Origin of the sequence: Actinoplanes oryzae (assembly GCF_030757795.1) — a bacterium.
In the GTDB taxonomy this organism is placed as follows: Bacteria; Actinomycetota; Actinomycetes; order Mycobacteriales; family Micromonosporaceae; genus Actinoplanes.
Genome location: NZ_JAUQWH010000035.1, coordinates 1 through 57,671 on the forward strand (window position 1 = coordinate 1; position 57,671 = coordinate 57,671).

47 protein-coding genes (1 of these 47 running past the window's edge) are annotated in these 57,671 nt (G+C 72.6%); 26 read left to right on the forward strand and 21 right to left on the reverse strand.

The genetic code is table 11. From position 1 onward, the window contains the following. Together RBH18_RS14395 and RBH18_RS14400 are read left to right on the forward strand one after the other, a co-directional pair. Positions 1-702 (forward strand): DEAD/DEAH box helicase (locus RBH18_RS14395; RefSeq protein ID WP_306207818.1); only part of this gene is annotated, 702 nt, incomplete at its 5' end. Positions 703-978: 276 nt separating this feature from the next. After that, the gene (locus RBH18_RS14400; protein WP_306207819.1) at positions 979-1,719 is read left to right on the forward strand and encodes an SWIM zinc finger family protein; all 741 of its coding nucleotides are present in this window, start codon (positions 979-981) and stop codon (positions 1,717-1,719) included. A gap of 415 nt (positions 1,720-2,134) precedes the next feature. On the opposite strand, the gene RBH18_RS14405 is transcribed toward RBH18_RS14400, so the two are convergent. Further along, positions 2,135-3,076, reverse strand: a complete 942-nt coding sequence (locus RBH18_RS14405) for a ricin-type beta-trefoil lectin domain protein (protein WP_306207821.1) — start codon at positions 3,074-3,076, stop codon at positions 2,135-2,137. 444 nt (positions 3,077-3,520) lie between these two features. On the opposite strand from RBH18_RS14405, the gene RBH18_RS14410 reads away from it, so the two are divergent. Next, entirely contained in the window at positions 3,521-4,516 is a 996-nt protein-coding gene (locus RBH18_RS14410) for a hypothetical protein (protein WP_306207823.1), read from the forward strand. A gap of 221 nt (positions 4,517-4,737) precedes the next feature. Here the strand turns inward: RBH18_RS14410 and RBH18_RS14415 are convergent, their stop codons facing one another. Beyond that, the gene (locus RBH18_RS14415; RefSeq protein ID WP_306207825.1) at positions 4,738-7,482 is read right to left on the reverse strand and encodes a VIT domain-containing protein; all 2,745 of its coding nucleotides are present in this window, start codon (positions 7,480-7,482) and stop codon (positions 4,738-4,740) included. Beyond that, complete coding sequence (locus RBH18_RS14420; RefSeq protein ID WP_306207827.1) at positions 7,479-8,093, reverse strand: MerR family transcriptional regulator; 615 nt, start codon at positions 8,091-8,093, stop codon at positions 7,479-7,481. Before RBH18_RS14420 ends, RBH18_RS14415 begins: the two co-directional genes overlap by 4 nt. Before the next feature lie 76 nt (positions 8,094-8,169). Between RBH18_RS14420 and RBH18_RS14425 the strand changes: the two genes are divergently transcribed. Together RBH18_RS14425 and RBH18_RS14430 are read left to right on the forward strand one after the other, a co-directional pair. Beyond that, positions 8,170-8,931 (forward strand): dienelactone hydrolase family protein, encoded by a 762-nt coding sequence (locus tag RBH18_RS14425; RefSeq protein WP_306207829.1) that lies wholly within the window; start codon positions 8,170-8,172, stop codon positions 8,929-8,931. A gap of 2 nt (positions 8,932-8,933) precedes the next feature. Next, complete coding sequence (locus RBH18_RS14430) at positions 8,934-9,626, forward strand: cyclase family protein (protein ID WP_306207831.1); 693 nt, start codon at positions 8,934-8,936, stop codon at positions 9,624-9,626. A 387-nt stretch (positions 9,627-10,013) separates the two neighbouring features. Here the strand turns inward: RBH18_RS14430 and RBH18_RS14435 are convergent, their stop codons facing one another. The 4 genes from RBH18_RS14435 to RBH18_RS14450 form a co-directional block, all read right to left on the reverse strand. Beyond that, complete coding sequence (locus RBH18_RS14435) at positions 10,014-12,119, reverse strand: M6 family metallopeptidase (RefSeq protein ID WP_306207833.1); 2,106 nt, start codon at positions 12,117-12,119, stop codon at positions 10,014-10,016. 62 nt (positions 12,120-12,181) lie between these two features. Next, positions 12,182-12,448, reverse strand: coding sequence for a hypothetical protein (locus RBH18_RS14440; protein ID WP_306207835.1), 267 nt, complete (start codon positions 12,446-12,448; stop codon positions 12,182-12,184). Between the two features lie 79 nt (positions 12,449-12,527). After that, a complete protein-coding gene (locus RBH18_RS14445) occupies positions 12,528-13,331 on the reverse strand; it encodes an ABC transporter permease subunit (protein ID WP_306207837.1) in 804 nt (267 codons plus the stop codon). Next, complete coding sequence (locus tag RBH18_RS14450) at positions 13,328-14,227, reverse strand: ABC transporter ATP-binding protein (RefSeq protein WP_306207839.1); 900 nt, start codon at positions 14,225-14,227, stop codon at positions 13,328-13,330. The genes RBH18_RS14445 and RBH18_RS14450 overlap by 4 nt, the downstream gene beginning before the upstream one ends. Before the next feature lie 204 nt (positions 14,228-14,431). On the opposite strand from RBH18_RS14450, the gene RBH18_RS14455 reads away from it, so the two are divergent. Then, positions 14,432-15,658, forward strand: coding sequence for a sensor histidine kinase (locus RBH18_RS14455; RefSeq protein ID WP_306207841.1), 1,227 nt, complete (start codon positions 14,432-14,434; stop codon positions 15,656-15,658). 370 nt (positions 15,659-16,028) lie between these two features. After that, the gene (locus tag RBH18_RS14460) at positions 16,029-16,733 is read left to right on the forward strand and encodes a response regulator transcription factor (protein ID WP_372338915.1); all 705 of its coding nucleotides are present in this window, start codon (positions 16,029-16,031) and stop codon (positions 16,731-16,733) included. 581 nt (positions 16,734-17,314) lie between these two features. On the opposite strand, the gene RBH18_RS14465 is transcribed toward RBH18_RS14460, so the two are convergent. Next, complete coding sequence (locus RBH18_RS14465) at positions 17,315-19,096, reverse strand: CBM96 family carbohydrate-binding protein (RefSeq protein ID WP_306207843.1); 1,782 nt, start codon at positions 19,094-19,096, stop codon at positions 17,315-17,317. A 393-nt stretch (positions 19,097-19,489) separates the two neighbouring features. Here RBH18_RS14465 and RBH18_RS14470 point away from each other — a divergent pair, with 393 nt between their 5' ends. Both RBH18_RS14470 and RBH18_RS14475 read left to right on the forward strand, forming a co-directional pair. After that, the gene (locus RBH18_RS14470) at positions 19,490-20,713 is read left to right on the forward strand and encodes a dipeptidase (protein ID WP_306207845.1); all 1,224 of its coding nucleotides are present in this window, start codon (positions 19,490-19,492) and stop codon (positions 20,711-20,713) included. Between the two features lie 79 nt (positions 20,714-20,792). Then, positions 20,793-23,600, forward strand: a complete 2,808-nt coding sequence (locus tag RBH18_RS14475) for a putative bifunctional diguanylate cyclase/phosphodiesterase (RefSeq protein WP_306207847.1) — start codon at positions 20,793-20,795, stop codon at positions 23,598-23,600. Here RBH18_RS14475 and RBH18_RS14480 read toward each other — a convergent pair. Continuing rightward, entirely contained in the window at positions 23,552-25,210 is a 1,659-nt protein-coding gene (locus RBH18_RS14480) for an FAD-binding dehydrogenase (RefSeq protein ID WP_306207849.1), read from the reverse strand. The genes RBH18_RS14475 and RBH18_RS14480 overlap by 49 nt on opposite strands. A gap of 82 nt (positions 25,211-25,292) precedes the next feature. Here RBH18_RS14480 and RBH18_RS14485 point away from each other — a divergent pair, with 82 nt between their 5' ends. Next, positions 25,293-26,414, forward strand: coding sequence for a PucR family transcriptional regulator (locus RBH18_RS14485; RefSeq protein WP_306207851.1), 1,122 nt, complete (start codon positions 25,293-25,295; stop codon positions 26,412-26,414). 97 nt (positions 26,415-26,511) lie between these two features. Here RBH18_RS14485 and RBH18_RS14490 read toward each other — a convergent pair whose 3' ends face one another. After that, on the reverse strand, positions 26,512-28,716 hold the full coding sequence (locus RBH18_RS14490) for a glycosyltransferase family 39 protein (protein WP_306207853.1): 2,205 nt from the start codon (positions 28,714-28,716) through the stop codon (positions 26,512-26,514). A gap of 159 nt (positions 28,717-28,875) precedes the next feature. Here RBH18_RS14490 and pgi point away from each other — a divergent pair, with 159 nt between their 5' ends. The 4 genes from pgi to RBH18_RS14510 all read left to right on the forward strand — a co-directional run bounded on the left by pgi (position 28,876) and on the right by RBH18_RS14510 (position 33,759). After that, complete coding sequence (pgi, locus tag RBH18_RS14495; RefSeq protein ID WP_306207855.1) at positions 28,876-30,510, forward strand: glucose-6-phosphate isomerase; 1,635 nt, start codon at positions 28,876-28,878, stop codon at positions 30,508-30,510. A 36-nt stretch (positions 30,511-30,546) separates the two neighbouring features. Next, positions 30,547-31,623 carry a winged helix DNA-binding domain-containing protein gene (locus RBH18_RS14500; RefSeq protein WP_306207856.1) on the forward strand — a complete coding sequence of 359 codons (1,077 nt, stop codon included), beginning with the start codon at positions 30,547-30,549 and terminating at the stop codon, positions 31,621-31,623. Positions 31,624-31,876: 253 nt separating this feature from the next. After that, the gene (locus RBH18_RS14505; protein ID WP_306207858.1) at positions 31,877-32,806 is read left to right on the forward strand and encodes an SCO2521 family protein; all 930 of its coding nucleotides are present in this window, start codon (positions 31,877-31,879) and stop codon (positions 32,804-32,806) included. Then, positions 32,803-33,759: a DUF6879 family protein gene (locus tag RBH18_RS14510; RefSeq protein ID WP_306207860.1), complete on the forward strand. Its 957-nt coding sequence runs from the start codon at positions 32,803-32,805 to the stop codon at positions 33,757-33,759. The genes RBH18_RS14505 and RBH18_RS14510 overlap by 4 nt, the downstream gene beginning before the upstream one ends. Here RBH18_RS14510 and RBH18_RS14515 read toward each other — a convergent pair. Genes RBH18_RS14515 through RBH18_RS14530 form a run of 4 tightly spaced genes read right to left on the reverse strand, consistent with a single transcriptional unit; the run spans position 33,744 to position 38,299 of the window. Further along, positions 33,744-34,703: an SCO2522 family protein gene (locus RBH18_RS14515; protein WP_306207863.1), complete on the reverse strand. Its 960-nt coding sequence runs from the start codon at positions 34,701-34,703 to the stop codon at positions 33,744-33,746. The genes RBH18_RS14510 and RBH18_RS14515 overlap by 16 nt on opposite strands. Then, a complete protein-coding gene (locus RBH18_RS14520) occupies positions 34,688-35,605 on the reverse strand; it encodes an SCO2523 family variant P-loop protein (RefSeq protein ID WP_306207865.1) in 918 nt (305 codons plus the stop codon). Before RBH18_RS14520 ends, RBH18_RS14515 begins: the two co-directional genes overlap by 16 nt. A 1-nt stretch (position 35,606) precedes the next feature. Then, entirely contained in the window at positions 35,607-37,451 is a 1,845-nt protein-coding gene (locus RBH18_RS14525; protein ID WP_306207866.1) for an SCO2524 family protein, read from the reverse strand. Between the two features lie 50 nt (positions 37,452-37,501). Then, on the reverse strand, positions 37,502-38,299 hold the full coding sequence (locus RBH18_RS14530; RefSeq protein ID WP_306207868.1) for an SCO2525 family SAM-dependent methyltransferase: 798 nt from the start codon (positions 38,297-38,299) through the stop codon (positions 37,502-37,504). A gap of 399 nt (positions 38,300-38,698) precedes the next feature. Here RBH18_RS14530 and RBH18_RS14535 point away from each other — a divergent pair, with 399 nt between their 5' ends. Beyond that, positions 38,699-39,688: an FAD-dependent oxidoreductase gene (locus RBH18_RS14535; protein WP_306207870.1), complete on the forward strand. Its 990-nt coding sequence runs from the start codon at positions 38,699-38,701 to the stop codon at positions 39,686-39,688. Here the strand turns inward: RBH18_RS14535 and RBH18_RS14540 are convergent. Continuing rightward, positions 39,589-40,542: a phosphatidylserine/phosphatidylglycerophosphate/cardiolipin synthase family protein gene (locus RBH18_RS14540; protein ID WP_306207872.1), complete on the reverse strand. Its 954-nt coding sequence runs from the start codon at positions 40,540-40,542 to the stop codon at positions 39,589-39,591. The two genes, RBH18_RS14535 and RBH18_RS14540, sit on opposite strands and share 100 nt — an antisense overlap. A gap of 194 nt (positions 40,543-40,736) precedes the next feature. Here RBH18_RS14540 and RBH18_RS14545 point away from each other — a divergent pair, with 194 nt between their 5' ends. Together RBH18_RS14545 and RBH18_RS14550 are read left to right on the forward strand one after the other, a co-directional pair. Next, positions 40,737-41,348 (forward strand): FMN reductase, encoded by a 612-nt coding sequence (locus tag RBH18_RS14545; protein WP_306207874.1) that lies wholly within the window; start codon positions 40,737-40,739, stop codon positions 41,346-41,348. A 76-nt stretch (positions 41,349-41,424) separates the two neighbouring features. Further along, complete coding sequence (locus RBH18_RS14550; protein WP_306207876.1) at positions 41,425-41,991, forward strand: histidine phosphatase family protein; 567 nt, start codon at positions 41,425-41,427, stop codon at positions 41,989-41,991. A gap of 336 nt (positions 41,992-42,327) precedes the next feature. Here RBH18_RS14550 and RBH18_RS14555 read toward each other — a convergent pair whose 3' ends face one another. After that, positions 42,328-43,422, reverse strand: coding sequence for an ROK family transcriptional regulator (locus tag RBH18_RS14555; protein WP_306207878.1), 1,095 nt, complete (start codon positions 43,420-43,422; stop codon positions 42,328-42,330). A gap of 46 nt (positions 43,423-43,468) precedes the next feature. On the opposite strand from RBH18_RS14555, the gene RBH18_RS14560 reads away from it, so the two are divergent. After that, entirely contained in the window at positions 43,469-44,710 is a 1,242-nt protein-coding gene (locus RBH18_RS14560) for an MFS transporter (protein WP_306207880.1), read from the forward strand. Between the two features lie 185 nt (positions 44,711-44,895). On the opposite strand, the gene RBH18_RS14565 is transcribed toward RBH18_RS14560, so the two are convergent. The 3 genes from RBH18_RS14565 to RBH18_RS14575 all read right to left on the reverse strand — a co-directional run bounded on the left by RBH18_RS14565 (position 44,896) and on the right by RBH18_RS14575 (position 48,177). After that, positions 44,896-45,864 (reverse strand): DUF998 domain-containing protein, encoded by a 969-nt coding sequence (locus RBH18_RS14565; protein ID WP_306207882.1) that lies wholly within the window; start codon positions 45,862-45,864, stop codon positions 44,896-44,898. A gap of 103 nt (positions 45,865-45,967) precedes the next feature. Beyond that, on the reverse strand, positions 45,968-47,038 hold the full coding sequence (locus tag RBH18_RS14570) for a carboxylate-amine ligase (protein ID WP_306207884.1): 1,071 nt from the start codon (positions 47,036-47,038) through the stop codon (positions 45,968-45,970). Then, entirely contained in the window at positions 47,035-48,177 is a 1,143-nt protein-coding gene (locus tag RBH18_RS14575) for a methyltransferase (RefSeq protein WP_306207886.1), read from the reverse strand. Before RBH18_RS14575 ends, RBH18_RS14570 begins: the two co-directional genes overlap by 4 nt. Before the next feature lie 210 nt (positions 48,178-48,387). Here RBH18_RS14575 and RBH18_RS14580 point away from each other — a divergent pair, with 210 nt between their 5' ends. Beyond that, positions 48,388-48,852: a hypothetical protein gene (locus RBH18_RS14580; protein ID WP_306207887.1), complete on the forward strand. Its 465-nt coding sequence runs from the start codon at positions 48,388-48,390 to the stop codon at positions 48,850-48,852. 205 nt (positions 48,853-49,057) lie between these two features. Here the strand turns inward: RBH18_RS14580 and RBH18_RS14585 are convergent, their stop codons facing one another. Beyond that, positions 49,058-49,684 (reverse strand): hypothetical protein, encoded by a 627-nt coding sequence (locus RBH18_RS14585; protein WP_306207889.1) that lies wholly within the window; start codon positions 49,682-49,684, stop codon positions 49,058-49,060. Positions 49,685-49,857: 173 nt separating this feature from the next. Between RBH18_RS14585 and RBH18_RS14590 the strand changes: the two genes are divergently transcribed. The 7 genes from RBH18_RS14590 to RBH18_RS14620 all read left to right on the forward strand — a co-directional run bounded on the left by RBH18_RS14590 (position 49,858) and on the right by RBH18_RS14620 (position 57,301). After that, a complete protein-coding gene (locus RBH18_RS14590) occupies positions 49,858-51,195 on the forward strand; it encodes an efflux RND transporter periplasmic adaptor subunit (protein WP_306207891.1) in 1,338 nt (445 codons plus the stop codon). Positions 51,196-51,247: 52 nt separating this feature from the next. Continuing rightward, entirely contained in the window at positions 51,248-52,003 is a 756-nt protein-coding gene (locus RBH18_RS14595; protein ID WP_306207893.1) for a response regulator transcription factor, read from the forward strand. Between the two features lie 10 nt (positions 52,004-52,013). Continuing rightward, positions 52,014-53,492, forward strand: a complete 1,479-nt coding sequence (locus RBH18_RS14600; protein ID WP_372338916.1) for a sensor histidine kinase — start codon at positions 52,014-52,016, stop codon at positions 53,490-53,492. Positions 53,493-53,560: 68 nt separating this feature from the next. Beyond that, a complete protein-coding gene (locus tag RBH18_RS14605; protein ID WP_306207895.1) occupies positions 53,561-54,796 on the forward strand; it encodes an efflux RND transporter periplasmic adaptor subunit in 1,236 nt (411 codons plus the stop codon). Beyond that, on the forward strand, positions 54,793-55,539 hold the full coding sequence (locus RBH18_RS14610) for an ABC transporter ATP-binding protein (protein ID WP_306207897.1): 747 nt from the start codon (positions 54,793-54,795) through the stop codon (positions 55,537-55,539). The genes RBH18_RS14605 and RBH18_RS14610 overlap by 4 nt, the downstream gene beginning before the upstream one ends. Next, the gene (locus RBH18_RS14615; protein WP_306207899.1) at positions 55,536-56,723 is read left to right on the forward strand and encodes an ABC transporter permease; all 1,188 of its coding nucleotides are present in this window, start codon (positions 55,536-55,538) and stop codon (positions 56,721-56,723) included. Before RBH18_RS14610 ends, RBH18_RS14615 begins: the two co-directional genes overlap by 4 nt. Before the next feature lie 8 nt (positions 56,724-56,731). Beyond that, positions 56,732-57,301 (forward strand): hypothetical protein, encoded by a 570-nt coding sequence (locus RBH18_RS14620; protein ID WP_306207902.1) that lies wholly within the window; start codon positions 56,732-56,734, stop codon positions 57,299-57,301. Here RBH18_RS14620 and RBH18_RS14625 read toward each other — a convergent pair. Then, a protein-coding gene (locus RBH18_RS14625; RefSeq protein ID WP_306207905.1) for a thioesterase family protein crosses the window boundary here: on the reverse strand, positions 57,298-57,671 show its 3' portion. Its footprint extends 772 nt past the window's final position; 374 of the gene's 1,146 nt are visible here — the last part of the coding sequence; the start codon falls outside the window, past its right edge; its stop codon occupies positions 57,298-57,300. The genes RBH18_RS14620 and RBH18_RS14625 overlap by 4 nt on opposite strands.

Genomic DNA, 57,671 nt, shown 5'->3' on the forward strand with positions numbered 1-57,671 from the left:
TCACCCGCCGAACCGCCCCAGAACAACGACATGCGGGGCCGGCTCACGCACACGAACGAGACCCGCCGCAAAGGCATCGTCCTCGCCGCCATGACCAAGCTCAAGCAGGTCTGCAATCATCCCGCCCAGCTCCTCGGCGACGGCTCGCCCCTGCCCGGCCGCTCCGGCAAGCTCGAACGCCTCGAGGAAATCCTCGACGCCGCACTCGGCGCGGGGGAGAGCGTGTTGTGCTTCACGCAGTTCACGCGCTTCGGCTCGATGCTCGTGCCGCACCTCGCCGCGCGGTTCGGGGTCCCGGTGCGCTACCTGCACGGCGGCACCAGCCGGCGCGCCCGCGACGAGACGGTGGCCGCCTTTCAGGCCGACGAACAGCCGGGAATCTTCGTCCTGTCCCTCAAGGCCGGCGGCACCGGTCTCAACCTCACGGCCGCCAACCACGTCGTCCACGTCGACCGCTGGTGGAACCCGGCCACCGAGACCCAGGCCACCGACCGGGCCTTCCGCATCGGCCAGCGCCGCGACGTCCAGGTGCACACCCTCGTCTGCCTCGGCACCCTCGAGGAGCGCATCGACCAGCTGATCACCGGCAAGGGCGCCCTGGCCGAACGGGTCGTCGGCAACGGCGAGGGCTGGCTGACGACGCTGTCGACCGATGAGCTGTACGACCTGGCCCGCCTCGCCCCGGAGGCCGTCAGTGACTGACCGCACCTCCCCGCCGACCGCGCGTGTCCCCTCCGCGCCCGTCCCTCCCGCGCCCGTTTCTTCCGCGCCCGTGTCTTCCGCACTCCTCCCTCCCGCACTCCTCCCTTCCGCGCCCGTCTTCTTCGCGCCCGTCTCTTCCGCGCCCGTCTTCTTCGCGCCCGTCTCTTCCGCGCCTGTCTTCTCCGTGCGCGTCTCTTCCGTGCGTGTTTCCTTCGCGCCTGTTCCTCGCCTGCCTGTCTTCGCCGCGGGTGCGTTCTCAAGCCGGGGGAGGCGGTCGTGACCGAGTGGTTCTCAGGCCCGTTCGTGGCCATGTTCGAGGCGCTGCGCATGGCACCCACCTTCGCCAGGGGCCGGCGTGACGCACGAGCCGGGCACGTCCGCCACCTCTCGATCTCCAGCAGCCTCGTCGTCGCCCAGGTCCGCGGCCCCGACGACGCCCGCCCCTTCCGCGCCCGCATCGCCGTCCGCGCCTTCGGAGCCGCCGAGTGGGCCCGGGTCGAGGCGAACCTCGCCACCCAGGCGCGCTACACCGCCGACCTCCTGGCCGGCCGCATGCCGGCGGGCATCGAGAACGTCTTCCAGACCGAGGGCCTCACCCTGCTGCCGCTCTCCCTCGACGAAGTGGCCATGGACTGCACCTGCGAACGCTGGCCCATGCCGTGCATCCACCTGGCCGCCACGTGCTACGCGCTGGCCGAGTCGTTCGAGACCGACCCCTTCGGCGTCTTCGCCTGGCGCGGCCGCAGCCGCGAGGAACTGCTCACCCACCTCACCGAACTCCGCGTCCCCGCCGCCGAGCCCCCGCCGGCGCCCGCACCCCCCGCCGAAGCCACCCTCGGCGACTTCACCGACTTCTGGGGCTCCCCGGCGAGCAGCCCGCCCCCACCGGCGGCCACCCGCCCGGACCTGCTCCTCGACCAACTCGACGCACCGCCCCTGCGCTACGCCGGCCGCACCCTGCCCGACCTCCTGCGACCCGCCTACCTGGCCCTGCCGCCCCAACTCCCCGAGGACTGACTCGGGCAGCCGCGCCCCCTTGGCCCCGGGGCACGCGGCTCGCTCCCCGCGTCCCGCCACATCGGCTCCGCACCTGCCCACCGCATCCCGCCCGCCGCGACCCCGACCTTCACGTCTCGTCCCCCGAGCGCTTCATCTTGTCCCCGACGCTTCGTTCGATGCCCGAAGTCTTGTGCTCCGAGCGCTTCCTCCCGCGCCCGCGCCCCATGGTCCGCGCGCGACAGCATGCGCTGCTCCTCGTGTGCGCCCTGGCACTCTGGCTGCTCCTCGTTCGCGTGCCGGCAGTTCGGCCTGCTCCTCGTGCGCGCCCCGCAGCGTGTCCTGCTCCTCGTGCGCGCCAGGTGCATGGCCCTGTCCCTCGTGCGTCCAGCACGGGCGCGCCGGCCGGTACCGGGTCACCGACGGCGGTCGGAGGTCAGGGCAGGCGCCACTGCTGGTTCGCCCCGCCCATGCAGCGGTCGAGCCGGACGCCCGCGCCCTGCTGCGAACCGTTCGACCGATCCGTCAGGCACTCGTTCGAGTTCGCGTTCACCAGCGTGCCGCCCGCTCCGATCTGCCACCGGGCCGCCGAACGCCGCTGCTCGCAGTCGTCGATGCGCACCTCGTCGTCGCGCGCCGCCTGTGCGCACTTGCCCGTGACCCGCAGCGTGCCGTCGGTGCTGACCGTCCACAGCTGCGCGGCCGTGCCGTTGCAACCGAACACCTGCACATGATTGCCGTCCACCGACACGCCACCGTTGAGATCGAGGCACAGCCCACCCGGCCCGACGATCGTCCCCGTACGGTCAGCCGGCGCCAGACTCGGCACCGCCGGCGCGCTCGATGCCCCCGGCGTGGCCGCCCTGCTCGTCGGCGCGCTGGCCGGGACGTTCCCCGCCGGGGCAGACGCGGACGAGGCCGGTCGACGCGTGGCCGTACCCGTCGGGTCACTCCGCCCGTCGCCCGCCACCGTGGTGCCGGGGTCGGCTCCCGCCCGGGCCGTGGTCGACACGCCGGACGCGGACGGCGCGCCGGAGGTCGCCCGGGACCACGGCGGCAGGCTGACATCCGTGTACGCCCGGGGCGTGCCCGGCTCCTCGCTCCGCAACACCGCGCCGAGCCCGACCAGCCCGGCCGCGACGACGACCGCGGCCGCCAGCGCCCCGAGCGCGAGCACCCGGCGGCGGCGCGGAGCCCGGACCGGCTTGGCCCCGATCGTAGGAAGCGGCACCGTCGGATCGGCGACCGGTGCGGGCGGCGGCGAGGGCCAGGTGGCAGCGGACGACCGTGGCGCCTCGTCCAGCACGTACGGCCGGACGAGCAACGGATCCCCGTCGCCGTCCGCAACCCCGCGCGTGTCGTCGTCCTGCTGCGTCATTCCTGCCCTTCGCCCCGCGCCGGTCCACAGCCCCGTCCGGCCGGAGCCCTGCCCGCCCGTCCCGGCTGGCCGATGCCCTGCCCGCCCGGTCCACTCGCCGGCCTATGCCCTGCCCACCCGACCCGGCTGGCCGATGCCCGCCCGGCTGTCACTCCGGCCATCGCCCGTCCACTCGCCGGCCGCGCGCGCCCGAAAGCCGTCCCGCAAGCCCGCGGTCGTGTGCCACCCGCGGTCCTGTGGTCATGGCCTCCCGGCGCCCGGCGGTCACGTGCCGTCGAGCGTCCGGTGGTCGCGTGCCGTCCGGCACTCCTGCGGACGGTACCGGTTCCGCGTCCGGCCCGAAGCCGTCCGAACGTTCATGATCTTAGGACTGCTTTAACCATCAACTAACTCCGGTTTAGGTGTCCACACCGGAAAGTCACCGGCATGTCGAAACTCCGCTCCTTGAGCGTCGCAGCCGCCCTGCTCGCCGCCGTCCCGCTGGTCGCGATCACCGCACCGACCGCCGCCTCCGCGGCCAGCTCCAAGTTCTGTGACGGCGGCAGCTACACGGTGCTGGGCAAGACCGGCACCAAGGACCGCTTCCGGGGCACGGTCGCGGCGCCCGCGGCCCGCTTCGCTGTGCAGGGCAAGTACACCAAGTTCACGATCGATCCGGCCTCCTTCGCCATCTACGACTACGCCTTCACCGGCGCCGCCAACCGGGGCGACATGACCGGCGGGCGGCCCACCCCCGTCTACGCGAGCAAGGTGCCCGACCACCGCGGCCTGTCCCTTGCCGGCTCGATCAGCCTCGAACTGCGCGACGAGGACATGACCATCTCCCGCACGGGCCCGGCCGGCCTGAGCATGAAGATCCAGGCCAAGGACTGCGCCCAGGGCGGCATCTTCCAGATGGAGGTCGAGCGCGGCGACGGCACCCGGACCCGCATCGTGCACACGCTCGCGGACTCCACCTTCTACTACGACAACCCGAACTTCCGCGCGAACCTGGGCCAGTTCCTCGGCTCCGGCTGCACCAGCCCGGCGACCGGCCCGGCCGGGGACGCCTGCGTCCGGGTCAGCCCCCGGGTCAACATCGGCAGCGACACCGCCCCGAAGCTGATCCTGCGCGACAGCGCCCAGGTGGCCACCCGCATCCCCCAGGCGTCCTGCGGCCCGGACTTCACCAACACCCTCGGCCTCTCCGAGACCCGCGACCACTGCGGCGCCACGAGCATCTGGGACGTGGCCTCGGGCGGCCGGCTGGGCATGGTCACGGGCGAGGACGCCACGGAGGTCGCCAACCCGCCGACCAACTGCACCGAGGACTGCGAAGCCGGCAACCAGGTCCGTGGGGAACTCGCGGTGCTCGGCTTCCCCGCCCCCGTCCCGGCCGCCTCCCGGCTCACGCCGCGCACCTCGCCCGACGGCCTGACCGCCCCGCTCACCGCGCCCTGACCGCTCGCCGCGCCCAGCGCTGACAATCCGGAAGCACTCCTCCGGTGGCTCGCCGTCCCCAATGACGACGAGCCACCCCAGCGTTCCCGGCGCCGCCGGGCTGCTCGCCTTCGCCGGCCACCGCAGCGTTCCCGGCGCCGCCCGGCTGCTCGCCTTCGCGGGCACCGAACACGCCGAGCCCGGCCTCACATCGCGCATCCACGGCTTAGCCCCGACGGCCGCTACTTCCAGAAGGGCTTCCGCCGCCGCTTCTCCGGCGACTTGGGCGCCCCCGGAGGCTGCGGCACCCCGGTAGACGGCGGCCCCGCAGGCGGCTGTGGCACCCCGGTAGACGGCGGCTCCGCAGGCGGCTGTGGCACCCAGGTCGACGGCGGCTCGGCAGGCGGTTGCGGAACTCCGGTCGAAGGCGGCCCAGCGGGTGGCTGCGGCACTCCAGAGACAGCGGCCGCCACGAACTCGTCCAGCTTCGCCAGGACGCTCCGCCAGGCCGCTGGCATGTCGCGCAGGTCGGCGATCGTCTCCAGCGCAGCCCGCAGCGGGGCCACCCCCGGATCGGTCCGCCCGGTCAGCAGGGCACTCAACCGGGTGGCGAGATCGGCGAGCATGATGCGCCGCTCCGCCACAGGCCGCGCTCCGGCCGCGCGCAGCCGCTCGGCCTCGGTCCGGACGATGGCCACGAGGTCGTGCAGCGGATCCGCCACAGGTGTGGGCCGAGGCGGCCCGGCCGGCTGCCACGGCGCGTTGCCGAGGCCGTCGTAGGGCGTGGGAGCGGCCGCCCCGCTCACATCGGGTGGACTCGCCGCCTCCGCGGCACCCGCACCGGATGTGGAAGCGCTCGCCGCCACATCCTCCGTGGCACCCGCGAGCGGCGCGCCCCCCGCTGAGGCCCCTGTAACCGGCGCAGCGGGCGGCGGACCACCTGCGACCGGGCCACCCGCGACCGGAGCGTCCGCGGCTCCCGGCATGCGCGGCGAGCGTGCCGGGCTCGGTCGGCCGGCGCCACCGGTGCGCCCCCGAGCCAGCTGCGGACCCTTGGCCCGCAGCATCGGCGCTCCCGCCGGGGCGGGCGGCATCGCGCTCAGGAAGGTCGTCGCCCCGAACCCGGCCGCGCGACCCATGACCGGCGCGGGCTCGTCGAACATCGCCCAGCCCGACGGCGCGTCGACCGGCTGAGTCACCTTCTTGACCTTGCCGCCCTCGTTGACGATGCGGCTGTCCACCGCCACGTACGCGGTGAAGCGCGAAAGCACCCCCTGCGCCAGGGAAACCCGGAGAATCTCGGGCTCGACGCTGTGGTCTCCCGCCGCGTACGCGTCCTCGAGCTCGCGGATGCGCCCGCGGGCCCACTGGGCGGCGATCGCGGGCTCGTCGCTGGTCCGGACCGGCACCTCGATCCGGAACTCCTCCTCGTCGGGCGTGAGCCCGCGCACGGTCAGCGCGGCCGGCACCGCGCCCGTGTGGTGGCCGAAGAGCACCAGCGGCACGCCCGGGTAGAGCGACTGAGGCCGGCCCGGCGCGACGCCGTCGACGGTGATGCCGGTGACGAGCGGCGAGCTGATGCGCTGGTGGATCTGGTCCATCGCCTCGTCGAGCCGGTCCTCGCTCTCGACCAGCTCACAGCGCCCCGCACCGATCGCGGCGAGGCGGCCGAGGAATCCGGCGTTGACCGCCCGGTCGATGCCGACGGCGTGGATGCGGATGCCGGCGGCGAGCGTGGTCACCTCGCCGAGGATGTGGTCCTCGTTGCCGACCTGGCCGTCGGTGACCAGCACGAGCACCCGGTCGCGCCCCTCGGTGGCGCTGAGGAGCTGCAGCCCCGAGCGCAGGGGAGCCAGCAGCTCCGTGCCGCCGCGGGCATTGACCCCGGCCAGGTGCTCGATCGCCCGGAAGCGGTGCCGGTCGGTGGCCTCGGACAGGCCGGTGCCCAGCTCCGCGGGATGGTCCACACTGTGGTCGAACGTCAGCACCGCGAACCGGTCCGCTGCCGTGAGCGTGTCCACGACGCGGGCCGCGGCGCGGCGGGCGGCCACCATCTTCCAACCGGCCATGCTGCCCGAGCGGTCGAGCAGCAGGACCACGTCCTTGGGGCGGGGCGGCGCGCTGCCGGCGGCCGGGGGCAGGACCACCAGCTGGTACGCCGAAGCGTCGCCCGCCGGCGCGAACACGGCCCCGCTGCCGTCCCCCGCGAACGGCAGGCGCAGCACGAAGTCGCGGTCGGCGCGGTCGCCGGGCGTGATCTCGATGCGGTTGCCCTCGGTGACGACGGTGTGCAGGCTGGATCGCACCTCGCCGAGCGGCAGGCCGGCCGTGTCGATGTCGACGCCGATCGAGAGCCGCAACGGGTTGGGGAAGCCGGGCAGCAGCACGGGCGGCGTGATGCGGGACGCGTCGGGCACCACGTCGGTGTCCAGCGCCTGGCCGTCGCCGCTCTGCTCGCCGGGCAGCGGCGTGCCGGGGATGTAACGTGGCGCCACCACGAGCGGGAATCGGAAGGTCGCCGCGTCGTCCTCCCAGGCCAGCGGGGTGACCATGGTCAGCTCGACGGCGACGCGCTCGCCGGGCGGGATGTTGCCGGCGCGCATCGTGAAGACGTCCGGCCGGTCCTCCTCCGCGATGGCGGCGCGCTTGCCCTCCCGGAGCGCCTGGTCGTACGTCTCCCGGGCCTCGCCGCGCTCGCGCAGCTCCGCCTCGACGGTGCGGCCGTCGGCGGAGAGGGTCATCCGCGTGACCGCGGCCCTGTCCGGCAGCGGAAAGACATACGTCGCCTCCAGCGCGGTGTCGTGCGCGTTGACGAACTCGGTGGTGACGACGGTGCGGGCGACCAGGCCCGTGATCGTGGCCTGGACGTCGAGCCGGTCGAGGGGGAGGTTGCCGCGGTCGGTGCGCAGGGCGCCCAGGCCGCCGTCGGGCAGGCTGTGGAGCCGGTCGGCCTCGGCCGGCGCCATCGGGGTGACGGAAAGGGTCATGCGGGGCTCCCATCATTGAGCAGTCCACGTGCGGCGAGCAGAGTCATCAGGGGCTGGGCAGCGTCGGCGATCGCCTCCAGGTCGGGTGTGCCGGGGCGAGCGGGGAGGACCAGGATGGCCCCGCCGCCCAGCGCGATGCCACCGAGCTCGCGCAAGCCTGTGGATAACTCCGGTGACACGGGTGCCGGCGGGGTGGGAGGCGCGGGCGGCGGCGGGAGGGCGGCCGGCGTGGCGGCCCAGAAACGCGGGCGAGCCGAGGCGGTGTCCACCGCCGACGCTGTGCCGTCCAGCAGGGACTCCGGCACGCGGGCCGCGGCGGTGAGGTCCTCGTCGGTGGCCCCGGCCAGCTCCGCCTGGATCTCCGCGAGCGAGCGGCCCTCCGCCTGCCGGCGCTTCACCGCGACGATCTGCAACAGGTGCCGCGGCCCGTAGAGAGCGTTGCGACCGCGCATGCCGGAGGGGCGGTCGACCAGGCCGGTCGTCGTGTACCACCGGACGGCCCGGCGGTCGGGCAGCTCGCGGACCCGGCCGTTGGGCGCCCCGGGGTATTCAGCCGCGAGGGCCCGGTGCACCCGGGTCAGAAGCTCGTCCATCGTCCACACGCCGACCATGATGACACTGTCAATGTGACACTGTCAACGTGTGGAGAGCGGGCCGGGGCGATCTTCGACGCGCTAGCCTGCGGTGGTGACGACTTTTTCCGCTGAGCACCAAGCCCTTCTCGACTCCGTTCCCGCCGGTGCGGGGGCGCGCATCGAGGAGGAGACCGTCGACTACGACCACGAGGGCACGCCGCTCGAGGGCTACTTCACGCACGACGCCGCGATCACCGACCCCAAGCCGCTCGTCCTCGTCGTGCACGACTGGACCGGCCTGCGGGAGTATCCGAAGGCCCGCGCCCAGATGCTGGCCCGGCTCGGTTACGCGGCGTTCGCCGTGGACGTCTACGGCAAGGGCATCCGGCCCGAGGGGGAGGAAGCCCCGGCCGCCGAGGCCGGTAAGTACTACGGCGATCTGCCGCTGCTGCGCGCCCGCGTCCAGGCCGGCTACGACAAGGCGATCGCCGACCCGCGCGTCGACGCCTCACGTGTGGTCGTCATCGGCTACTGCTTCGGTGGCTCCGCGGCGCTGGAGTTCGCCCGCACCGGGGCAGACCTGCGCGGTGTGGCCTCGTTCCACGGCGCCCTCGTCGTGCACGACCCGAGCGACGCCAAGCAGATCAAGGCGCCCCTGCTGATCCTCACCGGCGCCGCCGACCCCGTGGTGCCCGACGACAACGTCATCGCCTTCGAGAACGAGTTGCGCGCCGCGGACGTCGACTTCGAGGTCGTCACCTACTCGGGGGCGCCGCACGCCTTCACGCTGCCCGGCATCCCGCCCTACCGCCCGAAGGCCGACGCGCGCAGCTGGCAGCGGCTCACCGGCTTCCTGACCGAGGTCTTCGCGTAGCGGTGAAGCTGGTCAGCCTGTCGCACGTGCTCGACCCCGCCACGGTCAGCCTCTACCCGGGTGATCCGCCCGTCGAGGTGACGACCGTGGCGGACGACGGCTTCCTGCTGCGCATGATCAGCATGGGGGAGCACACGGGGACGCACTGGGGCGCGCCCGGCCACTTCACGCCGGGTGCCGCCCTGGCCGACGACCTCGACGTGACCGACCTGTGCCGGCCCGCCGTGAAGATCGACGTTCGGGACCGGTGCGCCGCCGACCCCGATCACGCGGTGACCGCCGCGGACCTGCGAGCCTGGGAAGCCGGCCACGGCCGCATCCCGGACGAGTCGGTGGTGGTGCTCTGGACCGGCTGGGACCGGCGATGGGGGACCGACGCCTACTACGCGCGCGATGACGCCGGCGTCATGCACCAGCCCGGCTTCGCCCCGGACGCGGTGCAATGGCTGATCGAGACCGGTCGCCTCGGCCGCCGCGGTGGCACGGGCACCGACACGTTCAGCCCGGACCGCGGGGTCGACGACAGCTTCGCGGTCTCCCGGCTCGTCTACCGGGAGCATCGCATCAGCCTGGAGTGCCTGGCCAACCTGGGGGCGCTGCCCGAGACCGGCGCGCATGTCCTGTGTGGCGGTCAGATCGTCCGCGGCGGCACGGGCTCACCGGCCCTGATCTACGCCCTGCTACCGCCGCCCTGAGCCGACCGCCGGAACCCGCCGTGCCGCCCACGACCAGCCGGAACCCGCCGTGTCGTCCACCACCGCCCACGATCGCCGAACTCCGCCGTGTCGTTCACCGCTGCCCATGATCGCCGAGCTCCGCCGTGTCGTTCACTGCTGCCCACGATCGCCGAACTCAGCCGTGCCAATTTAGCGCCGCCCACGACCGCCGGGACCGCCGTGTCATTTAGCGCCGGCCAACGAGCGGTGGGGCGATGGAGACTGCTTCCGTGCTTATCTGGCCCGCGCCCGCCTTCTCCGGCCCGTGGGCCCGGGGGCAGTGTCAGATCCGCAGCGCTGGGGAAGCCGGGTGCGCGATGATCGGAGCGCCCGTGAGACACCGGGAGAACCGAAGTGCGGCGCGGCTTACGATCCGCCCGGCTGGACGACGCCGTTCACGGTCAGGGTGTAGGGCGCGTACTGGTCCACCTGCTCCGTCGGCTCGTCGTAGCCCACGATTGCGACCACCTTCGGATAGTCCCGCAGCTCCCCGAAGCGCGCGACCGGCACCTGGCGTACTCGGCGCTGGGCCGCGTCGATCCCGATCAGCCGCACGTCCCACGCGTGCACCTCGACCGGCACGATCTGCGTCGGCGACCGGAAGCCCCGTAGCGTCGAGCCTTCGGTGACCACCCGGCCACCGAGCGTTACCTCGTCGATGTACCAGCCACCCTCGTCCACCGCGGCATCGCTCACGTACCGGAAACCGAGCAGAATGCTGCGCCCGGCCCACGCGGAGAGGTCGTAAGTGAGCTCGACCAGGCCGCCGCTGTCACCGGTCACGCCCGGCCCGAGCGGCCCCGTCTCGGTGCGGTCCCCGGCGACGGAGGTGTACGTGCGGCCGCCGTCCACCGACACAGTCACGTATCCGTAGTCGTAGCCGAGCTCGGCGCCGTACCGGGAGCGCAGCTGCAGTGTCGGGTTGGAAGCGGGCACGTCCACGGGCAGGATCGCCGCGGTGTCGCGCTTGTTGCCGTCGCCGGACCACAGGGCGCCGTCGCGCACGGTCCACCCCAGCGGCACCGGGGGCAGCGTCGACGCGCCGGTGAACCGTACCGATCGCAGCTCGGAGCCCTGCCACCCGCGGCCGCGAGCGTCGCGCAGGCGCACATAGTCGGCGCCGTTGGGCGCCGCACCCGGCCGGGCGTAGGCGGCCGGGTTGTCCAGGTTGACGGTCGCGCGCAGGCTCTCCGCGACGACATTTCCCCGGGGTACGCCCACCGTGGCGCCTCCCGCGTCACCGGCGACCTTGTCCACGAGGATCATCGTGCGGAAGTCGTGCAGAACGTCATACAGATCGGTGTCGCCGAGCGCGGCGCGCACCCCGGCGAGTCCCTGGTGCTCGCCGTCGCGGTGCAGCCGGGAGAGCATGTCGGCGCCGAAGCGATCGCGCAGATACAGCATGAACTGGTATACGTGCCCGTAGTCGGCGAGCACCTCGGCAGGTTCGCCCTCGTCCCACAGGTTCAGCGAGCCCTGGGGGCCGCCGCACTCGCGCGGGTTCGCGTTGAAGACGGTGCGCACCACGGCGAACCCTTGGAAACACACGAGGTGAGCGTCCGAGCCCGGGTGGTGCACCGTGGCGCTCGCGTCGACGTATCCGACCAGCGTCTGCGCGTAGTCGGACAGCCCCTCGTTGACCCACGGCACCTCGTCCGGGTCCGTGTAGCTCTGCAGCAGGTGCTGCCACTCGTGCGCGAACGTCCCCTCGTACATCCGCGGCCGCGCGGGACGGCTCGTGCACAGGTCGTCGGTCGGCTCGTCGGGCGGGGTGGCGCCGCTGCGGTGCCGCCAGTCGTACGCGTCGATCGTCATCACGTTGCGGTCGACCAGCTCGTCGATCTGCGCCGAGAAGAACCCCGCCACGTACGTCGGAGAGGCCGGGAAGTCGAAGTAGTTGTCATCCCGCACGTTGTCGACGAGCGTCACCGTCCGGTCGCCGGCGCCCGTGAAGTCCCCGCCGAGCAGCGGATCCGTCCCGTCGCGGTCGCGCGGCGTGCTGAACGCGGCCGTCTCCTTCGGGTAGATCGTCTCGTCGAACTCGCGGACCAGGTCGGCGACCTGGGCGTCCGTGACCTCGGTCGACGCCCGTGGCCGGCAGTCGCCCGCCGGAAAGGAGGTGTCGTTGGCCACCCACACCTCGATGTGCTTTCCGACCGCCCGCAACGTGTAGTCCTTGCGGTAGAGATCGCCCTCGACGTCGTTCAGCCCCAGCCACTGCCGGACCGTGCCGACGGCTGGGGTGTCGGCGGCAGCCCTCGCCTTCTCGGCCCGCCGTCCGTACGGTGAGCCGCCCGGCCGGAGCCCGAGCCGGTCGGTGCCGAAGACCTTGTGCCGCGGCGCGCGGGTGTCGGCGAGCTGCTCCGTCGTGCCACCCGGCGAGTCCGTAGGTGACGATGGCGCCGCCGCGGCCGGACCGGCGGCCGGCGCGAACAGACCGAGCAGGAGAAGAGCAGCGAGGCAGGAGCGCACGACCTTCGACGCTACCCGCAGCGGACGCCCGGAAAGACCGTTACGCCGGCATTGGCCCCGCCCTACTCGAACAGCGAGTGATCGCGCCCCGCCGCACTCCGCGCCCGGGCCCGGCGGCGCAACTGGATCACCACCATGTCGCCGGCCGCCACCACCGCCCAGGCCACCAGCAGCCATCCGGGCACGGTCCAGCCATGCTGCAGCAGCAGCACGGCCAGCACCGAGCACACCACGAACCCGAACGCGGCGAAGATCAACCGCAGGTTCAGCGGACTGTAGGGCTCCTCGACGGTGCCGCGCCGTCCGCGTGGCTGCGCTCCGATCGGCATGCCCCCAGCCTACTGCTCGCCTCGCCGGTGACCGGCCCGGCGCCATCGCCGGACCGGTCGTGGTGCTCCCGGACATCGGTCAGGACACTTCCCTGCGAAGCGTCCGCAGCGTGCCGAGGACCAGTGGCACCAGCACCCAGATCGCGACGCTGACGCCGAGCCGGGCCCACTGACCGCTCGTCATCTCCGGCTCGCTCAACGGGGTCGCGGTGATGTTGAGGTCCGCCCACCCGGCCGCCGTCGAGAGCGGCTTGATCACCTCGCCGAGGATCGACCAGGCCGTCGGCAGCGCGAAGTAGAGGACGATCGCCAGCGGCGAGCTCATCAGCAACGCCCCGAAGCCCGCGCCCATGAGCAGGAAGATGACCTGGTTGAGCAGGAGCCGGCCGAGCTGGTCGGCGGTGATGTGCCAGCTGCCGTCGCCGCCGATGCCGATCGCGATCAGGTTGGCCAGCGCGGACAGGGCGACCGCGGCGACCACTGCCGCGATGGCGATCAGGACTCCGGCCAGCAGCTTCGCCGTGATCACCCGGCCGCGCTCGGGCACCAGCGTGAAGGTGGCCAGGGCCGTGCGCTGCGACCACTCGCTGGTCATCGACAGCACGCCCAGCACCGGCAGCAGCACGGTCGCCGGCGCCAGCCCGAAGCTGAGCAGGTCGAAGAAGCGCTGCTCCTCGGCCGGTGCCGCGCTCAGCAGGATCGCCGCGGTGCCGGCCGAGGCGACCCCGATGACGAGCAGCAGCCAGAAGCCGGAGCGTGTGTCGGCCAGTTTGCGCAGCTCCACCAGAGTGAGCCGGGTCATGGGAATCTTCGTGACGTGCTGCGCCGTGGCCGGTCCGCCCGGCTCCTCCGCCGCCTGCCGCCGGGTCTCCACCGCCGTCATCGCACGACCTCCTTCACCGTCTCACCCGCGGTCAGCGTCAGGAACATCTGCTCCAGCCCGCCGCTGTCCGCGGGCCGCAACTCCAGCAGGACGAGGCGGGCCTCCGCCGCCGCCCGTCCGATGACCTCCGCCTCGGCCTGCACGACGACGCCCCCGTCGGCCGTCTCCGTCCCGGTCAGGCCGGCGCGCTCGAGCGTGGCGCGCAACGCGGGCATGTCCAGCGCGCGCACGACTGTGCCCGAGGCGGCCAGCAGCTCCGCCTTCCCGCCCTGCGCGACGATGCGGCCGCCGCCGATCACGACCAACCTGTCGGCGACCGCCTCGACCTCGCGCAGCAGGTGGGAGGAGAGCAGCACGGTGCCCCCACGGTCCGCGAAGTCACGCAGCAGGCCGCGCATCCAGAAGATGCCCTCGGGGTCGAGCCCGTTGGCCGGCTCGTCGAGGATGAGGATGCCGGGGTCGCCGAGCAGCGCATAGGCCAGGCCCAGCCGCTGGCGCATGCCGAGCGAGTAGGCCTTGACCCGGCGCTTCGCGGCCGTCTTGTTGAGACCCACGCGCTCCAGGCTGGCGTCGACCTGCTGCCGCGGCACGCCCATGGTGAGTGCGGCCAAGGTCAACACCTCCCTTCCCGTACGCCCGGGATGTTGCGCGGACGCGTCGAGCAGCACCCCGATCCGCCGCCCGGGGTTGCCGAGACGGCGGTAGGCCCGGTCGTCGATCGTGGCCCGGCCGGAGGTGGGCGGCGTGAGGCCACAGATCATGCGCATGGTGGTGGACTTGCCCGCCCCGTTGGGACCCAGGAAGCCCGTGACCGTGCCGGGCTCGCACGTGAACGACACGTCGTCCACGGCCGGGTGGGACCCGTACCGCTTGCTCAGGTGCTCTGCCGAAATCATGGGTCGAGCCTGCCTCGGTGCGGGGTCCTCGCGCAGCGGCCTTTGGTTGGTGTCCGACCCCCTCCTTGGTAGAGGGTGATGGTCACTTTGGTAGATGGCCGCACCTACTTTGGTCGGTGTTCGCGCCGGGAGAGCCGACCTACCATGGCGGCCATGGGGGAAGCAGCGGCCGGACCGCTTCGGAGACGCACTGACGAATACAGTGTGCTGCTGCCGCCGGCCCTGCGGGACAAGCCGGCGGCGGGGCTGCCCACGCGCACCATGCGTGACTGGCTGGTCGACACGCTCTGCTTCGTGCTGGCCCTCGGCTGGGCCGTCGTCGCCGCGATCGACATGCTGCGGCCCCGGCCGGAGCTCGTGCAGCAGTGGATCGGCACACCACCCTGGCTGGTGTGGGCGGATCTGGCCGTGGGAGCGGCCTGCGCCGGCGCCCTGTGGTGGCGGCGGCGATGGCCGGTCGTCATCGGCGTGTCCATGCTCGTGCTGGGCACCTTCTCGGTGACCCTCGCCGTCGCCGGCCTGATCTCCATGCTGACCGTGGTGATCCATCGGCGTTTCGTCACGACGATCCTTTTCCTGGCCGGCGGCGTGACGTCGAACGCCATTTTCTATCTGGTACGCCCGGAGCGCGGCACGTCCTACGTGGAGTCCCTAGCGTGGGGCATCGGGGCGTCCAGCGTGCTGGTGCTGTGCGGGATGTTCATCCGGGCCCGCCGCGAGCTGGTCGTCTCCCTGCGCGACCGCGCGGAGCGGGCCGAGTCCGAGCAGCAGGCCCGGGTGGAGCGGGCGCGTGCTCTGGAGCGCAATCGCATCGCCCGCGAGATGCACGACGTGCTGGCCCACCGCATCACGCTGCTCAGCCTGCACGCCGGTGGCCTGGAGGTCGCCCAGGGCGGCGAGGTGAAGCCGGAGGTCACGGCCGCCGCGCGGGTCATCCGGAGCACCGCGCACGAGATCATGAACGATCTGCGCTTCGTCATCGGCGTGCTCCGCGAACCCGGCGATGGCAGCGGCGAGGAGCGGCCGCAGCCCACCCTCGGCGACCTTCCCGCCCTGGTCGACGAGTCGCGCCGCGCGGGCGCCAAGGTCGACCTGACGCTCGACGTGTCGGGCGCCGGCGAGGTGCCCGCAGGGGTGGGCCGGACGGCCTACCGGATCGTGCAGGAAGGTCTGACCAACGCCCGCAAGCACGCCCCCGGCACGGTGGTCAGCGTCGCCGTGACTGGGGCGCCGGCCGACGGCCTGACCGTACGGCTCCGCAACCCGGCGGCGGTCGGCCGGGCGGCGCCGGTCATCCCCGGCACGGGTACCGGTCTCATCGGACTGCAGGAGCGCGCCGAGCTCGCGGGCGGCAGCCTCCGCCACACCGGCGATCCGGCAGGTGGCTTCCTCCTGGAGGCTCACCTGCCGTGGGAACAGGCCACCTCATGAGCGGCCTCGGCGCGTCGGGCGGTTCTCGACCGGTCCGGGTGGCTGCGCGTGGGACTGCCGGCGGCGGCAAATGCGGAGGGCGGCGTCCTGCGGCAGTGGCCGGATGGCGGCAAGTGCGGGAGGGCGGCGTCGTGCGGCAGCGGCCGGGTGGCGCAGATGTAGGCGGGCGGCGTCGTGCGGCAGCGGCCGGATGGCGGCAAGTGCGGGAGGGCGGCGTGGTGCGGCAGCGGCCGGGTGGCGCGGATGTGGGAGGGCGGCGTCGTGCGGTAGGGGCTGGGTGGCGGCAAGTGCGGGTCGGCGGGGTCGTGCGGCAAGGGCCGGGTGCCGGCGGTGGGGTTGATGGGCGGAGAGCGAAGGTGCGGGGGCGGACGTGAGTGAGGAGCGGGAGGGGCCGGACGGCGGCCGGGGCGGCGGGGCCGGGCCGGGGCGGGCGATCCGGGTGGTGATCGCGGATGACGATGCGTTGGTGCGGGCCGGGCTCAGCATGATTCTGTCGGGCGCCGCGGACGTTGAGGTGGTCGGGGAGGCCGCGGACGGGTCGGAGGTGCCGGACGCGGTGGCGGCGCACCGGCCGGACGTGGTGCTGATGGACATTCGGATGCCTCGGGTGGACGGGCTGGTGGCGACGCAGACGCTGCGGGCCCGGGCCGGGGCGCCGGAGGTGATTGTGCTGACCACGTTCGACGTGGACGAGTATGTGCTGCGGGCGCTGCGGGCCGGGGCGAGCGGGTTCCTGCTCAAGGACACGCCGCCGGCCGACATCGTGACCGCGGTGCGACGGGTGGCCGCGGGCGAGGCGATGCTGTCCCCGACCGTGACGCGGCGGCTGATCACCCACCTGACCGATCCCGCCCCGGCACGCCGGCAGGCGCTCGCGGCGCTCGACGGGCTCAGCGACCGGGAGAAGGAGGTGGCGCTCGCCGTCGGGCAGGGCAAGTCGAACGCCGAGATCTCCGCCGAGCTGTTCATGAGCGTGGCGACCGTGAAGGCGCACGTGTCCCGGCTGCTCGACAAGCTGGGGCTCAACAACCGCGTGCAGATCGCGCTGCTGGTGCATGACGCCGGCCTCGCTTGAGCGGCTTCGCCCCGGCTTGGCTTGTGCGGCTTGGCCTCGGCTTGGCTTGTGCGGCTTCGTCTCGGCTTGGCTTGTGCGGCTTGGCCTCGGCTTGGCTTGTGCGGCTTCGTCTCGGCTTGGCTTGTGCGGCTTGGCCTCGGCTTGGCTTGAGCGGTTTCGCCCGGCTTGGCTCGGGTTTCGAGCTGGAGCTGGGTGGGGCGCTCGGCCTTGGGAGGCGTGACCAGCGTTCGGCCCCCGAAGCGGAGAACGGGAACAGAAACAGAAACAGAAACAGAAACAGAAACAGAAACAGGACACAGGGAGGGCGGGGAGCAGGGCGCGGGGAGACGGCACGAGCCGCCCGGCACACCTGCCGGGCGGCTCGTGGAGTAGAGCGGTGGTGAGGCGAAGGCAGAACAGGGCGAAGCTAGGCAGAACAGGGCGAAGCGGGGTGGAGCAGGGTGAAGCGAGGGACGAGCAGCGCTCAGCGTGGCGACCTCAGTGAGGGCGAAGCGAGGGAAGAGCAGGTTGAGCGGGGCTGAGCGAGGGTGAAGCAGGGGCGGAGCAGGGGTAGGGCGAGGTAGAGCGAGGAGGGGACAGGGTCAGCGGATTGCGACGTTGAAGAGCTTGTCGGCGGCGAGGGACTTGAAGGCGGCCAGGTTGGCGGGGGTGCTGTTGATGCTGATGTCGCGGTCGCCCTCGTCGTCCTTGGCGGTGTCGAAGTAGACGATGGCCTTGATGTTGGGGCGCTTCTTCAGCTCGGGGAGGACGCTCTTGAAGCCGGCGGTCTTGTCGGTGACCTTGTTGACGCGGTGGTAGACGCCCCACTCGGCGACCATGATGGGCTTCGAGGCGTGCTTGGTGGTGGCCCAGTCGTACCAGCCCTGGCCGCCGCCGGTCGGCTGGCGGTCGAGCAGGTCGCCGAACATGCCGTAGTGGTAGTAGCCCTTCTCGGCGGAGACGTAGGAGTCGAGGCCCATCCAGTCGACGATGTCGTCGCCCGGGTAGAGGTCCTTCCACCAGGACTGGGCCATCCACTTCTCGTTGCCCATGTAGGCGAGGACGTTGATCGCGTTGGTGACGCCCTTGGCGCGCAGACGCTCGATGGTGTGGCGGTACATGGCGGCGAAGTCCTTGGCCTCCCAGCCGGAGCCGGCCTTGGCCACGACGTCGTTCTCGGGCTCGTGGTTGAGGACCAGGAAGAACTTCTCCGGGAAGCCGGCCTTGACCCGCGCGGCGAAGGCGTCGATGCGCTTGTCCTGCTCGCCCTTGGCGACCTTGGCCCAGGTGGAGCCGTAGGCGATCTTCCAGTTCATCAGCAGGATGCGCGGGGACTTGGGGTCGCGGGCCATGGCGATCTCGCTCTTGAGCGGGAACGGCTCGTCGCCCTTGTGGTACGTGTGGAAGATCGACGCGGTCCGGCCGGACAGCTTCTCCCAGTCCTTCAGCGCCTGGTCACGCGGCGCGTCGGTGAAGCCGCCCGCGGCGGCACCCCAGAGCACCCCGCAGGAGGGTACGAGCAGCTTGCCCGTCGCGCACTCCGACGACACGGGCGGCGGCATGTCCTCGTCGTCGACGGCCGGCGGCACGGTCTCGTCCCCGGGCAGCACCGGCTCGGCGGCCGGAGCGGACGGCGGCGCGGCGGGCGAGGACGGCGACGCAGTGGGCGGCGTGGCGGGCGAGGACGGCGACGCAGTGGGCGGCGCGGTGGGCGAGGACGGCGACGCGGCGGGCGAGGACGGCGACGCGGCGGGCGAGGAGGGCAGCGGCGCGGGAGAAGAAGGAAGCGTGGACGGGGACTCGACAGGGGCCGGAGCGGCGGACGTGGAGATCAGGAGCGCCGGCGCGCCCGTGTTCTCGGCCGAGCGGAACCGGGTGACGGCGCTGGTCGCGGACGACTGCAGGGCGAAAGAGTACGTGCCCGGGCCGGTCACGGCCGAGCCGAGGTCGAACACGAGCTCCTTGGCGTCCACGCGCGGCGCCAGCGTGGCGACGGCGGCGCCGGGCTGCGGGGCCGACGACGAGGTCAGGGTCTTCTCCGACCAGGCCGTGTCGGCGACCCGGCTCAGCGTGAACTTGCCGACGACCTCGCCGATCGTGGTCAGGCGCAGGCGGGCGCCGGCGACGGACGTGCCCGCCGGGACGGCGAACTTGAGGAAGCCGATCTTCGTGTCCTTGTCGAGCCGGCCGACGGCCAGCTTCCCCTCGGCACCGAAGACGCCGTCCTTGCGGCCGCTGGACACGTACGTGTCGTCGGTCGCGGCCAGCTTCAGCTCGGGCCCGGTGTCCGCGCCGGCGGCCGGCGCGCTGCCGACCACGGTGCCCGCGCCGGCGGCCAGGGCGGCCAGGGCGGTGACGGACTTGGCAAGCTTCGAGCGACGCAATGTGTTCTCCCCCCGCTGTCCGGCCGGGTGTCGGCCGGGCATGAGGGAAACCATCCGGGCGTTCCGGTGCGGGTTCCGTGCCCGGCCGGGTGCGAGCCGGTTGCGGACGGCACCTTCGGCGGCACTTGAGGATTCCGGCGCTCGAACTCCGCCACGAAACCGGCAGATCGGTCGGCGAAAAGGAGTGTGCCGGCCCGCGGAAGGACTGCGGCAGCCAACCGGGGGAGGGCGGGGAGAAGCCGAGCAGATAATGATCGACAACGAGCCGGAGGAGAAGACACCCACGGCCGGAGAGACAGACCGGCCAGGAACAGGCACACGCGGCCGGAGAAATAGTCCGGCCAGGAAGAGACACATGCGGCCGGAGAGACAGGCCGGCCCGGAGGAGGACCGATGAACGCAGTACCGGACGTCGTCACCGCGGCGCTCGCGACAGCGCCCGTGATCGACGGGCACAACGACCTGCCGATGGTGCTGCGCGCCCGCCAGGGCTACCGGGTGGAGGGACTCGACGCGGACCGCAGCCACGAGTTCCACACGGACATCGCCCGGCTCCGGCGCGGCGGCGTGGGTGGCCAGTTCTGGTCCGTCTACGTCCCGTCCGACCTGCCCGAACCGGAAGCCGTCGTCGCCACGCTCGAGCAGGTGGACGCCGTGCACCGGATGGTGGCGGCCTACCCGGACGACTTCGCCGTCGCGTACACGTCGAGGGGTGTGCGGGAAGCGCAACGGGCCGGGAAGATCGCCTCGCTGATCGGCATCGAGGGCGGGCACAGCATCGCGTCCTCCCTCGGCGTGCTGCGCATGTTCGCGCGGCTCGGGGTCCGCTACATGACGCTGACACACAACAACAACACCCCGTGGGCGGACTCGGCGGCCGAGGAGGGCGCGGTCGGCGGCCTCAACGACGAGGGCCGCGCGGTCGTGGCCGAGATGCAGCGCGTCGGCATGCTGGTCGACCTCTCGCACGTGGCGACCACCACCATGCACGCGGCGCTCGATGTCGCGCGGGCTCCGGTCATCTTCAGCCACTCGTCGGCGCGTGCCGTGAGCGACCACCGCCGCAACGCCCCTGACGACGTGCTGCGCAAGCTGCGGGACAACCGGGGCGTGTGCATGGCGACGTTCGTGCCGTCGTTCGTGTCGGGGGAGGTGGCGGCCTGGGAGAGCGCTGCGGAGGAGGAATGGTCGCGGCTCGGGCTGCCCGCGATCAACGGCTGGCCGCGTGCGCCGCGCCCCGGCGAGGAGATTCCGGACACCGACGCGATCGAGCGCGGCCCGTACGGCGATCAGGTCCCCGGGCCCTTCCGGCCCTGGCTCGCCGCGCACCCCCGCCCGGTCGCCACGATCGCGCAGGTCGCCGAGCACATCGAGCACATCCGCGAGGTCGCGGGCGTCGACAGCGTCGGGCTCGGCGGCGACTACGACGGCTGTTTCCGGCTGCCCGCGGGCCTGGAGGACGTGTCGGGCTACCCGCGCCTGCTGACCGAGCTGGCGAACCGCGGCTGGCCCGAGGCGGACCTCGCCAAGCTCACCGGCGGCAACGTGCTGCGTGTGCTGGAGGAGACCGAGGAGTTCGCGAGTGCCCCGCAGTGGCCGGTGGGGGGAGGCCGCTGACGGCGAAGTACTCAAGTGCCCCCGGGCGCGCCCGATTCGAACGGCGTTGCGGTCCCGAGACGGCGAGGGGGGAGGACCGATGGCCGGCATCCGCCGCCGGAGCTGCGCTCTTCCGCTCGCCGTCCTGCTCGCGGTGGCCGCCTTCGCCGCGTGCATGCTGCTCGCGCCGGGCGGCCGTCCGGTCACGCAGACGGTCACGAACCTCGCCTCGCTCGTCATGACGGTCGCGGCCGGCGTGGCGTGCCTGGTCCGGGCCGCGCTCCGGCCCGGGCGGGCGCGCTGGTCGTGGGTGCTGATCGGGCTGGGCTGCTGGTCCTACGCGTACGGGTCCGGCAGCTGGGCCTGGATCGAGACCCTGCACGGCGGGCAGGTCACCACGCCCGGCTGGCCCGACCTGGGCTTCCTCGGCATGGTGCCGCTCGCCACGGCGGGCCTGGTGCTGGTGCCCGCCGTCCGCGCCTCGCGCGCGCACCGGGTCCGCGGCGTCGTCGACGGGCTCATGGTCGCCTGCTCGCTCATGCTGATCAGCTGGATCCTCGTGCTCGGACCGGTCGCCGGCACGGGCGCCACGGGCCGGGCCGCGCTCATGGTGGTGATGGCCTATCCGGCCGGGGACATCGTGCTGATCACGGTGGCCCTCTACACGCTCGCGCTGCGCCGGCGGGCCGGCCAGGACTCGGCCGCCCTCATGCTCCTCGCCGCCGGGCTCGCCCTGATCGGGCTCACCGACAGCGTGTACGCCTACCTGACGCTGCACTCCGCCTACACCTCCGGCGGGGTGCTCGACACGGGCTGGTTCGCCGCCTGGGGGCTGATCCTGCTCGCCGCGTGCCATCCGGCCCGGCCCCGCGTGCGGCGGCCCGTGGGGGAGACGCCGGGGGAGCCCGTCGCGCTGCTTCTCCCGTACGCCGCAGTGCTCGCCGCCGTCCTGTGCACCGCCGTCGCCTACGCGGTCTCGGGCGGCGCCGACACCGTCGTCGTCTGGGCGCGCTCGGTGCTGATCCTGCTCATCGTCGTCCGGCAGCTGCTCACCCTCGTCGAGAACAAGCATCTGACCGCCGGCCTCGAGGCGCGCGTGGGTGCCCGTACCGTCGAGTTGCGCGAGCGGGAACAGCGCTTCCGCGCCCTGCTGCGCCACAGCAGCGACTCGGTGGCGGTGATCGACGCCGACGGGATCATCCGGCAGCAGAGCGACTCCGTGGAGCGCATCTTCGGCTGGCGGGCCGAGCAGCTCCTCGGCCGCCGGCTCGCCGACCATCTCGACGTGGCCGACGCCGGCGCCCGGTTCTCGGCCGCCGTCGCCGCCGTCGTGGCCGGGCCCGGGCGGGTCGCGACGCTGCAGCTGCCGGTCCGGCACGCCGACGGCCGGGTACGCCTGGCGGAGATGACCATCACCGAGAAGCTCGCCGACCCCGTCGTCCGCGGCCTCGTGCTCAACACCCGGGACGTGCACGACGCCCGGGAGCTGCAGGAACGGCTGGTCCACGAGGCGTATCACGACCGGTTGACGGGGCTGTCGGGGCGGGCGTTGTTCGCCGAGCGCATCGCCGCGGTGGCCGCGTACGGCGGGCGTACCCCGGCGGTCACGGTGTTGATCGTCGATCTCGACGGCTTCCAGCAGGTCAACGACAGCCTGGGGCACGCCGTGGGCGACGAGCTCCTGGTGCACGTCGCCGGCCGGATCGGCGCGGAGGTGCGCGACGGCGACCTGGTCGCCCGGATCGGCGGCGACGAGTTCGGCGTGATCGTCCCCTCGGGCACCCGGGCGGACGCCCAGGCGGTGGCCGACCGTCTGGTGACCGCGTTGCGCGAGCCGTTCACGGCCGGCGACCGGACGCTGCACACCACCGTCAGCATCGGCCTGGCGATCATGGAGTCGGTCGTCTCCGCGGACGACTTGATCCGCAACGCCGACCTCGCCCTGTCGCGGGCCAAGGCGTCGGGCGGCGACACGGTCGCGGCGTACGACCCGGCCATGCTCGCCGGGCTCGTCGACCGGCTCGCGCTCGAGGCGGACCTGCGCGCCGCGCTGGCCCGCGACGAGCTGACCCTGCACTACCAGCCGACGGTCGACCTGCGTACGGGCGGCATCGTCGGCTTCGAGGCCCTGGTCCGCTGGCGGCATCCGGAGCGCGGCCTGGTCCCGCCGCTCGACTTCATCGGCATCGCCGAGGCGTCCGGGCTCATCGTCCCGCTGGGCCGCTGGGTCCTCACCGAGGCCTGCCGCCAGGCGGTCCGCTGGGGCGCCGGCGGCACCCGGCCGTTCAAGATGGCGGTCAACGTGTCGGTCCGCCAGTTCGAGCAGGGCGACCTGGCCGGCGTGGTCGCCGCCGTGCTCGCGGAGACCGGCCTGCCCGCCGCGGCGCTGTGCCTGGAGATGACCGAGAGCGTCCTGCTCACCGACACCGACGAGAACCTCGCCGAGCTGCACCGCCTGAAGGCCCTCGGCGTGACCCTCGCCATGGACGACTTCGGGACGGGCTACTCGTCGCTCGCCTACCTGCGCCGGTACCCGATGGACATCCTGAAGATCGACCGCTCGTTCGTCGACCGGCTGGGCGGGGAGCGGGAGGACGAGGCGCTGGTCCGCACGATCGTCCGGCTGGCCCGCACGCTGGGCATGACGACGGTGGCCGAGGGCATCGAGAACGCCACGCAGCTGGCCATGCTGCGCGCGCTGGACTGCGATCTGGCGCAGGGCTACCACCTGTCGCGGCCGCTGCCGGCGGCCGAGGCGGGCCCGCTGTGGGAGAACGACCTGTCCCGCCGGCTCGCCGAGGCGGGCACGCCTCAGCTCGCCGAGGCGGGCACGCCTCAGCTCGCCGAGGCGGGCACGCCTCAGCTCACCGCGGCGGCCACCGCCCGTCCGGCGCTGCGGCCGGAGTAGAGGCAGCCGCCGAGGAAGGTGCCCTCCAGCGCGCTGTAGCCGTGCATCCCGCCGCCGCCGAAGCCGGCCACCTCGCCGGCCGCGTACAGGCCCGGGACCTGCGTGCCGTCCGGGCGCAGGACCCGGGCGTCGAGGTCGGTGTGCAGGCCGCCGAGGGTCTTGCGGGTGAGGACGGTGAGGCGTACGGCGATGAGGGGTCCAGCCTTCGGATCGAGCAGCCGGTGCGGGGTGGCCACCCGGATCAGCTTGTCGCCCCGGTAGCGGCGGGCGGCGTGGATCGCCATGACCTGCGCGTCCTTGCTGAACGGGTTGCTCATCTGGCGGTCGCGGTCCTCGATCGTGCGCCGGACGTGCGCGGGGTCGAGCGCCGGCCCCTCGTCCTCGGCGGCCAGCTTGTTCATGCCGTCGATCAGCTCGTCCAGGGATCCCGCGACCACGAAGTCGGATCCGTGCCGCTTGAAGGCCTCGACGGGCGGGGTGGCGCCGGGCAGGACCCGCCGGAGGACCTGGCGGACGCTCCTGCCGGTGAGGTCCGGGTTCTGCTCCGAGCCGGAGAGGGCGAACTCCTTCTCGAGGATCTTCTGGGTGAGGACGAACCACGAGTAGTCGTGGCCGGTGCCCCGCAGGTGCCGCAGCGTGGCCAAGGTGTCGAAGCCCGGATACAGCGGCGCGGGGAGGCGCTCGCCGGTCGCGTCCAGCCACAGCGACGACGGGCCCGGCACGACCCGGATGCCGTGCCCCGGCCAGATCGGGTCCCAGTTGTGCAGCCCCTCGACGTAGTGCCACATGCGGTCGGGGTTGATGACCTGGCCGCCGGCGCGCTCGGTGATGCCGAGCATCCGGCCGTCGACGTAGGCGGGGACGCCGGCGACCATGCGGCGCGGCGGGGAACCCAGCCGGGCGGGCCACGCCCGGCGCACGAGGTCGTGGTCGGCGCCGATGCCGCCGGAGGTGACGATCACGGCGGGGGCGGCGTACTCGAAATCGGCCGTCTCCACCCGCGAGCTGGACCGGCCGCGCTCGACGTCGCTGGGCTCGAGCACCTTGCCGCAGACGCCGGTGACCGCGCCGGCGGTGACGACCAGCTCGTCCACGCGGTGCCGGAAGGCGAACGTGACCCGCCCCCGCTCGGCGGCCGCCCGCACGTGCCGCACGAAGGGCTCCAGGATGCCCGGGCCGGTGCCCCAGGTGATGTGGAAGCGCGGCACGGAGTTGCCGTGGCCGCCGGCCTGGCCGCCGCCGCGCTCGATCCAGTTGACGACGGGGAAGAACCGCACGCCGCGCTCGTGCAGCCAGGAGCGCTTCTCCCCAGCGGCGAACTCGACGTACGCCCGAGCCCAGCGCCGCGGCCAGTGGTCCTCCTCGCGGTCGAACGCCGCCGTGCCCTGCCAGTCCTGCCACGCCAGGTCGAAGGAGTCGCGGATGCCCATCCGGCGCTGCTCGGGCGAGTCCACCAGGAACATGCCGCCGAACGACCAGAACGCCTGCCCGCCGAGGCTCTGCGCCGGCTCCTGGTCGAGCAGCAGCACCCGCTTGCCGGCGTCGGCCAGCTCCGCGGTGGCGACGAGTCCGGCGAGTCCCGCACCCACGACGATGACATCCGCATCCATCCGTCCAACCTAGGCATCCGGATGCCAAGATGGTGCGTCCGCGGCGCACAATCTGCCCTCCGCTTTATCACCGGGATGACAAATGGACCTGACCGCATGGGCCCCGCAGCTCCGCGAACGGCTGCTGCACACGATCCGGGCCGCGATGCGGGCGCAGGGCCGCTCGCTCTCCGGCGGGCAGGGCCGCGGGCTGACCCTGGGCGTCGACACCGCCGTGGCCGCCCTGGCCGACGTCGCCGCCGATCCGGGACACGATCTGAGCGAGGCGCGATCCGTCTTCCGCCGGCTGGGCGCCACCGAGTTCCACGAGGGCCACCGCATCGACGCCCTGCGCGGGGTGCTGTCGCTGGGCGGCCGGGAGATGTGGGCGTACCTGTCCGGCCAGGACCTGCCGCCACCGGCGTTGTACGCGCTCGCGTCCACGCTCTTCGGCCTGGTCGACACGCTCGCCGGTGCCGCCGCCGAGGGCTACCTGCGCGAGCAGGAGCAGCACGCCCGCGACTGGGACACCACCCGCCGCCGGCTGATCACCCTGCTCGTCCAGGTGGATCCGCCGTCAGTGACCGTGCTCCAGGCCGCCGCGGACGCCGCCCGCTGGCCCCTGCCGGACACCGTCGCCGTGCTCAGCGTGGACAGCACCGACGGCGGCAACCTCGCCCGCGCCGCCGGCCACGGCACGATCGCCGCGGTCATCAATGACGCCACGCGGATGATCGTGCCCGCCCCTTCGACTCCGGGACGCATCGCGCATCTCACCGCCGTGCTCAAGGGGCGGCGCGCCGCTCTCGGTCCCGCCGTGCCGCTGGCGTCGGCGCGGGAGTCGTACCGGCTGTCCGGGCGGGCGCTGCGGGTGCTGCCCTTCGGGCCGGGCGGCGGGCTGGTGCGCTGCGACGAACGGCTGTTCGACCTGCTGACCGGCTGGGAGCCGGGGCTCATGGACAGGTACGCCCGGACCGTCCTGTACGCGCTGTCCGCGCTGCGGGATCCCGAGCTGGAGACGTTGTACGCGTGGCTGCGCGCCCAGGGCCAGGTGGTCCCGACGGCCGAGGCGCTGCACGCCCACCCGCAGACGGTCCGGTATCGGCTGCGCAACATCCGGCGGGTGGCGGGGGAGCTGCTCGACGATCCGGACGCGCGGTTGTCGCTGCAGCTGGCGTTGCAGCACCGGTTCCGCGCCGGGGAGGGACGTCTTCTAGGATCCTAGGACGATCTAGCCGGGGTGGCGGGGGACATGACGATGCCCCGGCACCTGGGAGGTGCCGGGGCGCTCGGCCGCCGCCCGGGAGCAGGCGGCGGGCCCGTCAGCCGGCGGCGGTCAGGTCGTACACCGTCGTGCCGCCGATCGTGGTGGCCGTGAAGTTCTCGGACACCCAGGTGGCGATCCGGGACGACTCGGTGGTCTCGCCGCCCTGGCCGCCCATGCCTCCGCCGCCGCCCATGCCGCCGCCGGAGATGTAGTAGGTGATGTCGCCCGCCGCCACGTACGCCTGGAACTCCTCGAGCGTGGGGGAGGGGTCGCTGCCGTTCCAGCCGCCGAGGGCGATGACCGCGGTGCCGCTGGCCAGCTCGTAGTCGGCCGCGGAGGTCGCGCCGCTCACGGCCGCGGCCCACTTGGTGGTGGTGGCCTTGAGCGCGGCGGTCAGCTCACTGTTGCTGCTGCTCCCGCCCATGCCGCCCCCGGTACGCCCGCCGCGCTGGCCGCCGTCCGCCTCCGCCGACGAGGATCCCGAGCCCGACTCGGTCGATCCGGATCCCGCGTCACCCGTGGTGGACCCCGAGTCCGTGTCGCCCGTGGTGGACCCCGAGTCCGTGTCGCCCGTCGTGGATCCCGAGTCCGTCGAGCCGGATTCCGTGTCGCCCGGCGTGGAGCCCGAGGGCGGGGTGCCGGGGGCTGTGCCGGACGCGTCCGACGTACCCGGGAAGCCGCCCTGGCCGCCCGCCCCGCCGAAGCCGCCGCCCCCACCGGGACCGCCGCCCATGCCGCCCGTCGCCGCCGAGGCCGGACCGCTGCTCGGAATGCTGCCGGTGTGGGCCTCCCCGGCCGTGGCCGTCGCCCAGGCCGCGCCGCCGGCCCCCGCCGACAGGACCCCGGCGAGCACCGCCACGACCGCCAGCCGCCGCATCCGCAGGCTCGCCGAGCCACCGTGCCGCCCCGCGTCGCCGGGGCGGGCCGTGACGACCACGGCCAGCGCGGCGAGCGTACCGGCGAGCAATGAGACCCACCGCAGAGCCGGCAGCCAGTCGGTGCGGCCGAGCAGCACGTAGCCCCACACGGCGGTGCCGAGGATCATGGCCGCGAGCACCAGCCGCGCGGCGAACGACGCCCGGTAGAGCCAGAGGACCCGCCCGCCGACGGCGACCATCGCGGCGATCGCGGGGGCGAGGGCGACCGTGTAGTAGGGGTGGATGGTCCCGCTCATGAACGAGAATGTGACGCCGGTGACCAGGATCCAGCCGCCCCACAGCAGGGCGGCGGCGCGGGCGCGGTCGGTGCGCGGCGCCTTCCACGTGGCGGCCAGCACGGCGACGAGCCCGATCAGCGCGGCCGGGAGCAGCCACGAGATCTCCAGGCCCATCGACGAGCCGAAGAGCCGGCCGATGCCCGTGGCGCCGCCGAAGCCGGTGTTCCCGCCGCCCATGCCGCCACCGCCGCCGTTGCCCTCGCCGCCGAGGATGCGGCCGAGGCCGTTGTAGCCGATTGCCAGCTCCCACAGCGTGTTGTTGGTCGAGCCGGCGATGAAGGGCCGCGACGACGCCGGCCACAGCGAGACGAGCGCCACGTACCAGCCGGCGGACACGACCAGCGCCAGGCCGGCGACCAGCAGATCACGGATGCGCCTGCCGAGGCCGGTGGGCGCGGCGACGAGGTACACCAGGGCGAACGCCGGCAGCACCAGGAACGCCTGCATCATCTTGGTGAGGAACCCGAACCCGAGCAGTACGCCGGTCAGCGCGAGCCACTTCCACGATGCCTTCTCCACGGCGCGCACGGTGGTGTACGCCCCGGCGGTCATGAGCAGGACGAGGAGCGCGTCGGGGTTGTCGTACCGGAACATGAGGACAGCGACCGGGGTCAGCGCGAGAGCGAGCCCGCCCAGCAGTCCCGCGACCGGGCCGAACCAGCGCTTGACGGTCGCGTACACCAGATAGACCGACGCGACGCCCATGAGCGCCTGAGGTGCCAGGATCGCCCAGCTGTTGACGCCGAAGATCCGGGCCGACAGGCCCATGACCCACATCGCGGCCGGCGGTTTGTCGACGGTGATGGCGTTGCCCGCGTCGAGGGAGCCGAAGAGCCAGGCCTTCCAGCTCTGGGCGCCGGCCTGCGCGGCGGCGGCGTAGAAGCTGTTGCCCCAGCCGGAGGCGGACAGGTTCCACAGGTAGAGCACGGCGGTGCCGGCGAGCAGCACGGTCAGCGCGATCCGTTCCGGGCCGAATCCGCGCCGCCGGTGCTGGGGCGCCGCATCGCCGGGTGCGGTGACCGGGCGGTCCATCAACGTCGTCATGCCGATCACAGTGCTCAGGCGGGCTACGCGTGCTCTGTGGTGCCCCTGTGGGCCCTCTATGAGCTGTGACGGGAGTCGCGCAGCAAGATCTAGGGCGGTGCGCGTCGATCCGTGCCACGATGTGACCGATAGTCGGTTCAGGCGGGAGTCAATCCAAAGATGAGCAGCGAACACGTTTCCGACAGCGCCGAATGGCAGGCAGTGCAGGGCCACGCCGAGAAATTCGCGAGCGTGCACCTGCGGGAGCTGTTCGACAGCGACCCGCGCCGGGGTGAGAGGCTCACCGCCCAGGTCGCTGATCTCTACGTGGACTACAGCAAGAACCTGGTGACGGACGAGGTGCTGGCGGCCCTGATCGCGCTGGCGGAGAAGGCGAAGCTGCGCGAGCGCACGGCCGCGATGTTCGCCGGGGAGCACATCAACGTCACCGAGGACCGGGCCGTGCTGCACACCGCGCTGCGGCTGCCGCGCGACGCGTCGCTGACCGTCGACGGCCAGGACGTGGTCGCCGACGTGCACGAGGTCCTCGACCGGATGGGCGCGTTCAGCGACAAGGTCCGCTCGGGCGAGTGGGTGGGCGCCACGGGCCAGCGCATCAGGACCATCGTCAACATCGGCATCGGCGGGTCCGACCTCGGCCCGGTCATGGCCTACGAGGCGCTGAAGGCGTACGCGGACCCCGGCATCGAGGCCCGCTTCATCTCCAACATCGACCCCACCGATCTGTACGCGAAGACGCACGACCTGGACCCGGCGACGACGCTGTTCATCGTGGTGTCCAAGACGTTCGGCACGCAGGAGACGCTGACCAACGCGACCGAGGCCCGCAACTGGCTGCTCGCGGGCCTGGGCGGCGACGCCTCGGCGGTGGCCAAGCACTTCGTCGCGGTCAGCACCAACGCGAAGCGCGTCGCGGAGTTCGGCATCGACACCGAGAACATGTTCGGCTTCTGGGACTGGGTGGGTGGCCGCTACTCGCTGCCGTCGGCCGTGGGCCTGTCCGTCATGATCGCGATCGGCAAGGAGCAGTTCGCCGAGCTGCTGGCCGGCTACCGCAAGGTCGACGAGCACTTCCTCACCGAGCCGCTGGAGCGCAACGTCCCGGCGCTGCTGGGCCTGCTCAACGTCTGGTACGACACGTTCCTGGGCGCCCAGTCGCACGCCGTCCTGCCGTATTCGCAGTACCTGCACCGCTTCGCCGCGTACCTGCAGCAGCTCACGATGGAGAGCAACGGCAAGCATGTCCGGCTGGACGGCGCCGCGGTGGAGTACCAGACCGGTGAGGTCTTCTGGGGCGAGCCCGGCACCAACGGCCAGCACGCGTTCTACCAGCTGATCCACCAGGGCACCAAGCTGATCCCGGCCGACTTCATCGGCTTCAGCGTGCCCAACCACGACACCGGCGAGATGCACGACCTGTTCATGTCGAACTTCTTCGCCCAGACCGGCGCGCTGGCGTTCGGCCGCACCGCCGAGGAGGTCGCGGCGGAGGGTGTCGCGGCCGAGATCGTGCCGCACAAGGTCATGCCGGGCAACCACCCGACCACGACCATCCTGGCGGAGAAGCTCACGCCCTCGGTGCTGGGCCAGCTGATCGCCCTGTACGAGCACATCACGTTCACGCAGGGCACGATCTGGGAGATCAACTCGTTCGACCAGTGGGGCGTGGAGCTCGGCAAGGTCATGGCCAACCAGCTCGCGCCGCTGCTGACCGCCGCGTCGACGCCGGAGGCCACGAACGACTCGTCGACCGACACGCTGATCGCGCGGTACCGCGCGCAGCGCGGCCGCTGACGGTTTCTGTCACACCCGGGGCTTAGGGTCTGTTCCGTGGAGCTCACCGCGGAACAGGCCCGTGCCGTCCGGATGCGCAGCCTGCTGCTGACCCCGCACGTCCGCCGGCCGGATGTCGCGGGCGTCGTCGAGTGGTTCGGTGCCATGCAGGCGCAGGACATGGCGAGCGGCCTGTGGTCGCTCGGTGTCCGCCTGCCCGGCGTCACCGCGGCCGGCGTCACCGAGGCGCTGGAGCGCCGCGAGGCGATCCGCACGTGGCCGATGCGCGGGACGGTCCACCTCGTCCCGCCGCGCGACGCCCATTGGATGCTCGACCTCATGGGCGTCCGCGCGCTGGCCGGCGCCGCCAAGCGCCGCGAGACGCTGGGCCTGTCGGAGAAGACGGCCGAGCGGGCCGTCGAGGTGCTCGGCGCGGCGTTGCGGGGCCGGCGCTGCACGCGAGCCGAGTGCCTGGCCGCCCTCCGCGAGGGCGGCATCGAGGTGAGCGGCCAGCTGGGCTACCACCTGCTGTGGTACGCGAGCCAGCGCGGCGTCACGTGCATCGCCCCGCACATCGGCAAGGAGCAGACGTTCGTGCTGCTCGACGAGTGGGTCCCCGACCCCGCCACCCCCACCCGCGACGAGGCCCTGGCCCTGATCGCGCACCGCTACTTCCGCAGCCACGGCCCCGCCACCCGCCTGGACCTCGCCCGCTGGACAGGCCTCACGGTGACCGACGCCAAGAAGGGCATCGCCCTCGCCGGCGCCGGCCTCACCACGGTGACCGTCGACGGGGTGGAGATGCTTGCCGACCCCGCCGTCCTTGACCAGGCGCCGGCGCACCTCGACGATTGGGCGGCGCTGCCGGGCTTCGACGAGTACATGCTGGGTTACAAGGACCGCGACCTGCTGCTCACCCCCGAGCAGTTCGCCGCCGTGGTCCCGGGCGGCAACGGCATCTTCCGCCCCACCCTGGTCGAGCGGGGCCGCGTGGTCGCCACCTGGAGCCGGCCCGCCGGCAAGAAGATCGTCACGGTCAAGCCCTTCGCCGACCTCGACCGCGCCCGGGCCGAGGCCGCCCTCCGGCCCTACGCGCACTTCGTGGGCTCACCGCTGCAGGTCGCCTTCGAGTAACCCCGCCACGGTGTCCGCGCAGCCCCACGACAGGCTGCCCCGGCGGTGTTTGTGCACGACCACCTTCCCGCCTCCCGCTCGACCGGGATCTCCGAGCGGTCCGGCCGGATGGCCAAGGGCCTTCGCCGTGGCGATCCGCGGATCCACGGCGAGCCGCACCGCGGTCGTCATGCCGGACGCTGTCACCGGAACAGGCGTTGTGCTGGTCGTCCCGGTGGGTTCCAATCGGAGGCGACGGCATCCTGGAGGGCACATGCTCATCGCCGGCGAGGTGCACACCGGACTGCTGCGCGGCCCGGCGCCGGTCACCACGGAAGACGCACGTGGCCTGGTGGATCTGATCGTGGGCGAGCCGGTCCTGGCGTCGGAGAGACCGATCGCGTACGTCCGCTCCCCGGCCGTGCCGGTCGGCATCGACTGCTTCCTGACCCCGGCCGGCGCCCACCGGCAGGTTCGCGGCATCGGTACCGTCCTGCAGCGGACGTCCATCACCGGCGGCCACCTGATCCAGGGGTCGGCGTACGCCCGGATCGAGCCGTCGTCCGGTGCCGCGCGGCTGCCGTGGTCGTACTACCTTGCCCAGCCCGGTGTCGTGGAGACGGTGGGCCGGACCGGGCCGGACGCGGTGGCCGGCGCTCTGGGGTCGCCCGCACCGGGCACAGTGGATCTGGCGGCGATCGCGGCCCGTGCCGTCGGCCGGGTGCAGGATCGCCGTCCGGGCGGCTCGCCGCTCAGATCCGGGCGTACGCGCCTGCGCTGGATCGTGGCGACCGGCGGTGCGACGACCTCGGTGCAGTTCACCCTGCGCCGCGACGATCAGAGGCTGCTCCGGGTGACGGTGCCGGACGGCTCCGCCGCCAGTGCCTGTGCGGTCGCGGAGGACGTCGCCCTGCACGACTGGCTGCTCACCACGCTCCTCGCCGCCGTGCGGAAGGCTGCCCCGGGCGTGCTGGTACGCGCCGAGGCGCTGCGCCGGTTGGCGCCGGTGATCGACCATCTGCTGCACCTGTGGATGCCGGGAGCCCGCGGTGACGAGCTCTCCGACATGGTGTGGGCGGCGCTGGAAAGCCGGCCGGGTTTCAGCCGGCAGTGGCACACCGTCGTCGCCCGCATCCGCGATCAGCTGGTCGTCGGCGCCATGGCGACGCCGGCCGGGCCGGACGCGTCGGCGAGCCCGCGATGACCCCTCCGCCGCCCGCGCTGGCGCCACCCCCCAGCGTCGCCCGGAAGATTCTCACCACCGTGGCCACCGGCGGTCTCACGTTCCTCATCACCAATGCCGCGAACCTGCCGCAGGACACGAGCCTCACCCTGTCCGTCCTGATCGGCGGCATCGCCCTGCTGATCCGCTTCCTGATCGACTTCGATCGGCGGCTCGGCGTCGTCGAGCGGCTGGCGCGGGACGGGCTGACCGGGACGAGGAAGCTGGTCACCGACGCTTTCGGCGACATCAGCGAGGCGACCGATCTGCACCGCATGATCGGCCTGTCGTCGCTGGGGGAGGAGGTGATCCGGAATCTGGTGCGCAATGCCGTACTCGTTCCCGCGGCCGCGCCCGAGATCATCCACCGCTTCGTGCGGGCCAGGATCGCCGAGACGTCCGAGCTGCTCAAGCAGGTCTCGGACGGAGGCACGGTCACCTACTACGGCGAGGACCGTGAGTGGCTGCTCGGACTCACCCGCAATGCCACGGCCAGCATCGATGCGATCAGCCTGGCGGCGGTCGACCACAGCCTGTGGCAGAGCGAGACAGGGCAGCGCTATCTCGACGCCCAGCGCGTCGCCGCCGCCGACGGCACGAAGGTGCGCCGGATCTTCGTGCTGGACACCGCGGCCGACGCGGGTGACAAGGATCTGGCGTTGGTCTGCTCCGAACAGGTCCGGCTCGGCATCGACGTGCGCCTGCTGGTCCGCGACGACGTGCCGCAGCAGCTGCGGGTGCACGACCTGATCGTCTTCGACGACACGCTCGCGTACGAGATGACACCCACCAGTTCGGACCCGCAGCTCGCCCAGATCGCCGAAACCCGGCTGGTGCTGACCGAGTATCGGGTCCAGCAATGCGTGCAACTGTTCCGGGAGTTGTGGGAGGTGTCGCGCGAGCCCGAACCGCCCGGCGATCAGACGAAGACGTAGCCGATGCGGTCGACCGCCTGCGCAGGCAGCGCGAACGCCTCGCGGGCAGCCCGATCGGCGATCATCTCCGACAGGGCCGGCGCGACCGCGTACTGCCCGAGGATCGTCCGGACCGCCACCTCGATCGGCAGGAAGCGGGAATCCATGACGGAGATCGTCCGGTACGCCCGGAAGGGTGCCGCCCGCGGATTGAGCTGCAGCACGGCGGGCATCGCCGCCCACTCGGCGGGCAGCGACTCCATCGATCCGGGCTGCGGCTCGGCGACGGGCTCGCCTGTGTGGCGTACGAGGCCCAGCCGTTGCACCTGCCACACCGCGGCCAGGAACGGGCAGGACCACAGCCGCCCGCCGTTCTGCTCGCTCCACAGCTCGATGTCCAGGAAGATCGAGTGGTTCCGGGCGGCGCTCTGCCGCGGCGGCCGCCAGGGCTGAGGCGCTGTCATGGCGGCCGTCGCCTCACCGGCGGGGGAGCGTTCGCCGTTGGTCAGCCAGCCGGTCACGGACAGCGGGGGCCGCGAGCCGTCGGTGCCCTCGGCCGGCTCGCTGACCAGATGTCCCTCCACCAGCCGGGCGAGCTCGACGCCGTCGGCCGTGGCGCAGCCGGACTCCCGGGCGATGTAGTCGACAGTCAGCCCCGCCTCGGTCGCCGCCTCCACGACCTGGTCGATGACGCCGCGCGGCGTGCCGAACCGGGTGAAGTAGTCGTCGATCAGGAAGCAGGTGCTCACCCGCGGCGAGGACCTGGCCGTGACGGTCCCACGGGCCGCGGCGGCCCAGGGCGCGACGCGACGGAACTGCTCGACGAGGTGATCGTGCCCCGCCTTGAAGTCCTCCATGTACAGGTGACCCAGCTCGACGGAGAGATGCGAGAGCGCGACCGAGCGTACCGTGGTGGAGGCGGTCTCCTCGACGAAGATGCCGTCGGGGATCACAGGCCCAGCCACGCTTCGTCGTCGAAGAGCCGCTTGGCCAGTTGCTCCAACGCGGTGACCGACTCCTGGTTGGCTGTCCCGTGCAGCATGACGTCCTGGTTGGACAGCAGTTGCTCCCGCCACTGCAGCACAGGGTCGAGGGGAATCTCGCCGAGCACCACCGCGCGTCCGATGCCTTCGGCCCCCGCGAGCTCATGCAGGCCGCGGTCGGTGCGGTCGAGCCAGGCGAGCTGTTCGGGGCGCAGTCCCGCCTGGCCGGGTGCGGCCGGGTCCAGGACGGCGGTACGGACGAATCGGATGCTGCGGCGCAGCACGGCGGGGTCATGGCCACGGGACCGGCCCGCCTCGAGCAACCCGTGCGGACCGTGCACCAGCCCCGCGGCGGCGATGATGTGCTGCCGGGTCCAGCGGTGGAACACCAGCCAGCGGGCGTCCGCACCGGCCATGTCCGGGTGGGCGGTCGCCGCGAGAGCGATCTCCGTCGCGTACGAGCGGCCGGCGCTGAGGTCGACGACGGCCAGGTCGAACTCGTCCTCGATGCGCCGGAACAGCCGCACGCACCGCTCGACCATCTCCGCGGTCGCCCGGAACTCGCCGCCGCCGTGATCACCGGGGAACAGCGTCAGCATTCCGGCGCCCGCCGGTCGGGTCCGCAGAGCGTCCCGCTCCGACTCCACCCAGACGTCGATGTGGCGTGGCTCCTCGGCGTGTCCGAGGAAGTAGTCGTGCAGTCCGCCGCCGGGCACCCCGGCCAGGGCGCCGGGGACCTCGAAGATCGCACCGGAGGTCGGGCTGCCGAAGTCGAAGTCGAGGTAGACGCTGTCCTTGCCGTCCAGCGCCGCGCGGTACGCCACATTGCAGCCGGTCACCGACCGCCCGGTGCCGCCCTTGTCGGAGGTCGCGAAGATCAGCACGTCACATCGTCCCGCGCGTCGCCTGCCGGGCCGCCGACAGCCGGTCGAGCCGGCGCAGGACATCCTGGGCCACGGCGACCGCCACCCCGGGTCGTTCCCTCCGGCGGGCCCGCGCGCGTTCCAGGTCGATGCCGATCTGGTTGAGCTCGGTGGCCAGGGCGTCGCCGCTGTGGGTGGAGTTGTTGAGCCGCTCCCGGTCGTACAGGTGCTCGGCCTCGATGAGCAGATCCGCGGCCATGGCGACCAGCAGTTCGCTGCGCAGCGGCGGCTCGTTGATGATGCGGGCCGCGGTGACCAGGCAGTCCACCACCCGTTTCGTGTAGTACCAGGAGACCTCGGTGTACTTGACGTCGAGCTGCGGGTAGGCGCCGGCAGGTTGATCCCAGAGACCGTCCGTCAGCCCGCCGGTCAGCGAGCGGCTGTCCACGTGCCGCCACAGTTCGTCGGCAAGGTCGATCAGCCGGCTGTAGGCCGTGCCGTCCGGAAGCAGACCGGCGAGAGTCAGCGTGCGGCGCAGCAGGAGCGGCGAGATGTCGGCCGCTGTCCAGGCCAGCGGGGGTCCGCCCGCTGCCTCGCTGCCCACGAGGTCGAAACGGAGGCCCGGGTGGTGCACGTCGAGCGCCGGCTCGCGCTCGGTGGACCGCCGCGTGATCCGGCTGCGGTTGGCGACCTCCTCGAGCACCGCGGCGACCCGGCTCAGGTCGGTGGCGGGCGCCCGTACGGCGATCTGGTTCTGCATTGTCATGCCGCTCACCAGGAGCGTGAAGTAGTCGGCCTCCACGCCGTCCACGGTCCGCCAGGGCAGGTCCTCGAGCGGCCAGCGGGCCTGTCCGAACTCCGCGATCGCCGCCCAGTACGACCGGGTGAGCTCGAAGCGCAGCTGCAACGACTGGGCGAGCCTCAGCTGCGCCTCGTCGAGCAGGCCGAGGAGCCGGGTCCGTTCCGACGACAGCGCCTGGATGGCGTCGAGTGCCACGGCGGTGAAGTACATGTACGGGGCGTTCTGCGCCAGACCGGGGCGCTGAACGCCGACGTCGGAGGTGTCGATCTGCGGGGCGTCCTTGACGATGCCCCAGCTCCAGCCGCACTCGAAGAGCCGATCGGGCAGGTCGAACTCGCCGTTCTCCGCGGTGCCGGAGCCGATGGTGACGTCGTCGCGCAGCCGGGCGTTGATCTCCCGCAGCGCGTTCCGCAGCTCCTCGACCACCTGCCGGGTGGGCCGGCGGTCCTGGTTGACCATCCGGATCAACTCCTGGCCGAAGTCGTCCTCCGAGGAGAAGACGTTGACGGCGAAGCTGCGCAACAGGCCCACCATGGCCGCGGTGAGGCGCTTGCTCGCGGCCTGCTCCAGAGCGGACACCTCGCCGAGCAGGTCGGGCCGGGTCACGACCTGCCGGAAGATCCGGGTGAAGCCGATCGTGGCGAGCATCAGGGTGATGCTGACCGAGAACGAGTCCACCACGTCGAGCCGGCGTTGCGCCGGCTCGATCTCCGCGCCGGGCTCGCCCGAGGCGAAGTAGGTGTCACCCGAGAAGATCGGCGTGCCGTCCTCCTCGGTGTACCGCTCCAGATACTTCGCCAGCGCCCTGACCAGACGCTGGGGCACTTGAACATGGGTGCCGAGGGCATCCAGGGCGTCCAGCACGTCGCGCTCGGCGACATTGGGATTGTCGAGGCGGAACAGGGGGATTTCCGTGGCCGGCGCCATGATGCACAGGAGTTGCTCGGCATCGCTGATGGAGTTGGCGCCGTCCCTGCCGCCGAACAGCCACTCGCCGTCCACGAAGGACAGCCGGGCCGTCGAGCGCCAGATGTCGAGGAGTTGCTGACGTGGCTGGATCTGCATCGCGTTGCCGTCACCTACCCGTCCGTCGGACGTTGCCCGGGCTCGTTGTGCTACACCTTCTTGCGTCCGGTGGCGACGATCATGCCGCCGTATCCCTCGCGAAGGTCGTTGCTCTCGACAGTGGTGATGGTGACATCCCGTGCCACCCCCGCCAGTGCCTTCTTGATGTCGTTCTCGTCGACCGAGCACGCGGGAAATTCCACATTGCCGACGCAGTAACCCGAGGAGTCCTTCATGAAAGCGGCCGCGAACGGGGCGTGCCGGCGCAGGGAGCCGACAAACTTGCCGACGGCCCGCTGGAACTCCTCGTCCCGGGTGGTGATCGACTCCGCGACGAAGAACATCGTGCCCATGTCGTACCGGCCCGGCTCCAGGCGGAACAGATTTCCCTTGTCCACAAAGGCGCGGCGGCTCAGCAGATCGAGCGGATCGGTGATCTGCCCGTAGGCGTCGCGGTCCCGCGCCATCTCCGACCAGAATTGCCACCAGGATTCGTGGGGCGTCCTCAGTTGCTGGTGCAGCCAGGAGCAGTTGGACGCCGCCCGTTCGAAAAGCGTGATCTCCGAGGTGAACGGCAGCATGGCGAGCGCGGGGTACAGGTTCGCCCCGGCGCCGACGTCGATGGCTGTGCGCAGCCAGGTGTCCGGAAAACGGCGCCGGTAGTCGTCGAAGAAGGAGGTGATGATGCCGATGATCTGGCGGTCGTCCGGCCGGAGCATGCCGTAGTTGTGATCGAAATAAGCCTCTGAGTCGAATTCGTCCCAGTCGACGTCTCTGTTGCCGATCGTCTGCCAGGCGTCCGCACGATCGGCGCGTGCCTGCTCGTTCCATGACGTCGTGACGGTCACGGATGGTGACCTTTCGGCAGGCTTCGCCACGGGATGTCCTCCGGTGCTCGTCGAGCTCGATGGGTGATCGTTCTCAGGTGCGGGGGGCAGTGGTCCTGCAAGCCTCCCTGAACTCGTCACGGGCTGCAAGAAGTCAACTCCCCACAGTTCCTGCCGCTTCTTTCGTCGCATCGAGCTTTCCATCGACCAGTATCCACGCGCCGGTGGCGAAGGTGTCCTGTCCGGCGCCGGCTCCGGAACTGCCGTCCACAACGGAAGTGATCGGAGTGCCACGACGGCGCCGTGCCGGCCCGTTCGCAACGCGCTCGGAATGCGGGCATCAACCGATCCCGCGACGCGACGCGATCCGCGCCCGTCCGGCTGACCGCTTTCATTGATGCCGGGCGTTAACCTCGGCGCATGCCCTCGTGGAAAGCGGACGTCGTGGTCATCGGTGCGGGCGTCTCGGGTCTGACGACGGGAGTGCTCCTTGCGGAAAACGGTCTTCGCGTGCTCGTGCGGACGAACAAGCCGCCTTTGCGGACGACCTCGGCCGCCGCGGGTGCGATGTGGGACCCCACCCTGGCCGAGCATGCTGCCGTTGGTGAGTGGGGAATTCGTACGTTGCGGGTGCTGTCCGGTCTGGTGCGCGAGCGTGTCGGGGTCCGTGCGGTCGAGGGTGTCGAAGTCTTCACGACCGACCATGATTTCCCCGGCTGGGACAAAGCCCCTTCCGGGGCGCGCAAGTGCACACCGTCCGAGATTCCGCCGGGCTATGCCGCCGGATGGAGCTATACGACTCCTATCGTGGACATGCCGCGATATCTGCGTTATCTGCAGAATCGCTTGATCCGCGGCGGCGGCCGGCTCCGGATCGGCGGGAAGCTGCGCGTCGGCACCGCATTCAAGATCGCACCGATCGTCGTCAACTGTGCCGGCACCGGGGCGGCTCGTTTCGTGGGGGACGACAGTGTCAGGCCGGTCCGGGGTCAGCTGGTCGTGGTGCGTAATCCGGGCATCACGAAATTCTTCACCGCCGCTTCCTTCGATTCGTCGATGATGACGTACATGCTTCCGCAGGGCGACGACATCCTGGTGCTGGGCGGCAGCATGGACGAGGGTTTCCCGCGGAGCTGGCCCGACAAGAGGCGGGTGGCCGCGGGGATCATCGACCGGTGCGCCGCCGTTGATCGCCGCGTGCGTCATGCCCAGGTGTTGAGTCAGCGGGTGGGTCTCCGGCCGCAGCGCCCGCAGGTCCGGCTCGAGGCGGAGCTGTGGGCGCCCGGATGCCTTCTCGTGCACAACTACGGTCACGGCGGCTCCGGGGTGAGCTTGTCCTGGGGCTGCGCGGAGGCGGTGGCCGCACTGGTGCTGGGCTCCTCCGAGACCTCGGCGGCCTGCCACATCTGATCGAACCTTCGGCGCCGGTCATCGACCCGCCAGTCCGAGACCAGGGTCACGCTGGCGATCGCCGGGCGTGCCTCCCGCTCCACCGACAGGGCGGAACGCAATTCGTAACTCAGGCTGCCGTCGAACAGGATGAAGTCGAACATGTCCGTCCGGAGCAGGAAGTCCAGCTTCGCGGGCTGCAGCACCCTGATCTCCACGCCGATCGCCTGGTGCGGGGCGAGCAGCGAGCTCAGCAGGCTCTCGTCCGCCTGGGTGTCCTCGTCCAGCAGGAACAGCCGGCGGATGCGCACGCCGCGCTCGGCGATGGCGCGGCGCTGCAGGGCCAGGTAGCGCTGTCCGGAGTCGGTCTCCCAGTACTCCTCGTCGACATAGCCCTGGCGGTTGCCGAACGACGTCATGCTCGTCGCGTCGATCGACTTGTTGGCGCAGGCGGTCAGGCCCAGCAGCCAGTCGCGGTCCTCGCCGACGTAGAAGGCCCAGCCGTGCCGGAGGCCGTCGAGCATGCCGATGAGGCGGTCGAGCTCGTGATCCACGAAGCGCTGGGTGAGGGGATCCGCCTTGAGGCCCCTGGTCGACTGCACCAGGCGGTTGATCCGCTCGGCGAGCGCGTGCGACTCCACGCGGGCGTAGAGGTCGGTCGCGGTGCTCACTGCCCGGAAGCGGCGATCCACCAGGGCCTGGAGTTCGGTGACCTTCGTGTCGTAGCCGAGCAGGACCTGGGTGACCAGGACGATGCCACCGACGAAGACCGACATGGTGAGCTGCCAGATCTCGGGCTGGGACGTGGCGTTGGTGAGGAGGTAGGTGGCGCCGCCGGCGACGACGGAGACGAGAATCTTGGTTCTGAGTTGCACGCAGGCACCCCTGCTCATCGGTGATGAGTTGGACACGGTGCGTTCATTGGATGGTGCGGCCCAACCGGACGCAAGGGGGCGTTCAGGTGTGGTGCGGGACGCACTTCCCCGTGGTCGTTGACTGTGAAATATTTGTTCCGGCAAAGATGTTGTGCGGGCCGTACGGACGGGCCCAGCGTGGAGGTGGCGGGATCATGAAGGAACGCACTGTCGTCGTCGTGTCGGCCGGGTTGAGTCAGCCGTCGTCGACTCGGCTGCTCGCGGACCGGCTGGCCGCGGCGGTGACCTCCCGGGCGGGCGCCCTCGGGGTCGGCGTGACGATCAAGACCGTCGAGCTGCGGGACGTCGCCCACGACCTCATGAACCACATGCTCACCGGATTCCCGCCCGCGGCGCTCAAGACGGTGCTCGACGACGTGGCCGGTGCCGACGGGCTGATCGCCGTCACGCCCGTGTTCAATGCTTCGTACAGTGGGCTCTTCAAGTCGTTCTTCGACGTCCTCGACAAGGACGCCCTGGTCGACAAGCCGGTGCTGATCGCGGCGACCGGGGGCACGGCCCGGCACTCGCTGGCGCTGGAGCACGCGCTGCGGCCGATGTTCGCGTACCTGCGGGCGGTGACGATCCCCACGTCCGTCTTCGCGGCCTCCGAGGACTGGGGCGGCGACGAGGATTCCCTGCAGGGCCGTGTCGAGCGGGCTGCCGGCGAGCTGGCGCGCGAGCTGTCCCGGCGCGAGCCGGTGACGGTGGCCGATCCGTTCGCGCTGACCGCGTCGTTCGAGGAGATGCTCGCCGGCGGGGCCTGAAATCCGGCATCCGCGGTGGTGGGGCCGCGGGCGGGGTACACATTTGCCTAAGGCGCGCTTTTCGAGGGAGAACATCATGGGCGAGATCGTGCTCATCCGGCACGGGCAGACCGAGTGGAGCGCCAACGGGCGGCACACGTCCTACACGGAGCTGGAGCTGACCGAGACCGGGGAGCAGCAGGCCCGGCTGGCGGGGGAGCGGCTGCGGGGGCGGACCTTCGCCGCGGTGATCTCCAGCCCGCGCAAGCGGGCGCTGCGCACCGCCGAGCTGGCCGGCCTCACGGTCACCGAGACGACCGAGGACCTCGCCGAGTGGAACTACGGCGACTACGAGGGCATCACCACCAAGACGATCCACGAGACCCGCCCCGGCTGGTCCCTGTGGCGCGACGGTGCCCCGGGCGGCGAGACGCCCGAGGAGGTGGGGGCGCGGCTCGACCGGGTGCTGGCGCACGCGCGCACCTTCCTGGAGCAGGGCGACGTGGCGCTGATCGCGCACGGGCACTCGCTGCGGGTGGCCGGGGCGCGCTGGATCGGGCTGCCGGCCAGCGGGGGAGGGCTGCTGCGCCTGGACACGGCGACGGTGTCGACGCTCGGCTTCGAGCACGGCAACCCCGCGATCGACACCTGGAACGCCGCCTGACGACTCCCCACTCCGATGGCCGGGCGCTCGGGTGCCCGGCCATCGTGCTGGGTGGCGTATCCGGGGGGTAGCCCATGCTGGTGGCCGGACTGCTTCCCTGCGGCGGCCGGGAGCCTGGGTGCCCGGCCCTTCGTGCTGGTGGCGGGGCTGCTCCCTGGGGCGGCGGGCGTTTCGGTGGCCGGCTTTCGTGCTGGTGGCGGGGCTGTTCGCTGCGGAGGCCGGGCGTTCCGGTGCTTGGCCGTCGTCTGGCGGGCGTCGGACATGGGTGTGCTCCCCTCGCGGCGCGCGATGCCGACGGGAGCGGGCCGCGGGGCGGGCGCGTCGTCTGTCGGCGCATCACAGCGGGGCGAGACCGGGGATGCCGTATCTGTCGTCGAGGACCTGCATCGCGGCGCCGGCGGCGATGACGTCCTCGCCCAGGCTCGTCAGGGACAGCTCCACGGTCAGCCAGTCGGCGCGGGGGACCTCCGTGCGCAGGGCCTGCTCGACGGTCGTCCGATAGAGCTCGCCGTGCTCGAGCAGGTCGGCGCCCGCGAGGACGACGTGCGACAGGTCGAGGGTCTGCACCAGGTTGACCACGCCGACGGCCAGGACGCGGGCGGCGCGCTCGAGGTCGCCGCTCTCGGCCGCCCGGTCGTGCACCGCTTCCAGGCAGCCGCGGCGCCCGCACACGCACGGCGGGCCGTCGAGCTCGACGACGGTGTGACCGAACTCGCCGGCGTTGGTGTGGGCGCCGCGATGGGCCGTGCCGTTGAGCCAGAGGCCCGCCCCGACGCCCGCCTCGACCATGATCAGCGCGGCGTCGCGGAACGCCGCTCCGCGCCGCCAGCCCTCCGCCGTGACGCCTGCCGTGACGTCCTTGTCCACGTGCACGGGCAGCCCCAGCGCCTCGGTCGCGAACTCCACCAGCGGCACGTCGTGCCAATGGCGCAGCCGGTGCGCGCCCTGGACGGTGCCCGCCGCGTGGTCCAGCGGGCCGATCATGCCGATCCCGACGCCGGTCAGCCGCCCCGACAGGTCGTGCGTGCGGCCCGCCTCGTCGACCAGCCCGGCCATCGCGTCGACCAGCTGGCCCGGCGTGAAGTCGGCCGGCAGCGGCGACACCGTGGACCACAGCACGGTGCCGGCCAGGTCGGTGAGGACCATCCGCAGCGTACGCCGGGAGACGTGCGCGCCCAGTGCGTAGCGGCTGCCCGCAACCAGCTCGTAGACGGCCGCGGGCGCGCCGATGGCCGGCCGGCGCACGCCCGACGGGGCTACGACGCCCTCCTCGATCAGGCGGGTGAGGATCTTGGAGACGGCCTGGAGCGTGAGCCCGGTGGCCTCGGAGACGGTCGTGCGCTCGAAGGTGCGCAGGGTGCGGGCAAGGGTCATGACCAGGGCGTCGTTGTAGCCCTTCAGGAACGTGAGGTCCGCGGCGGTGCGGTGCATGGGATCACAATACCCCTTCTGCAACGCCGTTGCTAAAGTCGTCGGCGTGGACCAATTGACCCCTCGCCGTCGCTGGACGGCTCTGCTCGCACTCGCCCTCGGCGGCGTCGCGGTCGGCCTGACCGAGTTCGTCGCCATGGGCCTGCTGCCCGAGATCGCCCGGGGTCTGCTCGGCGACGAATACGCCCGCTCCTCCTCCGACGCGGTCGCCCACGCCGGCTGGATGATCACGGCCTACGCGCTCGGTGTGGTCGTCGGCGCGCCGACCATCGCCGCCCTGACCGCCCGCGTGGCCCGTAAGAAGCTGGTCATCGGGCTGCTCGTGCTCTTCGTCGCGGGCACCGTCGCGTCGGCCGTGGCGCCGAGCTTCGAGCTGGTGCTTGCCGCCCGCTTCGTCGCCGCCCTGCCGCACGGCGCCTATTTCGGCGCGGCCGGCCTGCTCGCGGCCACCCTCATGGGCCCGGGCAACGAGGCGCGTGGCTTCGCGGCCGTGCTCGGCGGCCTGACGGTGGCCAACCTGGTGGGTGTGCCGCTGATCACCAAGCTGGGTCAGGCGACCGATTGGCGCATCGCCTACCTGACCGTCGCCGGCGTGTTCCTGCTCACCCTGCTGGCCGTCACGCTGACCGTTCCCGACGTGCAGGCGGCCGAGGGCGGCTCGCCCGCCGCCGAGCTGCGCGCGCTGCGCCGCCCCCAGGTCTGGCTGGTCGCCTCGACCGCGGCCATCGGCTTCGCCGGCTTCTTCGCCATCGACAGCTACATCGCGCCGGTCACCACCGACGTGGCGGACCTCTCCGCGGGCACGGTGCCCTGGGTGCTGGTCGCCGTCGGCCTCGGCATGACGGTGGGCAACGCCCTCGGCGGCTGGCTGGCCGACCGCAACCTGCGGCGCGCCATGCTCGTCGGCTTCCCCGCCATGATCGCGAGCAACGCGCTCTTCGCCCTGGTCGCCGGCAACGCCGCCGGACTGTTCATCGCCGCCTTCCTCATCGGCGCCACGTGCCTGTTCCTGGCCCCCGCGCTGCAGGGCCGGCTCATCGCCGTGGCCCCCGGTGCACAGCTGATGGGTGCCGCGGTCAACCAGTCCGCCATGAACATCTCCAACAGCCTCGGCGCGGCCCTCGGCGGCGCGGTGATCGCCCACGGGCTCGGCTATCGCGCTCCGGCGTGGGTGGGAGTCGTCCTGGGCGTCGTCGGCTTCGCGCTGGCCGTCGTCAGCTTCACGCTCGATCGGCGCGGGGCCGGCATCCCCGTGGAGGAGGCGCCCAAGGTTCCCGCGCTGCAGTGACGTGCACCGCCGGGATCGCCTCGTCGGGGGCCACGCCGGCGGCTCCGCTTGCGGTCGGCCCCTCGAAGAGGGCGATGCGCAAGGGGGCCGGCGGCTCCGGTTCGGGTCGGCTTCCTTGCGGAGGGCGATGAGCTGGCGGGGCCGGCGACTTCGGTCCAGGTCAGTGCCCTGGAGGGGGCGATGCGTTAGTGGGCCGGCGGTTCCGGTTCGGGTGGGCCTCCTTGCGGAGGGTCATGGGCGGGCGGGGGCGGCGACTTCGGTCCAGGCCAGTGCTCTGGAGGGGGCGATGCGCTGGTGAGGCCGGCGGCTCCGGTCCAGGCCAGCCCGGTGAAGAGGGCGATGCGCTCGAGCAGGCCGCTCGGGGTGCCCGGCCACACGCCGTAGGCGTCGAGGAGCACCAGGGTCGTCGCGGCGGCGAAGGCGACCGTCATCACGGCGGCGACGATGCGGGCGTAGGTGCGCGGGCCGAGGTGGAGAGTGGCTTGCAGGCCGGTGAGGTAGACCAGGATGCCGGCGGCCTGGTGGAGCTGGCCGACGAGGGTCGTGGCCGGCGGGGTGCCGGGCGGGAAGCCCAGGCCGGGGTCGGTCGGGAGGGCCGCGGTCAGGGCGAGGCTCAGGGCGCAGGCGAGGACCCAGCGGGCGCCACGGCGCAACCGCTTCGCGGCGAGCGCGGCGTCGGCGCGGGGATGAGCTGCGCCCCGGCGGCTCACCGGCTCGGTGCGTCTCGAGCGCGGTGGCCTCGCGGGGTCGACGGCGTCATCGCCAGCGGTGGTGCGGCTGTGGCGGTCGGCGGCGTCAGTGGGGCTTCGGCGGTCGGCGAGGCTTGCGCGGTCGGTGCGGCGGTGGTGGTCGGGGGCGTCAGTGCGGCTGTGGCGGTCGGTGGCGGCGGTGGGGGTTGGCTGGCGGCTGTGATGGTGCAGGGCCAGGGCGTAGAGGGTCAGCCACAGGCTGCAGAGGGTCATGTTGAGGGTGCCTTGCCAGCCTTGGGGGCCGAGGGCGAGCTGGCTCACCCAGTTGCGCCACGGGTCGTAGCCGGGGCGGGTGGCGCCGTCCAGGGTGACTACGGCGATCATTTGGGCGGCGGCGAGGGCGCCGAGGGGCAGGGCGGGGCTCGGCCGGGGACGGGGATGGTTGGTGGGGCGGCCGGGACGCACGTCATGAGCAGTAGCACGGGGCTCCAACCCCTGTTCGCGACCGTCGGGCCGCCGGCCGGACGTGGGAGGGGCCGCCGCCGGGTGGTCCCGGCGGCAAGCCGGTTCAGGCGGAGACCTCCCGCAAGGTGGTCAGCAGGTCGTTCTTTGCGGCGAAGATGCGTCTCTGGCGGGTTGCGCCGGTGCCTTCGTCGCGCAGGCGGGCGAGTTCGTCGTGCACGGTCCGGTCGTCGCCCAGTTGGTGCAGGGCCTTCGAGACGTAGGCGGTCAGGTCGTTCACCAGGTCCCATGCCGGCCGGGCCCGGGCGGTCCGCGCGTCCAGGAGCATGCCGTCCAGGCCGTTGCGCGCCGCGGCGGCGTGGGAGGCTTCGAGCACATGATCCGGTACGTCCGCCACGGCCCGGCCGGAGTCGAGCAGCGTGACGACGAGCGCCCGGACGAGGCCCGCCACGAGCACCGTGTCCGCGGCGGTGAGGCAGACGTCGGCGACTCGGATCTCGACGGTGGGCCAGGTGGCGGAGGGGCGGGCGTACCAGAGGACCATGGACTGGTCGAGCATGGCGCCGGCGGCGGCGTACTCGGCGACCGCCTGGTCGAACTCCGCGGCGGAGCGGAACGGGGGCGTGGGGCCGAGCAGCGGCCAGCGGCGGAGCTGCATCGATCGCCAGCTGGCGTGGCTGGTGTCCTGGCCCTGGTAGAACGGCGAGTTCGCGGCGATCGCCTGGATCACCGGCAGCCAGGGGCGCAGGCCCAGGCACGCCCGGATCGCCGCCTCCCGGTCCGGGACGCCCACGTGGACGTGGCAGCCGCACACCGCCGCGTCCGCCGCGATCGGGCCGTAGTGGCGGGTGATCGCCCGGAAGCGGGCGTCGTCGGGAGGCCGGCGGTCCGGCTCGGCGATCGGGGTCGCGCCGATCGGCGTGAGGAGCGCACCGGCGGCGGCCGCCGACTCCGCGGCCGCCGAGCGGATCAGGGTCAGCTCCTGGCGCAGCTCGTCGAGCCCCGGGCACACCTCGGTGACCATCTCGAGCATGCTGCCGCGGAACTCCTGACGGCTCTGCGAGCGTACGGTGTCCGGCAGCCCGGCGACGACCTTGTCGGCCATCGCCGTGTTCCGGCCGGTGTGCGGGTCGAGCAGCAGATACTCCTCCTCGACCCCGAGGGTGAACCCGCTCATGCGCGCCCTGCCGGGTCCGCCGCCGCGGAAGCCCCCGTAACGCCGGCGGCCGGGAAGACGCTTGAGGGAGCCGCGTCGGCGGCAGGGGAGGCGCTTGAGGGAGCCGCGCCGGCGGTCGGGCAGGCCCATGAGCCGCTCGGCACGCCCGTGGTCAGGGATGCGGTCGCGCGCGAGGTGGCCCCGGCCGAGGAGGATCGCGTCGCGGTGAGGAGGACGACGGCGAGGCGCTCGGCGTGGGCGTACGCGGACTCCAACTCCTCCCCGTAGACGTCCGGGTCCAGCTCGCGGTACTCCCAGCTCAGGTCCGTCCCGTCGAGGTGCCCGGCGATCGCGGCGCGGAGCGGGTCGCGGCCGGCCACGATGCCCGTACCGCTGAGGAGGACCAGGGAACCGCCTGGCTGGAGCCGCTGCACCGCCGTGTCCACGACGGCGAGGGTGAGGCCGTGGCCCTCGGGGCCGCCGCCGTCCCGGTAGGCCCGCCCGGCCGGGTCGATCATGAACGGCGGGTTCGACACGATCAGGTCGAACCGGCCCGTCACGTCGCTGAGCAGGTCGCTGTGCCGGGGGCGGACGTTCGGCGTGCCGGCCAGGGTGGCGTTGACGCGGGTGCAGCGCAGCGCGTCCGGGTTGATGTCGACGGCCAGCACCTCGGCTTCGCGGGCCCGCTTGGCGACTGTGATGGCGCCGGCGCCCGTGCCGCAGCCGATGTCGACCGCGCGGCGTACCGGGCTCTCGCGACGGGCGAGCAGGGCTGCGGCGGCGTCCGCCATCCGGTACGTGTCCGGCCCGAAGAACACCGATCCCGCCGCATCGGTCGGGAACGCCGAGTGCACGAACAGCTCCCCGTCGTACGTGGAGAAGCGCACCATGCTCCGTAGCAGTCCCTCGCCCGCGGGCTCGACCACGCCGGCGGCCTCGAGCAGGCCGGCGATCTCGGGCGAGAGCAGGCCGGGCTCGTACGGCCGGCTCCAGCCCAGCACGTCCCGCAGGTCGCGCGCCACGGTGTGCCCGGGGCGGCTGTTGACCCGGGCGTGCGTGGCCGGGGTGACCGTCGTGAACGTGTAGCCCTGCCGCTTGAGCACCGCGCCGAGTTCGAGGAGGGCCGCGGTGCCGGTGGTGGTGTCGGTCGTCGTGATCACGGGGGGCCGCATCCCCGGATCGCCGCCGACTATGCGCACGGTTTCGGGCCGCCCGGGCGAGCCGTTCACCGGGCGGGTCGCGTGGCGTTCACCGGCCGGTCAGGCGGGTCGATCATTGTCATCGGACACACAGGTTTCCCACACGCAGGCCCAAGGCTGGCGGCGAAAGGTGGGGTCGGCAGGGAACGACGTACGGCTTGGGGGAGTCCGATGCTTGTGCAGCTGAACCGCACCGACCAGAACCGGGCGTTCGCGCCGAACACGGCGCACGCCGTGGCGCCGGACCTCAACGAGCCGCGTCCCGCGCCGGTCGTCGTCGTCCTGGGCTACACCGGGCGGACCGCCGGGCTCGCTTCGCACCTGCCGGGTGGGTGGTCGGTCCGGGCCGCGACCAGCTTCGACGAGGTACGCCCGGACGAGATCGTCCTCATCAGCGGCGCCCGCGAATGGGACCTCGTCTCCGCCCGCGCGGTGCTCCCCAGGCGCACGGCCGTCGTGGCCCTCGTCGACGACGACGCCCCCGCCGAGCTGGTGGCAGCCGTGCTCACCGCCGGTGCCGACGCCTGCGTCCGCGGCGGTCAGCCCGCCATCCTCGCCGGCCACCTCGTCGCCTGCCGCCGTCGCCAGCTCGCCGACCGCTGGATGAACCTCGAGCGCACGATCCCCGACCTCTGACCGCCCGGCGAAGGCCGCGGACGGCGAAGGCCCGGCGAGGTCCCGCCCTGCGCAAGCCCCGGTAAGGCCCGGCGCGGCCCCGCCCGGCGGAGGCCCCGGTAAGGCCGGCGAGAGCCGTGAACGGAGAGGCTCTGGTGGAGGCTCCGGAGGGGAGACGGCTACGGCCGGCGCCCCGAGGACGCCGGCCGTAGCCATGTCGAGCGGCTCAGGAGGTGGCGCTCGCCGACGGGGCCGGGGCGAGGGCCTGGCAGGTCTCGACGGCCTCCTTCACCTTCGCGTCGCTGGTGTCGGGCTCCTGGCCGTCGGTCAGCGTGACGCCGTGGTCCTTCAAGCAGTTGGTGTAGGCGGCGTTCGCCCCGTTGCCGTTGCGGCCCCCACCGTTGCGGCCGGCCCCGAAGCTCGGCCGCACCGAGGCGCAGGCGGCCTGGGCCTTGTCCCAGGTGTCCTGGTCGACGTTGTCCGGCTTCTGCATCATGCCGCCGCCCGGGAAGCCGCCGCCGCCCCGGTTGCCACCGGCCCCCGCGCTGCCCGAGGGCCGCGGCTGCCCGGACGGCATCCCACCCTGCGGGCCGCCGGACGGGAAACCGCCCTCGGGCGCGCCGGACGGGCGTACCCGCGCCCCGCCCGACGGCATCGTGACGGTGACGCCGTTCTCCTGCAGGCAACTGGTGTACGCGGCGAAGGCGTTGGCGCCGCCCTGCCCGTTCCCGTCGGTGCCACCGGTGGCGTCGTCGGACCCGCCGCCGCACGCCGCGACGGAGAGCACGAGTGCGGCGGAGGCGACGAGCAGCCCCGCGCTGCGGCGGGGGGACGGCATTCTGGTCAGCGGCACGGCTCACTCCTCGGTCAGGGCCGCCACGCCCGGGCGACACGACCGTTCACCCCATCGTCTTCACCTCGCCGCACGGTGGGACAAAGCTCGGAATCAGCTATGAGGTGCACTCCGAGCTAACTCCGAGGCGGGACCGAGCCCGCGGCGAGGACCGCCCCGCAGACTCTGCGGCCATGGGAATCGGCCTGACCGCCTGGCGCGGCGGAAATCGGCGCTGGGTGCTCGTGGCGGCCGGCGTCCTCGTGGTGCTGCTGGTGGCCGCGGGTGTCGCCGTCGCCATGAACGCGGGGGCCGACGAGGCACCGAAGACCGTGGCCGCCACGGTGGGCGTGGACACCGGCGCGGTGACCGCCGAGGTGGCGACGACCGGAACCGTGGAGCCGGCGCAGACGCGCACGCTGTCGTTCACCGTCGCCGGCACGGTCGAGTCCGTGAAGGTTCGTGCGGGCACCGCCGTGCAAGCGGGGCAGGCTCTGGCGAGCGTCGACGACTCCGATGCGCAGAGTGCGGTCGACTCGGCGGAGGAGACTCTGGCGGACGCCCAGGACTCGCTCGCCGAGGCGCAGGACGCCGCCGACGACGGGTCCACGAGCACGACGACGACCGGGTGTGTCGCCCCGGCCGCGTACGCGGATCCGGCTCCGACGTCGGCGAGCCCGAGCCCCACCGCCACCCGCATGCCGTCCGCGAGCCCCACGAAGACGGTGAGCCCGACCAGGACCACCTCCCCGGCGGCGACCAGGACGACACAGGCGACCAAGGCGCCCACGACCACGGCGCCGGCCCAGACCGGAGCACCCCGCGGTACCCAGGGCACCGGCGGCAATCAGGGCAGCGGCGGGACCAGCACCTGCGGCCAGAGCGGCAACCAGGGAACGCAGGGCGGCGGGCAGGGCAGCCAGCAGGGCGGCGACGCGGTCCTGAGCGCCCAGCAGCGGGTCAACCAGGCCGAGGTCGCGCTCGCCGACGCCGAGGACGACCTGGAAGGCACCACGATCACCGCCCCCATCCGGGGCAAGGTCCTCTCCGTCGCCGGCAAGGTCGGCAGCCAGGTGAGCGGCGGGTCGACGTTCATCACGCTTGCCGACGTGTACGACATGCAGATCAGCGCCGACTTCCCCGAGGCCGACGCGGGCCGGCTGGCGGTGCGGCAGAAGGCGGCCGTCACGCTCGCCGACCGGGCGGGGGAGAGCTTCGCCGCCACGGTCGTCCAGGTGGACCCGGTCGGTACGAGCGACGGCACGATGGTCACGTACGGCGTCGTGCTCTCCTTCGACGAGGCGCCGGCCGACCTGCTCGTGGGGCAGACCGCGGCTGTCCGGGTCACGACCGGCTCTGCCGACGACGTGCTGCGCGTGCCGAGCACGGCCGTCCATGACGTCGCCGGCACCAGTGGCACGGTCCTCAAGGGCGGCGCCAAGGTCACGGTGGGTGTCGGGCTGCGCGGGGACACGTACACGGAGATCACCTCAGGGCTCGCCCAGGGCGACGTGGTCAGCCGGTCCTGGTGAACACACACCGCATTCATGGGGAATTCAAAGGAAGCGTTGATATCCCTTCCAGGTGCCTTTCGAATCCCGCAGCTCGGTAGCCCTCGGTGACCCTCCGGCCGCGTCCCGGCCGACCCGGGTCCTGGTGGTCGACGACGAGCCCAACATCTCCGCCCTGCTCTCCGCCACGCTACGGCTGGTCACGTTCGAGGTCCGGGTCGCCGACTCGGGTCACGGCGCGCTGGTCGCCGTCGAGGAGTTCGACCCCGACCTGGTCGTCCTCGACGTGATGCTGCCGGACCTGGACGGCTTCGACGTGGCCCGCCGCCTGCGCGCCGCCGGCCGCGGCACGCCCGTGCTCTTCCTCACCGCCCGCGACGCCGTCGAGGACCGGGTGGCCGGGCTGACCGCGGGCGCGGACGACTACGTCACCAAGCCGTTCAGCCTGGAGGAGGTCGTCCTGCGGATCCGGGCGATCCTGCGCCGCAGCCGGCCCGAGCTGGAGGCGCCGCCGGAGACGGGCGTGCTGCGCTACGCCGACCTGGAGCTGGACGAGGACGCCCACGAGGTGCGCCGCGCGGGCCGGCTCATCGACCTGTCGCCGACCGAGTTCAACCTGCTCAAGTATCTGCTGGTCAACGCGGGCCGGGTGGTCAGCAAGGCGCAGATCCTGGACCGGGTCTGGAAGTACGACTTCGGCGGCGACGGCCGGATCGTCGAGTCCTACGTCTACTACCTGCGCCGGAAGATCGACAAGACCGGGCTCCCGCTGATCCACACCGTCCGCGGCGTCGGCTACGCCCTGCGCCTGCCCCGGAACGACGAATGAGCGCAGGCGAGTGAGGAAGCCGCGCCACTGGACCCTGCGCTCGCGGCTGGTCCTCATGGTCGCGGTGCTCAGCGCCGTGGCCCTGCTCGGGGCCAACGCCGTGGGCATCGTCCTGCTCCGCGGCTATCTGAGCGACCGCATCGACGACCAGCTGACCGGCATGGCCCGGCCCTTCACGGGGACCACGCCGCCGCCCGGCGGCTTCTCGGGCCGGCGGGCCCTGCGGCTGGGCGCCGACCAGGTCATGTACGTCTACGCTGCCGACGGCACCCTCAACGAGACCGACAGCTCGACCCCCGACGCGAACCGCCCGCCGGTGCAGCCGCTGGCCGAGGTGCTGCGCCGGACCGGCGAGCTGTACACGGTCGAGGCCACGGACGGCAGTGCGAGCTGGCGGATGATGGCCCGGGAGACCGGCACCGGCGGCGCGCTGGTGATCGGGTCGTCGCTGTCGGAGGTGGAGGAGACCGGCGACCGGCTGCTGCTCATCGACGTCGGCGTGACCGTGCTGGCCCTGGCGCTGCTCGCCGCCGGGGCCGCGGTCGTCGTCCGGGTGGGGCTGCGCCCGCTCACCGAGATGGAACGGCTCGCCGCGGACATCTCGGCGGGCAACCTCTCCGGCCGGGTCGCCGACACCGACCCGCACACCGAGCCCGGCCGGCTCGGGCACGCGCTCAACCTCATGCTCGCCCGGATCGAGGCCGAGGTCTCTGCCCGTACGGCCTCCGAGCAGCGCCTCCGCCAATTCGTCGCGGACGCCTCGCACGAGCTGCGCACCCCGCTCACGTCGATCCGCGGCTTCGCCGAGCTCTACCGTCGCGGCGGCGCCCCGCCCGGCCCGCAGCTCGACGAGACGATGAGCCGGATCGAGGGCGAGGCGGGCCGGATGGGCGTGCTCGTGGAGGACATGCTGCTCCTGGCGCGCCTCGACCAGCGCCGGCAGCCCGTGCACCGCCCGGTCGACCTGCTCGAGATCGCCGCCGACAGCGTCCGCGACGCGCACGCCCGGGTCCCCGGCCGCCCGGTGCGCCTGGCCACCCTGGACGACGACAGCGAGACCTTCGTCCCGCCCACGGTCCTCGGGGACGAGCACGGCCTCCGGCAGGTCGCCACGAACCTGGTCGCCAACGCGCTGCAGCACACGACCGCCCCGGCGCGGGTGACCGTCCGCGTCGGGCGGCGGGAGGAACATGTGCCCGCCGACGGGACCGTCCGGGCCGGGTCGGTGCGGGACGGCGTACCCCTGGCGGTGCTGGAGGTCTCGGACGACGGCCCGGGCGTGCCCGCCGAGCACGCGCCGCGGGTCTTCGAGCGGCTCTATCGGGCGGACTCCAGCCGGACCCGCGGCAAGGGCGGCGGCTCGGGACTCGGGCTGTCGATCGTCGCCGCGATCGTGGACGGGCACGGCGGCTGGGTGGAGCTGGACCAGGCGGCCGGCCGCGGCGCGACCTTCCGCGTGCTGATCCCCGCCACCGACACCGAGCCGTGAGAGGGTTCCGAGCCCGCTCCGAGGTTACGCCGTAATTCCTCCCAGGACGCTTCGCCACAGTGTCCGTCATGCCAGCCCTCCGTGCCCTGCGACGGCCCGCCGTCGCGGTCAACGCCGCCCTCGGGCTCCTGCTCGCCGGCGGCGCCTTCTGGGCGTACGAGACCCTGTCCGGACCGGACACCGGGACCGCCGCCGTGGCGTCCACCCGGACCGTGGCCGTCCAGCAGGGCACCGTCACCGCCTCCGTCACCGCCGACGGCTCGCTGGAGAGCGCCAGCTCCGCCAGCGCCAGCTTCGTCACCGGCGGCACCGTCACCAGCATCTCGGTGCAGGTGGGCGACAAGGTGAAGAAGGGGCAGGTGCTGGCGAAGGTCGACCCGGCCGCGGCGCAGCGCACGCTGGACGCCGCCGAGGCCGACCTGGATGCCGCGCAGGACTCCCTGGCCCGCGCCGAGGACGCCGGCTCGGACACCAGCACCGCCGAGAACGAGGTCACCCAGGCGCAGCTGGCCGTCGACGAGGCCGAGGCGGGGGTGACCGGCACGACGCTCAAGGCGCCGATGGCCGGCACGGTCGTCGCCGTGAACGGCACGATCGGCAGCTCGTCGTCGGGGACCGGGAGCTCGTCCTCGTCCTCGTCGTCGCAGGGCGGGGGCTCTCAGCAGGGCGGAGGCCAGCAGGGAAGCACCGGCTCCAGCACCAGCTCCAGCAGCAGCAGCAGCGACAGCAGCGGCTTCATCGACATCGCCGACCTGAGCAAGCTGCAGGTCACCGCCGCCTTCGCCGAGGCCGACGCGACGAAGATCAAGGACAAGCAGGCCGCCACCATCACCTGGAACGCCCTCGACGGTACGCAGCAGACCGGCAAGGTGGTCGCCGTCGACCCGAACGCGACGACGTCGGGCAGCACGGTGACCTACGGCGTGACGCTCAGCCTCGACAAGGTGCCCTCGGGCGCCAAGCCGGGCCAGACGGTGTCCGTCGCGGTGACCACCGGCACGGTCGAGAACGCGGTCTACGTCAACTCCGCCGCCCTCACCACCGCCGGCAACCGGCACACGGTGACGGTCGTGACGAACGGCGTCTCGGAGACCCGCTCGGTGGAGATCGGCCTCGAGGGGGACACCACCGTCGAGATCAAGTCGGGTCTGACGGCGGGCGAGCAGGTCGAGATCAAGACCACGACGACCTCGACGAGCAACCAGCAGGGCGGCGGCTTCCCCGGCGGCGGCGGCCTGCAAGGGGGCGGCGGGCTGCAGGGCGGCGGCTTCCAGGGCGGCGGCCAGGGTCGGGGCGGGCGATGAGCCGGCCGGTGCTCGACGTCCGCGACCTGCGGAAGACGTACGGCACGGGAGAGGCCACCGTGCACGCGCTCGCCGGCGTCTCCCTGACCGTCGAACGCGGCGACTACGTGGCGATCATGGGCTCCTCCGGGTCCGGCAAGTCGACGCTCATGAACATCCTCGGCGCCCTGGACATCCCGACGTCCGGCACCTATCTGCTCGACGGCGTCGACGTCAGCAAGCTCGCCGACCGGCAGCTGGCCCTGGCCCGGAACCGCTTGATCGGCTTCATCTTCCAGGCCTTCAACCTCATCCCGCGTACGTCCGCCCTGGCGAACGTGGAACTGCCGCTGGCCTATGCCGGGGTGAAAGCCCGCGAGCGCCGCCGCCGCGCGCTGGCCGCCCTGGAGATCGTCGGCCTCGCCGAGCGGGCCCGGCACGAGCCCAACCAGCTCTCCGGCGGCCAGCAGCAGCGCGTGGCCGTGGCCCGGGCCCTGGTCACCGAGCCGTCCCTGCTGCTGGCCGACGAGCCCACCGGCAACCTGGACTCCCGGTCGACCGAGGACGTGCTGGAGGTGTTCGACCAGCTCAGCGCGGCCGGCCGCACGATCGTCATCATCACCCACGAGGACGAGGTCGGCGCCCGGGCCAAGCGCCTGATCCGCCTGGTCGACGGCAAGATCGTCATGGACCAGCGGCAGCGCCCGGTCCACGCCGGCGCCGCCGGGCGGGCCACGGTCGAGATCGGACGGCACGCGCTGTGAGCTTCTTCGAGGTCGTGCGCTTCGCCCTGCGGGGCCTGTCGGCGAACAAGCTGCGCTCCGCGCTCACCATGCTCGGCATCCTCATCGGTGTCGCGGCGGTCATCCTGCTCGTGGCGGTCGGCAACGGCTCCGCCAAGGCGATCAGCGACCGGATCGAGGCGCTCGGCACCAACACCGTCACGGTCATGAGCAGCGGCCAGTCGTCGTCGCTCACGCCGGCGATCGCCGACGCGCTCGTCGACCCGGTGCTCGCCCCCGACGTCGCCTCGGTCGCGCCGGTGGTCAGCGCCTCGGCGACGATCAGCTACGAGGGCACCGACCACGACGTGAGCAGCTTCGTGGGCACGACGCCGACGTGGTTCGCCTCCTCCAACACCCCGGTGGGCAGCGGCGCCGCCTTCACCGCGGACGACGAGGCGCAGGCCCGCCGCGTGGTCGTCATCGGGCAGACCGTGGCCGAGGAGCTCTTCCCCGGCGTCGACCCGATCGACAAGCAGGTCACCGTCGGCGGCGCGCTCTTCACTGTCGTGGGCGTGCTGGAGGAGAAGAGCTCGACCGGCTTCACCGACAGCAACGACACCGCGGTCGCCCCGCTCTCCGCGGTCCGCCAGGTGCTCACCGGCTACGGCTCGCTCAACTCGATCCTCGTGCAGGCCGCCGACCCGGACAAGGTCGACGCCGTGCAGTCGGAGATCACGACGATCCTCAACCAGCGGATGAAGGTCGAGGCGAACAGCAGCAGCACGCCGTACCGGATCCAGAACGCCTCCCAGCTGCTGGAGACGCAGACCGAGACCGCGGACACCTTCACCACGCTGCTCGGGGCGGTCGCCGCGATCAGCCTGCTCGTCGGCGGCATCGGCATCACCAACATCATGCTGGTCACCGTCACCGAGCGGACCCGCGAGATCGGCATCCGCAAGGCCCTCGGCGCGCCCCGGCGGGTGATCCTCACCCAGTTCCTCATCGAGGCCACCCTGCTCAGCGTCATCGGCGGCCTGCTCGGCGTCGCCGCCGCGCTGATCGGCAGCCACTTCACGATCGTCGGCGTCAAGCCGGTCATCGTGCCCAGCTCTGTCGGACTCGCCCTCGGCGTGTCCATCGCCATCGGACTGTTCTTCGGCGGCCTCCCCGCGAGCCGCGCCGCCCGGCTGCGCCCCATCGAGGCCCTGCGCTATGAGTGAGGACCGTTGTGAGCACTAGGAACGACGACACCGCCGTCCTGACCCCCGTCCCCGCGGACGACGGTCTCGCCACGGAGATCGCCAAGGCGGCCCCGCGGCGCTGGTGGAACCGCGTGACCATCGGCCTCGGCGCCGGCGTGCTGCTGGTCGGCGGCTTCGTCGGCGGCCTGCAGGTGCAGAAGCACTACGGCACGTCCAGCACCGCCAGCGCCTTCCCCGGCGGTGCCGGTGCCGGGCGGTCCGGGACGTTTCCCGGCGGCGGCACGGGTGGCTACGGCGGTTTCGGCGGTCAGAACTCCGGCGGCGGCGCGGCACCCGGAGCGGCGGCCCCCGCGGCGTCCGCTGCCGCCGCCGGGCCGACCACCGGCAAGGTCAAGCTGGTGGACGGCACGACGATCTATGTGGAGACCGGCGACGGCTCCGTGGTGACCGTGCGCACGAGCGGCGACACTTCGGTGCAGACGGCCACCACGGGCAAGCTCAAGGACGTCAAGGCCGGCGACACGGTCAGCGTGCAGGGCACGGCCGACGCCGAGGGCACGGTCACCGCCACCACGGTCACCAAGAGCAAGGGCTAAAGCGGCCGTACGGTCAGGATCTGCTCGGCGCGGCCCACCGGCCCGTGGACGTCGTGCAGCACGGTGCTGGTCACGCCCTGGCCACCGGCGCCGAAGACGACCGTCGTGTCGAGTCCCGTCCACGGGCCGGCCGGCTGGCGGTGCAGGTGGATCGTGAGGTCGAGGTTCGGGAACATCCACTCCTTGGGCGACTCCCGGACCGCGATCCCGTTCGCCGTGTCCACCACCTTCACGAAGTCGGCGAGCGGGCTGACGGCCTCGCCCGCGACCAGGGCCGTGCCGGTGCCGACCCAGGCGACCGCGCGGCCCGGCTCCGGCCCGGCCGCGTAGCGCACGTCGACCGAGGTGATGAAGCCGCCCGGCCACACGT

Coding starts and splice junctions, on each gene's coding strand:
- RBH18_RS14405 (WP_306207821.1), bottom strand. CDS start 3,076: ATGACGCAGCAGGACGACGACACGCGCGGGGTTGCGGACGGCGACGGG.
- RBH18_RS14415 (WP_306207825.1), bottom strand. CDS start 7,482: ATGACCCTTTCCGTCACCCCGATGGCGCCGGCCGAGGCCGACCGGCTC.
- RBH18_RS14420 (WP_306207827.1), bottom strand. CDS start 8,093: ATGGTCGGCGTGTGGACGATGGACGAGCTTCTGACCCGGGTGCACCGG.
- RBH18_RS14440 (WP_306207835.1), bottom strand. CDS start 12,448: ATGCCGATCGGAGCGCAGCCACGCGGACGGCGCGGCACCGTCGAGGAG.
- RBH18_RS14445 (WP_306207837.1), bottom strand. CDS start 13,331: ATGACGGCGGTGGAGACCCGGCGGCAGGCGGCGGAGGAGCCGGGCGGA.
- RBH18_RS14450 (WP_306207839.1), bottom strand. CDS start 14,227: ATGATTTCGGCAGAGCACCTGAGCAAGCGGTACGGGTCCCACCCGGCC.
- RBH18_RS14470 (WP_306207845.1), top strand. CDS start 19,490: ATGAACGCAGTACCGGACGTCGTCACCGCGGCGCTCGCGACAGCGCCC.
- RBH18_RS14475 (WP_306207847.1), top strand. CDS start 20,793: ATGGCCGGCATCCGCCGCCGGAGCTGCGCTCTTCCGCTCGCCGTCCTG.
- RBH18_RS14480 (WP_306207849.1), bottom strand. CDS start 25,210: ATGGATGCGGATGTCATCGTCGTGGGTGCGGGACTCGCCGGACTCGTC.
- RBH18_RS14485 (WP_306207851.1), top strand. CDS start 25,293: ATGGACCTGACCGCATGGGCCCCGCAGCTCCGCGAACGGCTGCTGCAC.
- RBH18_RS14490 (WP_306207853.1), bottom strand. CDS start 28,716: ATGACGACGTTGATGGACCGCCCGGTCACCGCACCCGGCGATGCGGCG.
- pgi (WP_306207855.1), top strand. CDS start 28,876: ATGAGCAGCGAACACGTTTCCGACAGCGCCGAATGGCAGGCAGTGCAG.
- RBH18_RS14505 (WP_306207858.1), top strand. CDS start 31,877: ATGCTCATCGCCGGCGAGGTGCACACCGGACTGCTGCGCGGCCCGGCG.
- RBH18_RS14510 (WP_306207860.1), top strand. CDS start 32,803: ATGACCCCTCCGCCGCCCGCGCTGGCGCCACCCCCCAGCGTCGCCCGG.
- RBH18_RS14525 (WP_306207866.1), bottom strand. CDS start 37,451: ATGCAGATCCAGCCACGTCAGCAACTCCTCGACATCTGGCGCTCGACG.
- RBH18_RS14535 (WP_306207870.1), top strand. CDS start 38,699: ATGCCCTCGTGGAAAGCGGACGTCGTGGTCATCGGTGCGGGCGTCTCG.
- RBH18_RS14545 (WP_306207874.1), top strand. CDS start 40,737: ATGAAGGAACGCACTGTCGTCGTCGTGTCGGCCGGGTTGAGTCAGCCG.
- RBH18_RS14550 (WP_306207876.1), top strand. CDS start 41,425: ATGGGCGAGATCGTGCTCATCCGGCACGGGCAGACCGAGTGGAGCGCC.
- RBH18_RS14555 (WP_306207878.1), bottom strand. CDS start 43,422: ATGCACCGCACCGCCGCGGACCTCACGTTCCTGAAGGGCTACAACGAC.
- RBH18_RS14570 (WP_306207884.1), bottom strand. CDS start 47,038: ATGAGCGGGTTCACCCTCGGGGTCGAGGAGGAGTATCTGCTGCTCGAC.
- RBH18_RS14580 (WP_306207887.1), top strand. CDS start 48,388: ATGCTTGTGCAGCTGAACCGCACCGACCAGAACCGGGCGTTCGCGCCG.
- RBH18_RS14590 (WP_306207891.1), top strand. CDS start 49,858: ATGGGAATCGGCCTGACCGCCTGGCGCGGCGGAAATCGGCGCTGGGTG.
- RBH18_RS14605 (WP_306207895.1), top strand. CDS start 53,561: ATGCCAGCCCTCCGTGCCCTGCGACGGCCCGCCGTCGCGGTCAACGCC.
- RBH18_RS14610 (WP_306207897.1), top strand. CDS start 54,793: ATGAGCCGGCCGGTGCTCGACGTCCGCGACCTGCGGAAGACGTACGGC.